A 57,671-nucleotide genomic window follows, 5' to 3' on the forward strand; every position below is an offset into this window, starting at 1 on the left:
CACCTAAACCGGCCTTGCCTGCGGAAGCAAGCAGTATAACAACGCCGACACCGACCCTGACCATTGCCAATGCCGCAGACCCGGACAGTTCCATAAAGAGCTACGACTTCGAGATCTATGCGGGCCCGACATTGGTGGCGACAGTCACCGCCATCCCCCAGGACGGCTCGGGAATGACCTCCGTTACCCTTAATACGCCGCTCGTCGACAATACCGCTTACCAGTGGCGTGCCCGGGCGTCCGACGGTGGGCTCTATGGCGCCTGGTCGGACATGGCGAGCTTTTCCGTGCATTTGCCCGTGACAAGCATAGGCGCCACCATCGACTTCGACCCCGATACTCTAAATCCCAAGAGCAACGGCACCTGGGTGGTGGTACGCATCGAACTGCCTGCCGGGTATGACCCGGCCGATGCGGACATCTCCTCCATAAGGCTTGAAGGGACCATAGCCGCCGAGGCGCGCCCCTACGAGATCGGCGATTGCGACAAAGACGGCATCAAAGACCTGATGGTGAAATTCAGGCGGAGCGAGGTGATTAAGGTGCTGCCGAGCGGAGAGAGAGTTCCGGTGCACGTAACTGGCAAGGTCGGCTCTGTGGGCTTCGAAGGGGTCGATCTGATCAGGGTTATGCAGTAGAAGGCAATCAAAACTATGGATATGGGGCGCTGCAGCTAGTTCGGCTGCAGCCGCCCCTCTACTTTTAGCAACAGATTTTTTCTGCCTCCTAATCCGTTGTATAAAGATAAATCACTGAATTTTGCCTTCGAACTGCCGATAAGCAGGGCATGAACAAAACTTTTCCCGAATATCAGCCCTTCTTTCACAAGGGTTTGCGCATTGAGATCGGCATTCCGCAGCCAAGTGGCGACATTTTCCGTGACTGGGCCATCATCAAGGACTACCAGGAAGACACCATCCTTGTTCAGCTCTCCCGCGACTATCTCCCCGCCAATGTCAAGGTCAATGTCAGTTCCATCCTTGACGCCAGCGTCCGCATAGATCAGCAGATTTATACCTGCACCAGCATCGTCACCGAACGTCAGGGGGAGCGGAACCTGCGCATCAGGCTGTTCGGGTTGTTGACCCTGAAGGAGCGGCGGCAGTTTTTCCGCTTGGAGTGTACCTTCAATTTTCGCTTTACTGACCCGGATCTGCGTATTCGGGAAGAGGTTGAGGCGGAGTGGCAGAATTGGCGTGAACTGGAGCTGATGAAGCTGCAAGGCTATGATGATTTTTCCGTAGCTGCCCGACAGGCAGAACACCAGGCTAACCACCCACCACACATCTGGCACGACAGCCGCAACATCCCTGTCGTCCTTGGCGGAGGGGGGATGGGGTTTAAGCTGGACAAAAGACTGAAACCGGAAAGCCTTCTGCACATGGAGCTGTACCTGCCGCTGTCACCGCCACGTACCATTCACACAGTGGCCGAGGTCGCCTATGTGCTTGATCCCGTTGAAACGTCCGAAAACAGCACGGTCTATTATCGCACCGGTTTTAAGTTCATTCGGCTGGAGGAGCGGGACCGGGATGATGTCTTCCGCTACATTTCCCAGATGCAGCTGATCCGGCTGAGGGAAATGAGCGAGAATCGCCCGTTTCAGTCTCCATACGATAAGGCAGAAAAACGACAAGATATTGATTGGGAGCGGATCTTGCTGCGCACCCTTTATGTGCTGTTAGTGGTTGCAGTATGCCTGTGGATCGGCAAGCTGCTCCTGACTTACCGAGAGCGTGGCAATACCAACGAAATCAAGTCCATCTATGAAAAGTCCCTCAAGAAGTATCGGAAGGAATATTAATGGGGAACTGGTAGGGTCTATCGTTTGAAGACGTTTTCCGTGCCGCTTCTCAACCGCCGGATGTTTTCCCGGTGTTTAAAGACAACCAGGGCTGCTATTATCACTGACATGGTGATTAGCAGCCCTTTTTTTCAATAAGGGCGACAAGAAAAGGTATGGCGGCTGCGGCCGTGATGGAGGCAAGGGAGACGTAACGCCATTTGATCAGGGTAAAGACGAAGATGGCCAGGGCTGCAAGTACTGAAAGGGGGGATATGCCGATGAAGACGCCGAGGGCGGTGGCGACCCCTTTTCCTCCCTTGAAGCGGAGGAAAAGGGTGTAGACATGACCAAGAAATGCGGCCAGACCCGTTGCCGCAACCCAAATCTCCGGAAGCTGCAGATGGCGGGCGATGAGCACCGGGATAAGTCCTTTCAGGCAATCGCCGATGAGGGTCATGATGCCGACTCTGCGGCCAAGGGTACGGTACACGTTTGTAGCGCCGATGTTGCCGCTGCCGGTTGTACGGATGTCGACGCCGGCTGCTTGGCAAGAAGCAGCCCTGTAGGGATCGATCCTAAAAGATAGGCGCCCATGATGAGCATTATTTCGCTGGTCACGTATAAACTCCTGGGTTTAATGAGGACTGCGCATTTTAGCTGATTTCTCCGGATGGTGCAAGGGGTGGGGTCATGCAGGACGCTGCCGTTCCAGTTTGGCTTTTAAATAAACGACGATTGCCGCCGCCAATAAAACCACATCCCGCAGCAGTGCCTGCCAGGCGGATGTTTTATCCCCTCCGCCTTGCTTGAAGCAGCCGCAGTCGATATCAAGCCCCCTGACCAGAGCCGCTGACAGGGCGATGATGAAGACGACGTTGAGGAGGATGACCAGTGCCGAGGCGGCCCTGAGCCGCCAGCCGATGATGAGCAGCAGCCCGCAGCAGATCTCCAGCCAGGGAAGAATGGCTGCTGCCAAATAGTTTGCCCAGTAGGGGAGCAGTTGATAGGCGGCGATATTGCCGGCAAAGGCGACGATGTCGTCAGCCTTGAGTGCGCCCGCATAGACGAAGACGGTGCCGAGCGCAACCCGTATGATGCTTACCATATGTCTGCCCATCAGGTTCATGGTTTACCCCCTTCGACAGCGTAGCCTGCGTCCTTCCATTCGGGAAATCCTCCGAGAAAGACATAGACATTTCCATAACCGGCTTTGATCAGCCTGTTGCCCAGGTCCATGCTGTCATGGCAGTCAAAGCCGTTGCAGTAGACGATCAGGGTGGCATCGGGTTTTACCTGACCCTTGAAACGGGCCAGGCTCGCGTCGAAGTCCCCCAGGGGCAGCGACAGTGCCCCCTTGATATGGCCGGCGGCGAAGTCAGTCTTGTCTCTGGCATCGACAAGGGTCGCTTCCCTTCGGTCATACAGCTCCTTTGTCTGCTGCAGCCCCAAGGGAAGCGGGGTGGTGGCCGCTGTTGGCTGAGGTGATGTTTCGCTTGTCCCTGCACTTTGCACAGGCTTTCCTGCCAGCACGTCCCGGAGAAGCTGGTGATTCCAGGTGATGCCGATGGTTGAAGCCAGGATGAAGATGATGGCCATCTCACCGAAAAGCTGAATTTTCTCTTTGATGTGGATCATGCGTTGCGCTCCGAAAAGGCCAGACTGAGGCCGATACCGATAAAAGTGACTCCGGCGGCACTGTTCAGGTGGCGGCTAACCGCAGGCCGCTTCCTCAGCCAGCTGCCGAGACTCCCGGAGCAGAGTGCGATCAGGCAGAAGATAACCAGCGTCTCCAGCATGAACAGGCCTCCCAGGGCCAATGCCTGGAGTTCCCCGTGCCCCAGCGTCGGTTGAATGAACTGGGGGAGGAATGAAAGAAAGAACAGGGAGACCTTCGGGTTGAGCAGATTGGCGAGGACGCTCTGGTAGTACACTCGGCGCAGACCGAGAGACTGATCAGTGGTATCGGTGGCAATGAGCGGTTCCCGGTTGCGCAGGGTGCGGTATCCCAAGTAAAGCAGGTAGCCGGCCCCGGCAAACTTGATCACGCCAAAGAGGAGGTCGGAAGAGCGGATTACCGCTGCCAGGCCGAAAGCCACCACCATGGTATGGCCAATGAGCCCGGTGGTGAAGCCGAAAGCTGCGGCCAGTGCGGCATTCCTCCCCTGTGCTATGCCCCTGGTGAGGATATAGATGTTATCGGGGCCTGGGGCCAGGGTGAGGAGTATGGATGCCGTGAGAAACAGGAAGATATTCGTCATGTAAGTGCCTTTTTGCAAATCATAGCTTGTGGTTGATCCTTTTCAGCAGGATCGAGTTGGTGACAACGGACACCGAGGAGAAGGCCATGGCCAGACCGGCAAATTCCGGTTTCAGGGTGACGTGCAACGGGTAGTAAAGCAGGCCGGCGGCAACGGGTATTCCCAGCACATTGTAAAACAGCGCCCAGAAAAGATTCTGTTTCACCTTGGCCAGCGTTCCCCTGCCCAGTTTTATGGCGCGGACCACATCCAGCAGGTCGTCCCTGACCAGGATGACATCGCCGGTCTCCTTGGCAACGTCGGTGCCGCCGCCGATGGCGATGCCTATATCGGCCTGGGCCAGGGCCGGGGCATCGTTGATGCCGTCACCTACCATTCCCACATAGAGACCTTTTGCCTGGTATTCCTTGACCACCTGCTGTTTCCGGTCGGGGAGAACCTCTGCCTCGAAACCGTCGACGCCGGCCAGGCGGGAGACGGCAGCGGCCACGTCCCGGTGGTCGCCGGTAATCATGAAAGTGGCGATCCCCATCTGTTTCAGTTCCCTGACGGCAGCGGTGGAGGTTTCCTTGAGGCGATCGGCAAAGGCGGCGACACCGATCAGCCGGTCTCCAAGCGCCACAAAGATCAGGGATTTTCCCTCAGCTGCCAGCTGTGCGGCAGCGTTGTCCAGTAATTCCGTGGCTATTGCCCCTTCTGCCAAAAGTCGTTCATTTCCTGCCAGCAGCGTTGATCCATTATAGGTGCAGGAGATACCGAAACCACCCCGCTCCTGGTAGTCTGTTACAACTTGAGGCGCGATCCCCTTTGCCTTGCCGTATTCCATGGCCGCCTGTGCCAGTGGGTGGGTGGAGAGGGATTCGGCTGCCATCAGGTGCTCCAGCAGCCTGTCCTCATTGACGGCGGGGGCGGGGACAAGGTCGGTGAGTTCGGGTTTGCCGCGGGTCAGGGTGCCGGTCTTGTCCAGGAGCAGTGCCTGGATTCGGGAGATGTTTTCCAGGACCGAGCCGCGCTTGATGAGGATGCCACGGTTGAGCCCGACACCGCTGCCGACCATGATCGCGGTTGGCGTGGCAAGTCCCATGGCGCAGGGGCAGGCAATGACGACGACGGCGATGGCCAGTTTGAAGGCGAAGAGGAAAGCTTCGTCGGTGAAAAGGTACCAGCCGAGGAAGGTGAGAAGGGCCAGAACCAGCACCACCGGCACGAAAACGGCAGAGATGCGGTCGGCAAATCTCTGGATCGGGGCCTTGTCGGCCTGGGCCTCCTGGACCATCCGGACGATCTGGGCAAGGAGGGTGTCTTCGCCGACCCGTGTGGCTTTGATGGTAAGGGGGCCGCGACCGTTGACGGTGGCGCCGGTGACCGGTTGGCCCGGGCTCTTTTCCACCGGTAGCGATTCGCCGCTGACCATTGATTCATCGACGCTCGATTGACCTGTCACCACCACGCCATCTACGGCTATCGTTTCGCCCGGACGAACCAGCAGCGTGTCTCCTACCCGGATGGTGGAGGCAGCCACCTCGCGCTCCTCTCCATCCACCAACAGCCTTGCCTTGTCGGCCTGGAGGCGGAGCAGTTTCTTCAATGCTTCTCCCGCCTTGCCCCGCGCCCGTGCTTCCAGGTATTTGCCCAGGCGGATGAAGGCGATGAGCATGGCCGAGGTTTCGAAGAATATTTCGCCATGGGCGCCGAAGGCGCCGAAAAAAGCGAACAGGGAATAGAAATAGGCAGCGGAGGTGCCAAGCGCCACCAACACATCCATATTGGCGCTTTTATTCTTCAGGGCATGAAAGGCGCCTGTGTAAAAGGTAAGGCCGGCGGTAAACTGCACCGCACTGGCCAGCAACAGGTTCAGCCAGCCGATGAGCGGATTGTGGTGCCAGGTCATGGTGAACATGATCGGCAGGGAAGCGAGCAGGCTGAAGATGAACAGGTTCCGCTGCCGGGTCAGGTCTTTCTGCTGCTCTGCCGATGCATCCTCTTCTTCCACAGGTTCGTAACCGGCCTCTCGTACCTGATTGTAGATGTCGGCGCGTACCAGCATCCCCGGATCATATTTGACCCAGGCCGATTGCTGGGCCAGGTTGACCGTGGCATGGGAAATGCCGGCAAGGGAGAGGAGTTTCTTCTCCAGTGTGGCGACACAGGAGGCGCAATGGAGGCCCCTGACGCCGAAGCGAAGCTCCCCGGCAGCGCCGAGCGGCCGAGCAGTATAGCCCAGTTCCTTGACCTTTGCTGCGATGGCTTCAGCAGAAAGTTGTTTCGGGTCATGCTCTACGGTCAGTTCTTCCAGCGGGAAATTGACGGCGGCGCTGTCCACTCCGGCCGTTTCATTGATCCCTTTTTCTATCCTGGCAGCGCAATTGACACAGGACATGCCGGATATCCTGAATCTGCTTTTGGTCATGCTGTCCCCCTGTTCCTGAATTCGCCGGCGCAGATTTTCATCACTGCCGCCAGCGGTATGGCCAGCACGATACCCCAGAATCCCATCAGTTCCCCCATGGCCATAACGGCGAAAATTACGACCAGGGGATTGAGACGCAGGGTGTGCCTCATGACCAGCGGCTTGATCAGGTTACCTTCGATAATGACGTTGATGATGAAGTAGAGCAGGCAGACCTTGGCGATGACGGAAATGTCTCCAGTCTGGGCATAGCCGATGAGCAACGGGGGGATAACGGCAATAGTCACGCCTAAAATGGGCACAACGGAGGCAAAACCGGCTAAAAGCCCGTTGAGCACGGCGAACTGGATGTCCAGCATCCACAGGGCAAAGGCGGTGAGGATTGCAACCAGGGTGCAGTCAATGGCCATGCCGAGGATGAAACGCTCCAGGGAGCTATTGATCCTCCTGCCCAGGTCAATCATCTGCCGACGGTGCCCCAGCGGAATCAACCTTTTGACCATGTCCTTGCACATCTGTTTGTAAAGCAGCATGAAGAAAATCAGGATCGGGGCCAGGATCAGATTGAAAATGCCGTAAAATATGGCGGTGAGGCGGTTGTAACCCAGGCCGGAAAGCGCCTGCGTCATCCGGTCAAAGGATTCCTTGCCCCTTTGCAGAAGCCAGATGCCTTCTTCACCGCTGTAGTAGGGGGACAGCTGAAACTGCCACTGAGTCAGCTCGCCTTTCAGGTTCAGCACGTAGTACGGATGGTATCCTTGAGCGTTTGCAGCTGATGGCCAAGATAGGGGACCAGAATGAAGAACGAGACGGTCAGAATGACTGCCAGAGCCACATAGAGGATGCCAAGTGCCGGTAGTCTGCCGAGTCCTTTTCGCTCCAGGTATTTGAGGAGCGGGTTCAGCAGATAGGCGAGTACCAGCGAGGTGAGCAGGGCGGACAGGGTATGATGAATGAAATACCCTGAAAGAAGCAACAGTGCCAGCGACGCCACGAGAACATGCGACAGAAAACTTTTTCTTTCCGGCGTCTCCCTCATGGCATCACGGTTCCCTGGCAAAACTGTCGCGGCGGATTTGTGCGGAAACGATCTTGAAGGCGGCGGCTAGGGGGATGGCGAGGATGATTCCCCAGAAACCGAGCAGTTCACCAAAGGCCATGACGACAATGATGGTAAGAAGCGGGTTCAGATCCATGGATTCCTGGAACACCAGCGGCTTGACCACGTAACCTTCCAGGAAGTAGATGACGGCAAACGATGCCGCAACCTTGATGAGCACTACCCCGCTCTGGAATTCCACATAGGCGAAAAAGAGGGGGGGCAGGGTGGCCAGGATCACACCGATGAACGGCAGGATCGAGGCGAGGCCGGCAAAGATGCCGTTCAGAATGGCATAGTCGATACCGAGCAGAAAGAGGGCGATGGTGGAAAGGACGGCGACGATGACCGAGACTATCAGCTGGCCTCTGATATAGCCGCCGACACTGGCATTTATTTCCCGGCCGATGGCGCGTATGGTTTCGCTACGCTCAACAGGGAGCCAGCTGACACATTCGTCGATGATCTGATGCTTGTAATAGAGCATGAAAAAGACCAGGATCGGCGAAAGGATCAGGTTGAACAGATTGAAAACCACATTGGCTGCGGCAGCGTAGACCCCGGCGCTGAGCTTTTCATAGAGCTTGTCCATGTTGGTCCAGATGGTGTCCATTAGCCAGTGCCACTCCTCATTGCCGAAGGCAGGTTGCAGTTCACCCTTGCCACCAAGGATCAGGTCCTTTCCCTTCTGTACATAACCGGGCAGATCCCTGAGCAGTGATTCCCAGGCAAGAGTGGTAAATGGGAGAATATAGATGATGCTGAAGACGGAAATGAGGGCGAGCGTCAGGTATAGGATGATGATGCCGTAGGTGCGGGGTATTCGTCTTCGTTCCAGGGCAACTACCGCCGGATCGAGCAGATAGGCGATGATAAAGGAGAGGAGAAAGCAGGACACGGTGTGGCGAAGGGCATATCCTGCGGCAACGATGGCCGCGGTTATCAGGATGGCTGTTACAGCTCTGCTGGAAACTGACCGTTGTGGAGACATGGGTTCCTTCAATGGCGACCTTTTTTACAGAGGCTCTGCGGACGGGTATATATCGTGTTCTTCAAGCCATTGCCCGACCCTGGTCGCCAGTAATTGTTCCTTGATCGAGGCCAGCCGTTCCAGTTCTTCGGGGTAAAAGGAAAGGATCTCGTCAAGGCGGCCGTATGGGCTCTTGCCGATGAACGTCCTGTTGAGAACCGTCTTCAGCTTTTCGTTGGCCACGCCCTTGATGAATTCGTGGAGCAGCAGCCTTTCCTGATCATAATCGAAGTAGGGGATGGCCAGATAGCGCTCCTGGTCTGCGTCGATCTCATCCCAGAATGCGTCGTCCTCGTAGTCGGCAGGGACATAGAACACTTCTCCTGTCTGCCGGTCCAGGAAATAGATCATTTCAGGGTCGGGATTTTCAAATGCATCGAGCAGATCATCCCAAACGATTTCCATATCCCGCATAACGCCCATCTGGACTCCTCGAAGACGGTCCGGTATCCGGCATGGCAATGGAACCTTACCCTTTACCGCAGGCCTTTCTTCATATATAGTGCCGGCATGCGCAGAATATTCATCGCCGATGCCCACCTGAGAAACGAAGCCGACGACAACTATCGGATGCTGCTTCGTTTCCTTTCAACCTTGAGGGCAATACCGAAACCCTTTATATTCTTGGCGACCTCTTCGAATTCTGGATCGGCAGCCACATACCGCTTTTCCCCATTATCAGCCGGTGTTGGAGCAGTTGCTCCGGCTGGCGCAGCTTGGAACGCGCATCGTCTACTTCGAGGGGAACCATGACTTTCACATGGGCCCGTATTTTACCGAAACACTGCAGGCAGAGGTCCATCCCGGACCTGCCATCATCAATATTGACGGGAAGAGGGTCTTTCTCTGCCATGGCGATCAGATCAACCACCGGGACTATGGCTATACTCTGCTCCGAGCCGTATTACACAGCCACGTCAGCAAATTAATGATTCTACTGGCGCCTGTTGCACTCACTTCCTTCATTGCCGAACGCATGTCGCGGCAAAGCAGCAGGAAGCATGGCAGTCGCAGGTTGAGATGGGATTATCCAGCTATCATCAGGCGCTTTGCCCGTCACCAGTTCAAGCGGGGCTGCGATACCGTCATATGCGGCCATTTTCATATGCCGTTCATTGAAAGATCCGGTTCGGATGATGACGGTATTCTCCTCTCCCTGGGGGACTGGATCAACCAGTATTCCTATGCCGAATTGGTGGATGGCCACCTGTCCCTGAGGGTCTTCAGTTGAAGTCCCTTCAAGCAAGACCGAACAGCCGCAGATAATTTTTTACCCGTTCTTCCAGGTCGGGAGCATCTATCAACCGGCAGATATCATCGGAGCGGTAGCTGCGGCACACTACAGGACGAGTCTCATAGCGGCTGCAGCGCTGGTCGGTATCGAGGTGGATACAGCGGGTGGCCAACGGTTTTTTCAGCGAGCTTATGTCAGGCGCAACACAGCAAGTACCGCATCTTAAACATTCCACTGATTTACCCCGTCCCAGCCTACCTCTTGAAAAACGCTTCCAGCGCCTTCTCTCCCACGTTTGAGGCTTTGATCCGCCACTTGTTCTGGTTTATGACCAAGGCAACCAGGGCAATCTGGGGATCTTCGATGGGAGCATAGGCTGCGAACCAGCTGTAGTGACCGGCAGGATCATTGCCGTTAATTGAACCGGTTTTGGCAGCAATGTTGATCGAGGCCAGCATCGGCCGGCCGCGCCTGTCATGGAAGGCCCGGCGGGAGGTGCCGCTGTTGACGGTGGTTGATAACATGCGGGCCAGCTGGCCGGTTACTTCAGGTGCTACCAGACGCTTCAGCTGCTCGGGCTTGTGGCTGAAAACAGCATTTCCCTGTGGGTTCTTCACCTCTTCCACCAACGAAGGAGCCATCATGATGCCGCCATTGGCAATGGCCGCCATTACTGCTGCGGCATGAAGGGGAGAAATCTTTACCTCTCGACCGAGGCCTGCACCCATAAGTTTCAGCTCACTATCCGTCTGTGGTATAGCTGCCCTGCTGGGAATTACCGGTGTGCCGGGGAAAAGCAGCTGGTTGAATCCGAAGCGTTCAGCACAGGAGATCAGGGAGTCTTTGCCGACCACATCGCTGGCCAGCCTGCCGAATACCGGATTTACCGATTTACCCATGGCGATGGACAAAGGCAGTTCCTGGTTTTTGCCGTGCGCCTTTACATACCAATATTTGGGGTTCTCAGAGGTAAGTCTGCCGTTGAAGGCGAAGACGGTATCCGGCGAGACTTTTTTCTGCTCCAGGGCTGCGGTAGCCGTGATTATCTTGAAAAGTGAGGCCATGGGATAGAGATTGAAGCAGGAATTTTTTTCCCAGGTGGGATTAATGCTGGAGTGGCTTGCCAATGCCAGGATTTTGCCAGTCTTCGGCTCAATGGCGACAAAAGCGCCGTAGGGCACCTTAAAATCTTCCATCAGCCTGGTGATACGTCTTTGCAATGGTTCATCGATGGCATAGACGACAGTGCCCCCGTCGGGCAAGGCGGCGCTGAGATGGTCATTTGTCAGGCTCGATGAAGGAAGCATGTCTGCCGCCAGCTGGAAAGACCGCCAGTTATCAAGCTCCTTGTAGATATCCGGCTTTTTAGCTGCTTCCATGCTGCCTTTGCTAACACTTGATAGAGCCGTTTTCGCCGAGATGAGCAGGTTGAAAATCGGGTAGCTGGCAAGGAGCAGGGCGATAATCGGCAGTGCCAGCCGCAGCCTCTTTTTTTCTGCTGGAGGTTCCTTGATGGCAGCGGATAAATCGGATGCAGGGGTGTCTTGTTGTTTGCGCAGGTTGAGGCGATGTAATCGCTTTTTTTTCGATAGGTGTTTTAGATCTTGCATGGCCGCTTTTTGAGAATCAGTTTTAGGTTTTAGAAGGTGTTTGACAATCCAGCCACTATATTCAATCAACCCATATTTGTCAACGGCGCGGCTGGCGCGATTGGGTTAAAATACATTAGGCATTCAGCTTATCTTCCGGGTAGAGATCAGGTCTTTCATGGTCAAGCCGGCAAGTGCCGCGTCAGCTGCATTATTGGCACGGATCAGTATCTCATGGGACAGCTCTTCCTGTCTGGCAACCTTTTCAATCCAATCACGATCGCCATAACCTCTGAGTGATGCCAGTACATCATTGACAGGGATTTGCTCAAGCTCCCTGGCGGGGTAGTAGGAGGACAGCTCACCGGCGGATCTTATCAGGTATCCCGAATCGGTCAGCTGGATAAGGAGTTCCCTCACCAGCCTGACCGGTACGTCCAGGGATTCGGCCAGGCGCTCTTTGGTCAGTGGTGGGCTGCCGAGATGGAAAGCGGTGGCCACTTCCTGGAGTATGGACAGGGCGAGCAGATCCATCATGGCAGGACTGATTTGCTGGGTGCGAAACTCGTGGCGGAAGGTCTTGATATTCTGGTGGGCGGCTACCACTTCGACACCGAAGAGGACGATCACCCAGCTGGTATAGATCCAGACCATGAAAATCGGGAGCAGGGCCAACGTGCCATATATGGCATTGTACTTGCCAACGCCGACCTGGAAATACAAATATCCCCACTGGGCCGCCTGCCAAACAGTGCCGGCCAGGACTCCGCCGATCAAAGCCGATTTGGCTTTGACTCTTGTATTGGGAATTAATATATAAAGGAAGAAAAGGGCCAGCCAGACGCTGATATAGGGTATGAGACGGAAAGAGAACAGCAGTACATCCCCCAGGTAGCTGGTCTGGAGCAGCCAGCGCACCACGGATTGGCTTTGCAGGGTGGTGGTCACGCTGATTGCCGCCAGCATGAGGAGCGGCCCGCTGAGGAGCACGCTCAGGTAGTCGCTGAACTTTCGCCGCAGGCTCCTGGTTCCCTTGACCCCCCAGATGACATTGAAAGCTTCCTCAATGTTGCCGAGCAGGGTTATGGCCGTTACCACCAGGGTGGCAAGGCCGATCGTTCCCATGGAGGTCATGTTGGTGTTGTTGATGTAGGTGACGATCTTGTCCACCAGCTCTTCCGAGCCGGCCGTCACCTGTTCGAGTATGTAAGGTTCCACTTTGTTCTGAACGTCGAAACCCTTGAGGACGGCAAAGGTAAGGGCAAAAAAAGGTACTATGGACAATATCGTGGTGAAGGAAAGGGCAGAGGCACGCAACAGGCAATTGTCATCCCAGAAATTTTTGACCACCAGGGCCATTATCTGCAAATATTTAACCCAATAGCGCTTAATGCCGCCATAGGCATCGGGATTCAGGTCCCAAAGATCTTTGGTGAAGAATGATATGATGTCGGCAGCGTTTTTCATCTTGTGCTGTCACCCTCGAACCGATTTCGAAACAAAAAACCCACTGCTGGCAGTGGGTTCTCGTTGAGATGCAGGTTTTAAACTTCCTTGTATTTTTCTTTTTCCCGCTCCATGGCATCTTTTCCAGCTTCTATTGCCGAAGATAGAATGGATTTCTTCTCCATGATCATATCCTTGCCTTCTTCATAGGAGGATCTGATCTTGTCCTGGGCTTCAGAGGCATACTCCTTGATCTTGTCCACCGCATCATCGGCCAGATCTCTGATTGTCGCCCTTAATTCCTCGCCTGTTTTCGGGGCCACCAGCAATGCCACCCCTGCGCCAACTGCTGCTCCAGCCAGGAATGAAAGGATTACCGTTCCCGCACTCAAACCATTTTCTTCATCGGACATAGCATTACCCCCTTTTTTTTATGATCTGATCAACTAAGATTTTTCCAGCAACCTTTGCCCCGGTCATCCACAAAGAGGTTTTGCCCATGAGACCGGTTACTCCGCCGACCACACTATTGACGGTGCGCATGGTACGGCCGGCATTGCCCAGCTCTTCCATGAAAAGGCCCACATCCTCTATCTTGCTTGATGCTTCTTCAGTAATGATTTTCAGATCTGTCAAAGTATCCTGCAGATTTTGCAAAACCGGCTTTATATCTTTTTCCACGCAGGCCAGAAATTCACGTGAGGCAACGGCTGTTTTTCTGATTTCAACGAACGCCGGGATCATAAAACAGGCAAGTACGACCAGTGTTATTGCCATTATTGTCACAGAAATGCCGATGACTACCATTTACGAACTCCTTCCCGGTAAAAATGTCTCAAGTATAGTGCAAAAATTAGTATTTTCAACTGATTTGGTGCTGAAGTTTGAGAAGAAAAAAGGCCGGCTTGATCAGCCGGCCTTTTATTGTCACAACATGGAGCTACAGTAGTTGATAGCTCTATTTTTTCTTGGGAGCAGCGGCTTTTTTTTGCTCCCTGTGCAGCGCCTTCAGGAGTTGTGTCAGCAGACCAGTGGTTCAGGTCGTGGGCGATGTTGTGGCACTGGCTGCATTTCGGGAATTTGGCCATCATGCCCGCAGGATGCGGTAAACCATGGCAATCCTGGCATTTGGGTACCATTTTGTGTTTCGACTGGTGGCAGGTGACGCAAAGGACCGATTTGTGCTTGGCGGTGCTGGCCATCAGCAGGTCGTAAGCTTTCTTGTGGCAGGAAGCGCAGAGTTTGGACTGGGTCTCGGCGCCATAGGTTACGACCAGCGGCATATGGGCCTGGTGACACTTCTTGCAATCGGCCTGCACCATTTCCTTGGAGTGCGGCTTATGGCACTGGTGCAATCGGGAATTTTCCCGTGAACATTGTGGCAGAAAGAACATGCCAGAGCGCTGTGCTTGCTCTTGTTCTTGCGCAGTTTTTCAATTTGCGGTGTATGGCAGGTGAGACAAGGATCGGTCACATTGTTGCCGAACTTGATTACCTTTGGCGTATGCGGATTCGAGTGGCAGGAAAGGCATCCGCTGAGCGAGAAGTGGGGTTTGCCCTCGTGACACTGGCTGCAGGCAGGAATGATTTTTTTCACGGTCGGTGGGTGCCCCACGTGACAGTCCTGACAGGTGACGTTTGTTTTGTGTGCCATACCGTTAGCTGCGATATCGGCCGGAGCCTTGCTATGGCATTTAACGCAGTCTGAACTGGTGAGAGTCGCCTTTACCTGTTCCTGGGCAGCGCACGCCATACCTGCAAAGGACAAAATTGCAAGTAATGCGAATACTGCAGTTAAACATCTACTATTTACTACTTTCATTGCCTCCTCCTTATTTTTTCATTTGAAGCGGATAATCCCAACTCTAATACACTGTCTATGGGCACTCTGTCAATATTTTTAACCTGTTTTGGATCATTAATTTTTGCTGAGCGCTTTTGTTTTTGTCGTCATTTCCGATGGTTGTCATTTTCAAAGATTTTAGGGGTCAACTATTTAATTGTAATAATCTAATTTAAAATGCCGTTATGTCAAGATGCATCTGTAGAAAAGATTGCGCCTACTTGATTAAGTGGTGTATCATTCGACAATTTTTCATCGGGTCATTCGGCCCAAAAGGTGCTTTTATGGGAAAAACGGTAATGTTTCTTCTAATCTTTATCGGCATGCATATTCCAGGAGCAGCGGTCGCTGACACCTTGGCGGGAGAAGATGCCGCCGGAGCGTCAGGTTCATCGGTACCTGCTCTAGCCGCCCCAGGTACTACCGCCGGTGGGACAGCACCGGAGAGGAAAAAACCGATGAGCGGCATTAATGTGGGGGAGCCGCAATTTATTTCCGAAACGGGGCTTTTTTATGTCAGCCCGGCCACCCAACTTGTCATAAAGGTTGTGGGGGGCGCTTCCGGGATTGCCCGAACCGAGTACCGGATCGATAACGGGGAATGGAAGGCCTATGAGCCGTTCAGGGTAACTGCCGAGGGTTCTCGTCAGATTGACTATCGCAGTATTGACAATGCGGGTAACGAAGAATCCCCGCGCAGCTTTTCCATCGTGGTGGATGGTACGCCTCCGCAGACTACTGCCTTTATCGATCGCCGGGAGGTTGTCCCCGGTCGGCCGGGCTTGGTCGGCAAAAAGAGCACCATCATGCTGGAGACCACAGAGGATGGTTCAGGCACTGCCCTGGTGGAATATCGGGTAGATCAGGGGGCCTGGCAGCCATACACCTCATTCACAGCCCCTGCGAACGGTGTTCACACCGTCAGCTACCGAAGCGTCGACAATGTGGGAAATAAAGAAGCGGAAAAGACCATTACCATCACCAGCGAAAAGATCCCGGTAAAGACTTCCGCCCTGGTCGGTGATCCTCAGTATAAAGGAAAAGACCTGGTCATAAGCGACAAGACTCCAGTGACCCTGGTCGTGGAAAGCATGTCTGGGGTTATCTCCACTGAGTTCAGTATTGACAACGGCCCGTGGCGGAAATATGCGCCTTTTACCGTGCCGGGAGCGGGCAGACATCGGATTGCCTTCAAAAGTACAGACGAAACAGGGGAAAAGGAGGCGCCACACATTCTCGATCTTGTCGTAGACACCACGCCGCCGGAAACATCGCTCCTTGCTTCAGGCCAAAAAGTCGAGAGGGGAGAGTCCCTTGCGGTCGATCATAAGGTGGAATTCCAGCTGGCTGCAGACGATAAGATGTCTGCGGTCAAGACAACGGAGTACCAGATAAACGGTGGTGCTTGGGTGCCGGCTGTTCCGTTCTCCTTCGAAGCGGAAGGGAAATATGAGATAGAGTTCCGGAGCTCTGATATGGTGGGCAATCTGGAACCTGCGGGCAGCTTCACTGCTGTCATCGATAGAACTCCACCGGTAAGCGAAATCGTTGTCGGGATCACGCAAAGCAGACTCGATGGCCTGGTCCATGTGGACAGCACGACCCTTTTTCAGCCAAAGGCTACCGATGGCCTGTCCGGTGTTCACATGGTCGAATATTCCATAGACGGCAGGGAAGATACCCGCGACACGGTGCCGTTCACCATTATTACGCCAGGCAGGTACCGGATTGATTACCAGGCGGTGGACAAGGCAGGCAACAAGGAGCCTCTCAAAACAATGCTTGTGTCCGTTGAAAATGCCCGGGGCAGGGGAGAAGCAAGGGGGGACGCGCCGCAGCCGAATCTGCCGGAACTCCAAGGCGCGAATTCAAATTTGCTGCAAAAGCGGCGGCAGCCCCTCCGCAGCTGCCTGCTGCCGCACCATTTTCAGATATGGCAGGGGCGGAGAGAAGGGCAAAATCTGATGCCGCCATTGTCGATGGTCCCATGGATGGCATTATGCCGGAATCCGCTTACTCAGACGGCTACCAGCTCCGCCAGTTAATCAGCGTCTTTATCTGGATACGACGAGAAATGATAAAATTGGCCTCTGGGAATATATTACCCTGGGGATCGTCAATATCAGTCTGATACTGGGGATTATGCTGCTTTAACAGTCTGGATGAAAAGCCTTATGCATGGGTGAGTGTTGCTAGGAGTCTGTCGGACTTAGAATGAATCGGCTGCGAAAATGGCAAATCGGTCCGGATCTCCGTAAATTTTCGACAAATAGGTCCACTATTCGCTCTCAAATTTCCAAATATCCGTCCTCGATTTTCCATTCTCTCGCTTCGATCCCTAAGTCCGACAGACTCCTAGGCCGGTTGTGAAAATCCATATGCTGTTGCGTCTTGCTTGCAGAAGGTCTGGACTGTTGAAGCTTCAGCAATGAACAGGCGTTACCTCCATTTCTACAGGCAATAAAAAAGCGGCCCGGAAAGTTTCCGGCGCCGCTTTTCTGTTACTGGATGACTGCAGTTGGATTACATCTTGGCCAACAAGGGAACGATCAAGAGCGATACGATATTGATGATCTTGATCATGGGATTTACTGCCGGGCCGGCAGTGTCCTTATATGGGTCGCCGACTGTGTCGCCGGTTACTGCAGCCTTGTGGGCGTCACCACCTTTACCGCCATGGTGGCCATCTTCGATGTATTTTTTCGCATTATCCCAGGCGCCGCCGCCGGTGGTCATGGAGATGGCGACGAAGATGCCGGTGACAATGGTGCCGACGATTACGCCACCCAGGGCCTTGGGGCCGAGGGTAAAACCGACGATGACGGGGGCAAGAATGGGAATGAGGCCGGGAATGACCATTTCCTTGAGGGCGGTTTTGGTGACGATATCAACGCAGGAAGCATAATCCGGTTTGCCGGTACCTTCCATGATGCCCTTGATCTCGCGGAATTGACGGCGAACTTCTATAACTACGGCTCCTCCCGCTTTGCCAACTGCTTCCATGCACTGGGCGGCAAAGTAGTAGGGGAGCATGCCGCCGATGAACAGGCCGACGATGATGTAGGGGTCGGAGAGATCGAAGGTGATCGCCTTGCCGACCAATTTCAATTCATCAACGTAAGAGGTGAACAGGATAACGGCGGCCAGCCCGGCTGAGCCTATGGCGTAACCCTTGGTGACAGCCTTGGTGGTGTTGCCTACGGCATCCAGAGGGTCTGTGACGTCGCGGACAGACTTGTCCAGCTCAGCCATTTCGGCGATACCACCGGCGTTGTCAGTGATCGGGCCATAGGCGTCCATGGCTACGACGATGCCGGTCAGGGAGAGCATGGAGACGGCGGCAATGGCGATGCCGTAGACTCCGGCGCACTGGAAGGAAACAATGATACCGGCGGCGATGACGATTACCGGAGCAGCGGTGGATTTCATGGAAACACCCAGACCGGCGATGACGTTGGTGCCGTGGCCGGTTGTGGAGGCCTGGGCGATATGTCGGACCGGACCGTATTCGGTGGAGGTGTAGTATTCAGTGATCCAGAAAATGGCGCCGGTCACGACCAAGCCGACGATTGCTGAAATAAAGATGTTGGTGGCGCTGAAAGTCTCTCCTGCCGCATTGGTGAGCCCCTGTGGAAACATCTGGGCTGTGACGAAGTAGAAGGCAACACAGGCAATCACTCCGGAAACGATCAGACCCTTATAGAGGGCACCCATGATTTTCTGGCTGGCGCCAAGTTTGACGAAGAAGGTACCGATGATCGAGCAATGATGGATATGCCGCCGAGAATCAACGGATAGCTGACTGCGGACTGGTTGCCGACAAAAGCTATGGCGCCCAGCAGCATGGCGGCTATCAGTGTAACTGCATAAGTCTCGAACAGGTCGGCAGCCATGCCGGCGCAGTCGCCCACGTTGTCACCCACGTTGTCGGCGATAACGGCAGGGTTGCGAGGGTCGTCTTCGGGAATGCCTGCTTCCACCTTGCCTACCAGGTCGGCGCCAACGTCGGCGCCTTTGGTGAAGATACCGCCGCCAAGACGAGCAAAGATTGAGATCAGCGAACCGCCGAAACCGAGGCCTACCAGTTGGCTTACCACCTCTTTTACCGGGGCCTCCGGCATCAGTTTTTGCAGAATCAGATAGTAACCGGCAACGCCTAGCAGACCGAGGCCGACAACGAGCATGCCGGTGATGGCGCCGCCGCGAAAGGCTACGTTGAGAGCTTTGACGATGCCTGATTTGGCAGCTTCAGTGGTCCGTACATTGGCCCGCACCGAAACGAACATGCCGATGAAGCCGGTCAAGCCGGAGAAAAGAGCACCGATGGCGAAGCCTACGGCAGTCTTGGCGCCAAGGCTGGCGAAAAGTGCAATGAACATGACTACGCCGACCATGGCTATGATGGTATACTGGCGCTTCATGTAGGCGCCGGCCCCCTCCTGGATGGCTGCGGCGATTTGTTTCATCCGCTCATTGCCCTGGGGAAGCCCCAGGATCCACTGGGCCGAGAAAAGACCGTAGGCAACTGCAGCCACGGCACAGATCAGGGCAAACATTACTGCATACTGTTCCATTTACATCCTCCTATGTAATGTGCCTTAATGTAAGGCGTAAATTCAGGCGAGGAAACAGCTTAACTTCCCATGAAAACCGACAAACTGTTATAGGAAAAGCCATGTTTTGTCAACTTTTTTTAGCAGCCAACGGCTCCATTTCAAGTGCCTGATCCGGCGGGGGAGACCGTCTTAAAGGTTGCGCTTTCATCAATGAAAATGTATCATCAGACCCCATGCTGCTTCGATACGGTGAAACAACATTTTCTCTGCAAATCCCTCCTGGCCGTCTTCTTGGGGAACTGCGCACTGACAATCCCGCTTCCGATCCTCCTTTTCAGCTTATCGACCGGGCAATCTCCGATTGCGAGCCGTACCTTTCTTCGTTTACCAGGGGAGAGAAGGTAGTCATCGTCACCTCCGATATCACACGCTACACCGGGAGTGATCTTTATCTGCCGCTCCTGGTCGACCGACTGAATCAAGCAGGGATCAGTGACCGGGACATGGAGATTGTCGTTGCCCTGGGTATCCATCGTCGCCAGAGCGAACAGGAGCACAAAAAAATTCTTGGCGCTCTCCATGGAAGGATCAGGGTCACCGATCACGATTGCGACAATCCGGGAAAGCTGGCTTATCTGGGCAATACCTCTACCGGCATAGGGGTGGAAATAAACAGGTCGGTCGCTGAAGCGGATCGGGTCATTTTAACCGGAACCATCGGTTTCCACTATTTTGCGGGGTTCGGCGGCGGCAGAAAATCAATTCTGCCCGGTGTCGCCAGCCGCAGAGCCTGCATGGCCAGTCATTTCACCGTGCTTAACCCCGAACCCGCCAGTGGCAAGAACCCCTTTGCCGCGACCGGGGTTCTTGACGGCAATCCGGTCCATCAGGCAATGGTTGAAGCCTGTGCCATGATCGATCCCGATTTCATCTTCAATACGGTCCTCTCGCCGGACAAGCGAATCATAGCCGCATTTGCCGGCGACTGGCGGGAAATGCACCTGGAAGGGTGCAGGTATTACGCAGACCACTTCTCCTGCAGGATCAGTGAGAAATCAGATCTGGTGATAGTTTCCTGCGGCGGCTTTCCCAAGGACATCAATTTCATCCAGGCCCATAAATCCATGGAGTATGCCAGTCATGCCGTGAAGGATGGCGGGGTCATGATCCTGCTTGCGCGCTGCAACGACGGTTATGGTCATGACACCTTTCACCGCTGGTTCAGGTTCAAAGACCTGGATGCCATGGAGAACGAACTGCGGGAGCATTACGAGATCAACGGCCAGACGGCTTATGCCACCCTGCAGAAGGCGCAGCGATTCCGGGTGATCCTGGTTTCGGACCTGCCTCCTGAAGAAGTGGAGCAGATGGGTATGACCCCGGCCGGCAATCTGGATGAGGCCATGGACAAGGCGGTCACTTTCCTGCCACCTGATTTCAAGGCTTATGTGATACCGGAGGGGGGGAATGTCCTGCCGGTGTTAAAGACTGTTCAAGGTTCTAAGTTCTAGGTTCTAGGTAGGAAACACAGAACATGGAACATAGAACATAGAACATAGAACATAGAACAAGATGTTGAAGAGGTGCAAATGCTTGAATCAAGGATTCTTGAGCAAATAATAACCATCGTCGGCAGCGAAAATGTCGCCACGGAACGCCAGGATCTGCTCTGTTACGGCTATGATGCCACGCAGATGGAGTTTCTCCCGGATGCGGTCGTTCATCCGGGTAACGTGGATGAGATTTCGCAGATAATGAAGCTTGCCAACGCCGAAAATATTCATGTTTTTCCCCGTGGAGCAGGAAGCGGTTTTACCGGCGGCGCATTGCCCAAGGGGGGAGGCATCGTTCTGGTGGTCACCCGCCTGAATCGCATCCTGCGCATCGACACGGAAAATCTCATCGCCGAGGTTGAACCGGGGGTGGTAACCGAGCAGTTCCAGATGGAGGTGGAGAAACTGGGACTTTTCTATCCTCCCGACCCGGCTTCATTGAAGTTTTCTACCCTTGGGGGTAATGTGGCGGAGAATGCCGGCGGCCCCCGCTGTGTCAAGTATGGTGTGACGAGGGATTTCGTCATGGGGCTGGAGGTGGTTTTGCCGACGGGTGACATCATCCGCACCGGAGGTGAGACATACAAGGGGGTAGTAGGTTACGACCTGACCCGACTGCTTTGCGGGTCGGAAGGGACGCTGGGCATTATTACCAAGATCATCTTCAAACTTCTTCCTCTTCCCGAGGCGAAGAAGACGATGCTTACCATCTTCGATTCCATCGACGGGGCTGCCAGGGCGGTTTCAACCATCATCGGCAACAAGATCATCCCGACAACCCTTGAGTTTATGGACCATGCTACACTGCAATGCGTGGAGAAACGCTTTAGCCTGGGTATCCCGGACAGCGGCCGGGCAGTGTTGATCATCGAGGTGGATGGTGATCGGGAGCTGATAGAAAAACAGGCTGCCCGTATTCAGGAACTGGTGAGACCCCTTGCTGGTGGAATGCAAGGTAGCTAAAAATGCGACCGAATCCGAGGCACTGTGGAAGGTCCGCAGATTGGTTTCACCGTCCCTTCGGGATGTGAACCCTGATAAATTCAACGAGGATATCGTCGTGCCAAGGAGCAAGGTGCCTGACGTCATTCGCCACATTGAAAAGATCCAGCAAAAGTACGACATTCCCATAGTAAACTTCGGCCATGCCGGTGACGGCAATATCCATGTGAATGTCATGATTGACAAGACTGTTCCCGGTATGGAAGAGAAGGCTCACCAGGCCATCGGCGAGGTGTTTCAGGCTGCCCTTGACCTGAACGGCACCATGTCCGGCGAGCACGGAGTAGGACTGGCCAAACAGCCGTACATCCATCTGGAGTTGAAGGGAGCTCAATTGGCGGCCATGCAGGCGATCAAGAAGGCGCTGGATCCCAACAACATTCTTAACCCCGGGAAGATGTTTCCGGTGAAATCGTAAGGGCGCCCCCGTGTGGGCGCCTGAATCGGGCAGGCACATGGGCCTGCCCCTACAAAGGCATGACGTGGACCCATTGAAGAGAATTGAAAAGGACCTGAAAAAATGCGTCAAGTGTGGTGCCTGCCGGGCCAACTGTCCTGCATTCTCCACTTTCCAGCGCGAGCCTGCGGTAGCGCGGGGCAAGGTGGCCCTGACTCAGCATTTGCTGGCCAAGGACATCGAGCTGGACGATCAGACCTATCTGGCCATGTCCAAGTGTCTGCTTTGCGGCAGCTGTGTTGAAAAGTGTCCCAACGAGGTGCCCACGGACGAGATTGTCATCGCCGCCCGTGAGGCTCTGGCGGAGCAGCGGGGACTAACCACGTTTCATAAGGCTGTAGGGCGGGTCATAAGAAACCGCAAAATGATGAGCATGGGAGCGGCAATGGCCGCCATCCTCGGGCCGCTCTTTTTCCGCAAGGTGCCGGCAACTTCGGGCCTGAGGCTGCGTTTTCCGCTTCCTTTCGTCGGCGGCAGGCGTCATATTCCCCAGTTGGCAAAAAAGCCATTCCTGTCTCGCCACCCTGAGGTAATTCAGGGGGAGCCGGGCAAGCCGCGCGTTATCTATTTTGTCGGCTGTATGACTAATTTTGTATACACTGAGGTGGGTGAAGCTGCCCTGGCTTTGTTCCGTCATCTGGGCTGCACCGTCATCATTCCCAAAGATCAGCAGTGCTGCGGCCTGCCCGGCATGTCCGGCGGCGATATGGAGACGGTGCGGGAATTGGCTGAAAGGAATCTGTCTGCCCTGGAAAAATACGAAGCCGATTATGTTGTCACCGCCTGTGCAACCTGTGGCGGAGCCCTGCATAAATTTTATCCGGCAGTAGTCGGCAAGAGGAACCCCGAGTTGCAACAGCGGCTGCTGGCTCTGGCCGAAAAGACGATCGATGCCTCGGTCCTGCTGCAAAAACTGGGATTACAGCCGGAAGAGACCGGCGCCGGTGAGGCGATGAAAATTACCTATCATGACCCCTGCCATCTGCGTACCCGGGCCATCACCAGGCAGCCGAGGGAACTGCTCACGGCGGCAACCGGTGTGCAACTGGTGGAGATGGAGGGTGCTGACAAGTGTTGCGGCCTTGGTGGAACCTTCAATGTTTATCACTATGAAAGCTCAATGGAGATTAATTCAAGTAAGAGCGAAGCCATAAAACGTACCGGCGCCGATGCGGTTGTTACCGGTTGCCCCGGTTGCATGATGCAGCTTTCCGACGGGTTGAAGCACAGCGGCGCTCCGACACGAGTGTTGCATACCCTGGAAATTCTGGCGCGAAAAATCAGAAACTGATTTTCATAATAATAAAAGGTTTTAAGTGCTGCTTAAGGTCTTGATTTATTGTCAGGATTTTATTATTAGTGAAATTTTTTTTATTGACATTGGAATCTAAATTCGGTATGTATTCCGAAAAATAAAAATAGGTTTTATTTTTTTGGGGCAATTAATGACCGATTACAATATCGGCGCCAAGATAAAAAAGCTGCGTCTCGCTAAGAAGCTGACACTACAGGCCGTTGCGAAAGAAACCGGATTCTCGCCGGCTCTCATCTCTCAGATCGAAAACAATAACGTTTCTCCGCCGATTGCGACACTGTCGAAAATCGCGAAGTTTTTTGACGTGAAGGTCGGTATGTTTTTCGCCGAGGATGAGGAAGAGTGCCGGTTCGAGGTGGTTCGGAAGGGTGAGCGCAAGTTGATACCCCGGGTCATCTCCCGTTCCGGAACCAGCCAGGGCTACTCGTACGAATCCCTGTCATTCAGGAAACAGAACAAGAAGATGGAACCGTTTCTGCTTTCTGTGGCAGAAAAGGCTGCCGAGGAGAATACCTACAGCCATGACGGTGAGGAATTTCTCTTTATCATGCAAGGCAGTGCCGAACTTCTCCTGGACGACGAGCGCATCTCCCTCGAAGAGGGGGACTGCGTCTACTTCGATTCTTCCCTCAAGCATCGACTTCTATCCAAAGACGGGTCAGAGGTAAAGGTGCTTGCCGTTGTAACCAGATAAGAATCAGAAATTTTGATCTACCCCTCCCGAAGTGCCAATTCACCCGATGCTTCCCCTTTCGTGTGACTTTGAAAACAAAATGAATCTAATTACCCTGGCTTAAGACTATTGCTGAAACAATCCAATTACCGGAAGGATGACGGAGATGTCCAAAAAAGCGATTAAACCTTCACTGAAAAACCCCTTTGCCCCGGATGAGAAAGTTGATTTCAACATTCCCGGTGAGATTTCCCGTGCGGAAGGCGGCTACGAAGAGGCCATGAAGGAGGGTTACGACCTGATCCAGCGGCCCATAAAATCGGTGAGCATCGATCAGATCGAGAAGCAGCACTTCAAAAAGCGAATGACCGTTTGGGAAAGGATCAGGGTCCTGACTGAACTGGAGCCGAACATCCTTTTCCAGAACTGGGGCAAAAACCTGGACGGTGCTTCACTTGTCACGGGCATTCTCAATATTCACGGGCGGGACGTGGCTGTTTACGGCCATGACTTCACTGTCCGCGCCGGTTCCATGGATGCAACCAACGGCAACAAGCTGGCCCGTCTTTTCCAGATGGCCGGTGAGAAAGGAATACCGCTTATCGGCATGAATGACAGCGCCGGCGCCTTTGTTCCTGCCGGGGTTGGCGGGCTTGACGGCTATGCCGAAGCCTTCACTGCCCTGCGAAAAATCAGCGGTGTCGTTCCCAGCATCATGTGCATGTTCGGCTTCAATGCCGGTGGCGGGAGCTACCTTCCCAGGCAGGGGAGCTTTGTCATTCAGCCCCAGGATACCTTCTTCGGCCTCACTGGTCCCGGCGTCGTCAAATCCGTCCTGGGCGAGGATGTAACCCCTGAAGACCTGGGCGGACCCAAAGTCCATGGCCAGTCGGGCGTAGCCGATCTTACCGTCGAGGACGAAGTGGGCGCTCTGCGTACCGCCGTCATGCTCCTCAACTACCTTCCTGACAATAACAGCGTCATGGCTCCTTTTCAGCCGACCAGCGATCCCCTCGACCGCAAGACCTGGGAGATCAACACTCTTCTCAAGAAGGCCTTCAACTCGCCGACCGGATTCAATACTCCGTTTGACGTTTCCATCATTATCCAGCAGATCTGCGATCATGGCGACTATTTTGAAATGCAGCCCAACCGTGCCCGGAATGCCGTCACCGCCTTCGGTCGCCTGGGCGGCAACGTTGTCGGTTTCGTCGCCAACAACAGCGCCGTGGACTCCGGGCAGATCGACGTTGATGCAGCCTACAAGATTGCCCGTTTCAACCGTTTCTGCAACATCTACAACATCCCCATCATCTTCATGGAAGATACCACTGGCTTCCTGCCGGGCCGCGAGCAGGAGGCCCGCGGCATCGTTCAGGCAGGCCGGGCAATGCTCGATTCCATCGTTGATATCCGCACACCGCGCATCCTGTTGATCCTCCGCAATGCTTACGGCGGTGCCTATGCATCCTATAACAACTACCCGACCGGCGCCGATCTGGTTCTTGCTCTGCCGACCACCCGTCTGGCTGTCATGGGGCCTGCCGGCAAAGAATTCGTCTACAAGGACGAACTGCGCAAGCTGCGCACTGAAGTTGCCGAGCGAGTAAAACGGGGCACCCTGCAGCGTGTGGAGGCCGGTGTTAAAGAGGATGCTGCAAAGAGTGATGCGGAAAAAGAAGCGGCCGAGTGGCTGAGAACCCAGGAAGCAGCCCTCAACCTGCGCTACGAAAAGGAGCTGATGAACCGAAGGAAGCGCTCAGCCTTGGCTCCATCTCGTCTCTTGTCATGCCTACCGATCTGCGCAAGGTGCTCGGCGAGAACCTGAACTTCTTCCTCAGGCACTATAAGCCTAGTCCGATGCAGGCGGTGCAGCGCGAGTTCCATTAAAAAACGGAGCCTTGAGACGCAGGGCCTGCCAGGTGCAGAAGTGTTGCTTGTAAGGTTGTGACTTTTAATATCCAATGGATTGGAGATAGAGACCAATGAAACAAACCTCTGATTACTACATCAAGAACCCGCTCATTCATAAAGATCGCCGGCTCGGCAAGTCCCCGTCCGATTGGGTGAGTTCCTTTTCCTGCGAGGACCTGAAACCTCTGATCGTTTGTCGTGGACCGATCCGCAAGGAAGCTATGGATGTCTACGAGGAAATGGGTATTACCCATTACGGTATACTGCTGTCGGAAAAAGATTCCATCGTTTACCCCAATGCTCTTGCCCCTGAACTGCGCCAGCTGACCGACTCCCGCCGCGTCCACCGCGTGCCCGACTACACCGGCGCCAGTAAGGAGGAGCGGGTCGAGCGTATCCATCAGATCATCAGTATTGCCAAAGACAACGGCTATGATTCTATCTTTGCCGGCTACGGTTTTATGGCGGAAGATGATGAGTTTGTTGCCGCAATCGAAGCTGCCGGTTTGAAGTTCATCGGTCCCTGCTCTGCCACCCAGGCAGGAGCGGGCAAGAAGGACGAAGCCAAACGTACTGCCCTGACAGTGAATGTCAGTGTCACTCCCGGTATCGATAACGTCACCGCCCGTACCTTACTCAAAAAACATCCGACAAGGGAAAAACTCCTGGCACTGGTCAAGTCCGACGGCTTCAAGTGCGACGAACAGGTGATCAGCAATCCTGATATCTCTCTGGAAGACCTGGCGGATCATATTCTCTATGCCTCCTATGTCAAAGGGGTGGACCTCTTTTCCATCGAAGAGCTCTGTGCGCAGGTTCAGGCCGAAGTTGCCGATATGTTCAGGAAATATCCCCAAAGCCGGATTCGTCTTAAGGCCATTGGCGGGGGCGGCGGCAAGGGGCAGCGAATTCTGGGCGCATCGCTGCTGCCGCTGAAAAAAGCCGACGACAAGGCTATTGCTGCCGCTGCAGCGGAGGCTCCTACTCTGGTAAGGGAGATTCTCAATGAGGTCAAAGCCAACGGCATTGGCGATAATAAAAACGTCCTCATCGAGCTGAACATTGAGCAGACCCGCCATAACGAGATCCAGCTGCTGGGCAACGGCGACTGGTGCATAGCCCTTGGTGGCCGCGACTGTTCCCTGCAGATGCATGAGCAAAAGCTGCTGGAGGTATCGGTAACACAGGAAGGACTGTTGGCGGCCATTGAGAGGGCCAAGCAGCCGGCAACAAGAGCGAAGCAAAAGCCCTGGAGAGCGACCTGAAGGTCCTCAAGCGCATGGAAGAGGAATCGGAGCGTTTCGGCAGGGCAGTCGGCCTGGATTCTGCCTCAACCTTCGAATGTATCGTTGACCGCGACCGTCACTTTTTCATGGAGGTGAACACCAGGATCCAAGTTGAGCACCGGGTCACAGAGCTTTGCTACAACCTCAAGTTCACCAACCCCAAGGACAAGAACGACTTTTTCGTGGTCGAGTCGCTGGTGGAGGCCATGGCTTTGCTGGCACGGCACAAGGAGCGCCTGCCCAAGCCGGAGCGGCTCGTGCGGTTCAACGCTTCCGTGGAAGCGCGCTTGAATGCAACTGACGATTCCCTCTCGCCCCACGCAGGAGGCATGATCCGCTACTGGTCGAAGCCCATCGATGGCGAGATCCGTGACGATCAGGGCATCAGCATGCTCAACCCTGACACCGGCATCTTCGTCAAATACAAGGTGGCTGGAGCCTACGACTCGAATATTGCACTCCTTCTGACCAAGGGGGAGGATCGCCGTGACAGCTACGAGCGCATGTCAGAGGTTATCCGCAGCACTACTCTCCGCGGCAGCGATCTGGCCACCAATCTGGAGTTCCATTATGGTCTCGTTAACTGGTTTCTTGGCACCAATGTCATGGCAAAGCCCACTACACGTTTCGTCGTGCCTTATCTGACGCTGGTCGGCACCTTGAAGGAGGAGGCAAACAAGCTTGATCCGGTCTTTGCCTTCCTGCAGATGAAAAAGCATTATGCCAAACTCCTGGCGGAGCAGTTTCCCGACGATCCGAAGGTGGCAAAAAACATGTCGTCCCTGCTTGACCGCAAGGGCACCCTCATTACCCGTCCCATGGAAAGACTTCTCGGCGACCCCCATCTCTTGTCCGGCTGGTTGAGCATGAACACCAAGAATTTCCGCATTGACAACGGCAAGGTGGTCTGGCTGAGGAATCCGCTAGGAGTACTCAACGATACCTACGATTATCTCCATATGTCGTTCCGTCCCCATAAACCGGCAGCTGAGGTGATCTGGGGTCACGATAATGAACTGCTTCAGGAGGCACTCAGCTTTTCCAGAACGCTGCGGGAGAAACTCGGCCTGCAAAGGGACGAATATTTCCAGCTGTGTGAGCTGCTGCAGAAGGACGAACCGCAAGGTGGCATGGATGCAGCGACGTGGGAGCAGGTACGGTCGGCTCACTTCGGCTATGAAGCGGGACTGGAGCTGCTCGGCATGCTGTTCCTGGTCGGGGTTAACGTGAAGTTCTGGGATCTGCGTGTTGAAGAGGATCTGGAGATTACCATTCCCGAATACCTGACAGATCCTGATCTTCAGGCTCGCATGAAAAAAGTACTGGTCCCCCCACCGGCCACCAAGGCCGATGAAATTGTCTCCGTTTGCGGCGGCATGTATTATGCCCAGGAGGCCCCAGGCATGCCCGCCTTCGTCGAAGAGGGGATGCATTTCGATAAGGGGCAACCCCTTTACATCATCGAGGTCATGAAGATGTTCAACAAGGTCAATGCGCCGTTCTCCGGCACTATCGACAAGATCCTCATTCAAGGTGGTGACGGCACCATTGTTCAAAAAGGCCAGCCGTTGTTCAAGGTGACCCCCGATGAGAAGTTTGTCGAGGTCGATCCCAATGAGATAGAGCGGGAAAAACGTACCTTGACGACTAAATATCTGAAGGCGGTACTCTAGCTTCAAGAAAAGAAAAAGGGCTCCGACAACGGAGCCCTCTGATAATCTCACCCCGCCTCCAAAGCGGGGTTTGCTGTTAGTGGGCAGAGGCTCAGTGCAGATTGTAATCATCCCCTTCTACGCATTCGGACTGTGCTTCGAGAAACGACTTTTCCTGGGGATCCTTGATGACCTCGGTTATACCATGGTTCACCGACCACATGGTCCCGCAGCTGGGGCACTCCATGATGTCTTCCGTGAAGCCGTCGGAATGAAGCTCCATTTCGCTGTGCTGCCGGCTTTTGCATACTGGGCATTTCATGGCTGTCTCCTTTCTCATTTCATGAAGCACCGATATGATCTAAATTTTATGTTCATCAGCTTAAAAATTGCAAGTGGATAAAAATCAGCTCCACGATTTTCCTATCATGACAAGGAGAGCAAAATGGGTATTTCAGAAGCAAAGAAGGGATGGCAGGAGAACACGGTCGCAAAGAATCTGCCAAGGCGCCGGAGCGCAAGGCAGATTTCCGGACAACATCAGATATAGAGATGGAGCGCTGCTTCACCCCTGATTTTGAACTTCCAGGTTATGAAGACACGCTGGGGTTTCCCGGTCATTATCCTTTTACCCGTGGCGTACAGCGACCATGTATCGGGGCCGTTTCTGGACCATGCGCCAGTATGCTGGTTTCGGCACGGCCAAGGAGTCGAACGAGAGGTACAAATATCTTTTGCAGGCCGGCCAGACAGGTCTCTCTGTTGCTTTTGACCTCCCGACCCAGATGGGCTACGATTCGGACGCGGGCATGAGCCGGGGGGAGGTCGGCAAGGTCGGCGTCGCCATCGATTCCCTGGCTGATATGGAAGTGCTCTTCGACGGTATTCCGCTCGACAAGGTATCCACCTCCATGACTATCAATTCCACTGCAGCCATTCTTCTGGCCATGTATATTGCAGTGGCAGAAAAGCAGGGGGTCTCCTCCGATAAGATCTCCGGCACCATTCAGAATGATATCCTCAAGGAGTACATGGCCCGCGGCACCTATATCTATCCGCCAAAGCCTTCAATGCGCATAATTACCGACATCTTTGCCTACTGTAAGGATCATGTGCAAGTGGAATACCATCAGCATCTCCGGATACCATATCCGCGAGGCCGGCTCCAGTGCTGTCCAGGAAGTGGCCTTCACCCTGGCCGACGGCATCGCCTATGTGGATGCAGCCATCAAGGCCGGACTTGATGTGGATGAGTTCGCTCCCCGTTTGGCTTTCTTCTTCAACGCCCACAACAACCTCCTGGAGGAAGTGGCCAAATTCAGGGCTGCCCGCCGCATGTGGGCCAAGATCATGAAGGAAAGGTTCAAGGCAAAGAATCCCAAGTCATTGATGCTCCGCTTCCATACCCAGACGGCCGGCTGTACTCTGACAGCGCAGCAGCCCGACAACAACATCATGCGTGTGACTATTCAGGCTCTGGCTGCTGTCCTGGGCGGAACTCAGTCTCTCCATACCAATTCCCGCGATGAGGCACTTGCCCTGCCCACCGAAGACTCGGTGCGGATCGCCTTGCGGACGCAACAGGTTATCGCCTATGAATCCGGGGTCGCCGATTCCATTGACCCCTTGGCCGGCAGCTTCCTGGTTGAGTCTCTCACCGATCAGATCGAGAAAGCGGCCTCAGACTATATCGACAAGATCGATAGTCTTGGCGGAGCAGTGGAAGCCATTTCCCAGGGTTTTCAACAGAAAGAGATCCAGGATTCGGCCTTTGCTTACCAGCGTGCCATTGAAACCGATGACTTGATAATCGTCGGTGTCAATAAATTCTCTATTCAGGAGCCCCCCCCTGCCGGCCTGCTCAAGGTAAAGGAAGAGGTCGAGATCTTTCAGAAAAAGGCCCTGGCAGAGGTCAAGACAAAACGGGACAATGACAAGGTCAAGGCGGCACTGAAAAAGCTGGAAGAAACGGCAAAAGGTACCGACAACCTCATGCCGCACATCCTTGAAGCAGTCAAGGCCTATGCGACGCTAGGGGAAATTGCCGATGTCTTCCGTGAGGTTTTCGGCAAACACCGGGAAACGGTGGTGCTGTAAAAATTGGAGAGTGATGCAATTGATGCCTCTCCCAGGAGAACTGCTATGATTGTAATGATTTCGAAAGGGTAAATTTTATATGCTGACAAAGATAAACCATATGGGTGTTGCTGTGAATTCACTGGCTGAAACCATTCCCTTTTACAGGGATCAGCTGGGTATGGCATTTAAAGGCACAGAAGAGGTCCAGGAGCAGCAGGTGAGGGTTGCCTTTCTGGAAATTGGGGAGTCCAAGATAGAGCTTCTGGAGCCGACCAGTGCCGACAGTCCCATTGCAAAATTTCTTGAGAAAAACGGCCCTGGTATTCATCATGTGGCCTATGAGGTAACGGATATCGTTGCTGCCATTGCAAAACTTGAATCGGACGGGGCACGGATGATCGACAAAACACCGCGAAAAGGTGCCCACGGGGCACAGATCGCCTTTGTTCACCCCAAGAGCAGCAACGGAGTCCTGACAGAGCTTTGCCAGTCAGGCCATTAATAGTTTTAAAAGCTTGTGGTCCCCCGAAAGGAGAGGTTAAATGTGACCTCTCCTTTTTAATTTTGTTCGATTTTGAAACGTTGTTTGAAAATGCTTGACTTTCGTTTACAGAAAAGTATATTAGCAAGCAAATATTATAGCTATCTGCTGTAATTGCTGTGGTTTAAGGAGAATCTAATAAGGGTTCTTGACAAAATAGCTTGGCAGATATAGTATCACCACAAATTAATGTAACAACTGGGTGTCAATGCCGTTATCAAACTCAATACAGAGAGATGTACAGCTTAACTCGCCGGTTGCCGCAACCAGCGGTGGGATGAACCGTCGTCTGAATTGCTGTAGCAAGCCCTTGCCCGCCCTTTGAAAGGGCCGGGCCGGGGCTTTTTTGTTTCCGGGGATCGTTTTTTAAACATAATCTCAAAAGAAAGGTGGTGGTGAAAACCAAAGGTTGTTGCAATCCCATGTTATCTCAATTACTTACAACAACGAAGGAGGCACAAAAATGAATTTGAAGAAAAGAATTTTGGCAGTTGCCGCAGTGGGCGCCCTGACCGCAGCCACCGCAGTACCGGCCATGGCTTTTGAGAACGAGTTTCATGGCATGTATCGTTTCAAAGGGGTGATGTCGAACATCCAGAATGCTTCTGGTGCCCATTTTGCGGCAGTCAACGAAAATCCCAAGACAAAGACATTCCTGGAGCAGCGTGCTCGTCTGTTGTACAGTGCCAAAGCCAGTGACGACCTGAAACTGGTAACGCACTTCGAGTTGGACTACAGCAAGTTCGGTGATGAATCCTATTCGGTAAACAGAGGCAAGGGTGGTGCTCTGGGGGGCGATGAAATCAACCTGGAGACGAAACATTTATCTGGACTTCAACCTGCCTACCACCACAAAGGTCAACTTCAAGGTGGGTATGCAGCCTTGGGTTGACTCATATGGTGGACTTTTTGTTAATGCCGATATGCCCGGGGTCCTCGCTTCCGCTAAATACGGCAGCTTGGCCAACTCTCTAGGCTTCTTCCGCTTTGACGACACAGGCAGCCTTGCCGGCAAAAATGCCAGAGATTTCCTGGTATTGGACTCCAAACTCAATGTAACGAAGGATTTCCGGCTGGGTGTGTCTTACTATCTTTTGAATGACGACACGAACAAGACCTCTGCAACCACAGCTGCTACTGCCACTGCTGCTTCAAGAGTCAACGATCCCAGCCGTACATACTCCAACGCTATTATCCATACTCTTGGCGTCAATGCCGAGGCGAAAACGGGGCCGGCCACGATTACTGCCGGCGCAATGTATCAGTTTGGCAATATCAACAACCCCTACTTTTATGAGCCTTCAACAGTTGTCGCAACGCAGGTACATTTAACCGCTTCGCCAGCAACCACCTGAGCGCATTCGCTGGTTTTGCCGGTGCCAAGGTTGCAGCAGGTCCGGGTACTTTCAATGTTGTTGCTGCCTACACTTCTGGTGACAGCGATCCGTTCTCCGGAAACAACAATTCGTTCCAAAGCGTTCATAACACCAATAGCTCCGGTTTCTCCGAAAACACCTTTTATGGTGCGAACATGCACATCCTGCTTCGCTCCAAGTACGAGATCAACTCCGGTGGATACATTATTGGATCTTCCAATAACTTTAGCCAGGGGATGACCATCGGTTCCCTGGGCTACGATATGAAATTCACCGACAAGCTCTATGGTAATGCCAATCTCGGTTTCGGTGCTATTGCGCGGGATACCGGCGAGCACGACAGCAAGTACCTTGGCACTGAGATCAATGCTGAAGTTGGCTACAAGCTCGCCGACAACCTCAATGTTAGCTTGGTCGGCGCATTCATGAAACTTGGCGACTACTACGAAGGGCAGGGTGGAGCTGAAGCCGGCGACAAACCCAATGATCCGTTCTACTCAACGGTGATGCTGAACTACGTATTTTAGAATGTTTCATCCGGCCGGCGGGGATTCCCCGCCGGCCTTTTTTTGTTTGACAAGCCCAAATATTTTGATTTAATTTTATTAATTATAATAGTCAACCGTAGAAGGGGGGAACATAACAATGCGGAAAATGACAGTCATGATTATGTCGACATTTCTTTTGGCAGCAGCGTTCCGGCTTTTCCGGCAGAAATGACCAAGGGGCAGAAGGATGAATGTCTGCTGGCTTCGAAGAACTGCGCTTCCCAGGTGGACAGCATTCAGAAGAAGATAAAGAAGCTGAATGCCGAGATCAAGAAGGGGGACAAAGTGTATAGCCCCGAAGAGCTGAAGAAACTGGAGACCAAGCTTACCGAGGCAAACGATCTCCTCGATACCATGCTGGGATTGAAGGGCGGCAACTAGCGGCCATATCTTCATACGCATTGACCTTCATTCAAAGGAGAGGAAAGCTCTCCTTTTTCTTTGCAGAAATCACACAGTCCCCCCATTAAATCTTTGACTTGCACAATCCCGTCTGAGATAATCCAACCCGCTTCGGACACCCGCACTGCTCAATACCTAATGTTCCTTTTGCTTTTGAATGAGATCAATTTGACGGAGAATCTCCATGAAAAAATCGCTACCTGTTTTTTTGTTCTTTTCAGCCTGTTTCTGACTGCGGTTCCGGTGTTTGCCGAAGCTATTCCGGTTCATGTCAATGAATTTACAGTCAGTGGCGCTTCTGAACGCGCCGACCTCAAAGTAACCCTGCAGATGCTGCTTGCTTCCCGCTTGAATAGTGGGGCCGTATCTACAGCCGGCAGCCAGGGCGCGGCCGAGATTGCTGTAGATTGCAGCTACACGCAGTTGGGAAAGGTTTTCAGCCTTGATGCCATGGCCAGGGACCGTGCCGGGAATGTGGTGGCAAGGGCCTTTGAGCAGGGAGGAGGGGAGGACGACCTGATCCCGGCAGTGACCAAGCTCGCACAGAAACTGAATGATGAAATGATCAGAGTTCGGTCAACACCTTCGGCCGGCAAGAATGTTTCCTTTGCCCAACCATCTTCAACCCCTCCTCGTGCAGAACCGCGGCCGGCAGCCCCGGTGCCTTCCTCCGATATAATCAGGGTTGAACCTGCAGCAAAAAACAGTGTCAACCTGAGCCGACTGGCAGGAGCATTGGTGGGCGTAGCTCCCGGCCGCACGTTGGCCAAGGGAGCCCGGGAGCTTTACCTCCTCGGGGAACATTCCCTGTCACTCTACCATCAGGATGCCGACCTGAAAATGATTGCCGAGGCGACCTTTGATATAAACGATAAACCGATAGGCATCGACACTGCAGATCTTGACGGAGACGGCACCCCTGAGGCGTATGTTACCATTGTGCGAGGAGATTTATTGTCTTCACAGGTATGGCTTGAGAAAGACGGCCGACTGCAGAAGGTTGCCGAGAAACTACCATATTATTTCCGAGCTTTAGCCCTGGACGGGGGGGCGAGAAAGCTTTACGTCCAGCAGATGGGAACCGACACCGATTTCTATGGCGATATCCACGAACTCATCAAAAAGGGGAGCTCCTATGAAATGCGCAATCCCCTGAAGTTGCCCCGGTTCGCCAATCTCTACAACTTTAACCGATTCAGCGACGCTGCCGGCAAGCATTACACCATTGTCATTCATGAAGATGGTTATCTGCTGGTCTATTCCGAGACTGGAGAGGAACTCTGGCGAAGCAGCGACAAGTTTGGCGGGAGTGAAATATGCCTGAAACGCCAGGACCTGGCCAATATCAGGACTACGGGGAATGAATACCGCTGGATTTTTCTTGAGCAGCGCATTTTCGTTACACCGCAAAATGAAATAATAGTTCCCAAAAACCTCGGCTTCTTTGTCTTTGGCAATAATCGTTCCTATAAGAAAAACACGGTGTATGCCTTTGCCTGGAACGGCTCAACCCTTGATGAAAAATGGCATACAAAAGAGAGCCAGAACTACCTGGCCGACTACGACTACAATTTCATCGGCAAAGAGCTGATTCTTCTGGAGGTGGTGAAGAAGAAAGGGCTGTTGGAAAGCGGAGCGAGCACCATTGTTGTGAAAAAAGTGGAATAGGCTCCGGAATATCTGTTAGAGGAGGGGTGCTGCTGGCGCCCCTCTTTTTGTTCCCATTTAAATGTTGACATGGCATTGGGATACTGCTAGCCTTTCAGGCGTTTTGCCGTTTTGATTCGACAGTTTTTACGGGAGAGAATTTGACAATTCCGTCATCCATAGAAGCCCCATTACCAAAGGGTGTTACCGACTTCCTGCCGGAAAAGGCTGATGAGATTGCCTGTATTGAGGGGTGTATCAGTCGAATCTTCGAACTATGGGGATTCAGGCGAATTATCACTCCACTCCTCGAATTCCAGGATGTAATCTCGCTGGGAATGGGAGAGGATCTTAAGGAAAAGACTTTTCGCTTCGATGATCGTCAGACTGGCAGGTTGCTGGCCATACCTCCCGATATCACCCCCCAGATAGCCCGCATAGTGGCGACACGCATGCTGGGTTATCCGCTTCCCCTGCGTATTTATTATAATGGTCGTGTCCTGCGCCACGCCGAGGTCCAATCCGGTCGTAGCCGGGAAATATTCCAGTCCGGCGTTGAATTGATCGGCCTGAACTCGCCCGAAGCCGATGCGGAAATGGTGGCCATGGCTGTTGAGGCCCTGCGGAGTCTGGGCCTGGACAACTTCAAGATAGATTTGGGCCAGGTTGATTTTTTTCGCGGCATCATGCTTTCTTCCGGGCTTTCTGCTTCAGCCCGAAACCTGCTGCAATCGCTATCGCCAAGAAGGATTCTTCCGCAGTGCGGGAAATCCTGGAGAAGGCGCCGATAACTGATCAGGCAAAGGAAGAAATCGCTGCTTTGCCCAGGCTTTACGGTGCAGGGAAGTGCTTGCCCTGGCAGAAAAGGCCGCCGGCAATGACCGATCGAAGAAAGCCCTGGAAAACATTGCCGAGGTGCTGGAAATTTTAGACATCTACGGTGTATCGGAATTCCTGACCATCGATCTGGGGGAGATACGCGGTCTCGATTATCACTCAGGCCTTACTTTCGAGGGCTTTGTGGGGGGCTGGGAGAGGCGGTGTGTGGCGGTGGACGTTACGACGCCCTTACTGCCAAATATGGCCGACCTGCCCCTGCAACCGGTTTTGCCTTCAATATTCTCGCCCTGCTGAAGGTTCTTGAGAAACAGCCGGAAATGGAGGCAACGAGGACACGTGATTTCCTCCTCTTCAATTTGAAGGAGGACCGGCGGGAGGCTCTTGAAATAGCACAGAACTTGCGTGACAAAGGCTTTACTACCGCACGGGATATCATCCGGAGAGATTTCGATAATTCCCTTGCTTATGCGAAGCGTATGAACATCAGGCAGATGCTGGTTATCGGCGGCAATTACTGCGCTGAAGATGAAATTTACCTGGTCCGGGTGGCTGACCGAAAGGGTGTGGCCATCAAAAAAACGGATCTGTTGAGGGATGACTATTCCCTTAAAATCGAGCTGTAAGGAGACGTCAATGGCTAACGTCGTGGTAGTCGGAGCCCAATGGGGCGACGAAGGAAAAGGAAAGGTCGTCGATATCTATACGGAATTTGCCGACGATGTTGTTCGGTATCAGGGTGGAAATAACGCCGGACATACGCTGGTGGTCGGAGATGAGAAGATAGTTCTACATCTGATCCCTTCGGGCATTCTGCATAAAGGGAAACGCTGCATCATCGGCAATGGTGTGGTGCTCGATCCGGAAGTCTTCATCAAGGAGATTACCAACTGAAAGCCAAGGGGAAATTTCAGGATGATGGCGTACTGCTCCTTTCCGAATCGCTGCATATCATCATGCCTTATCATAAGCGGATAGATATTGCTCGTGAAGCTAAGAGCGGCGCCAAGAAGATCGGCACCACCGGCAGAGGGATCGGCCCCGCTTACGAAGACAAGATCGGCCGGCGGGGTATCCGTCTCATGGATCTTCTGGACAAGCAGGTCTTCACCCGCAAGCTGAAGGAGTGCTTGGAAGAGAAAAACTTCATCCTGGAGAAGATGCTGGGTGAGAAACCATTCTCCTTTGAGGAGATATTCGACGAATACATTGCCTTTGCCGATACCTTGCGCACCTATGTTGCCGACACCACGCTTGTGCTGCATCAGGACCTCAGGGCCGGCAAAAAACTGCTTTTCGAAGGAGCTCAGGGAACACTTCTGGACGTGGATCATGGCACCTACCCTTACGTGACCTCATCTTCCACCTGTGCCGGCGGCGCCTGCACAGGTACCGGGGCGAGCCCGAGAGACATCAGCGAGATCATCGGCATATCCAAGGCCTATGTCACCCGCGTCGGTAGCGGACCCTTTCCCACAGAGCTTGAGGATGCCGACGGCGAAAAGCTTCGTCAGACCGGTGGCGAATTCGGCGCAACCACCGGGCGTCCCCGCCGCTGCGGCTGGTTCGATGCTCTGGTGATAAAATATGCTGTGCGGGTCAATGGTCTTACGGGAATTGCACTTACCAAGCTTGACGTTCTCAGCGATTTTGAAACAATTAAAATATGCACCGGCTATTCGTACAACGGCAAGTTCCTGAGCGAACTTCCCGCCAATCTTGATATATTCGAGAAATGCCAGCCTGTATACGAGGAAATGCCAGGGTGGCAGGCGGATATAACCGCAGCCAGATCATTTGACGACTTGCCGGAGAAGGCGAGAACTTATGTGAAGCGTCTGGAAGAACTGGCCGGTTGTCCGATCGTGCTGGTTTCCGTGGGGCCGCGGCGCGACCAGACCATCATGTTGAAGAATCCTTTTGAAGCTTAAAGGATTTTAGCGAAAAAATGTTGACGGTGGAAAATCTTTTTGCTATAAATCGAACTTCACTGCAGCACGTAGTAACGAGCCGCTAGCTCAGTCGGTAGAGCACCTGACTTTTAATCAGGTGGTCGTTGGTTCGACCCCAACGCGGCTCACCATGTCCCCTTCGTCTAGCCCGGCCCAGGACACCGCCCTTTCACGGCGGCGACACCGGTTCAAATCCGGTAGGGGACGCCACAAACAACAGCCCTTCCAAAGAAATTTGGAAGGGCTTTTTGTTTTTTCACTTCGGTCCAACGACGGGGCCGTTGCTTATTCTGTTTCAGGTCGAGCTTCCCCTTTTCCCGCCTCGAACAACTTTGCAGCTGCTGCCAGTTGTTGGGCACTCCCCAAAAGCAGGACCACGTCCCTTTCCTTCAATTCCCAGACCGGGTCAGGTTCGGCGCCACTTCCTCTCCTCTCTTTATGGCCAGGATGCTTGCCCCCGACCTGCTGCGCAACACACCTTCCCGCAGGTTGTCCCTTCGATAGTTGCCCCTTTGTGGACGGTGAAGGTTCCGATCTCGGCTCCGGCAAGAAACCCGGCAATGCCGACGGCATGACTGTGCCTTTTGCTGACGGAACGGAGCATTTCGTAGCCATCCTTCCTTACCTCAGCGACACAGTTTTCAATCACATCCTGGGGAACGAGGAATCTTTTCAGCACCCTGGAAAGGATCTCAACGGAGGTTTCGAATTCCTCCGGGATTACCTCATTGACCCCCAGCTTGAAGAGTGGTTCGACCTCCAGCAGGTACCTGGTTCGGACTATTACATGTATGGCGGGATTCATATGTCGTGCCAGGGCTGCCACCCGCCTGCTGGCGGCTGCATCGGAAATGGCGATGACCATGATCCGGGCGTTTTCGATCCCTGCATGCTCAAGAATTTCGGGCTTGGAAGCATCGCCGAAGATAATGTGCTGGCCCTTCTTTTTTTCGGCTTTGACGGTAAATGGATTAGTTTCCACAGCAACGTAAGGGATCTTCAAATGCCTTAATACCCGGGCCAGATTTTTGCCGTTCATACCGTAGCCGACGATGATGACGTGATCGGTGAGGGTGGTCTTCCTTCCGTTGCCGGCGAACATGCTTTTCCCGCGGGTCCAGGAATGGGGGAGGCGGGCGGCTAGCTGTTCGGCGACCGGTGCAGCGATTTTCATACAGAGAGGCGTCAGTCCCATCGTGGCAATGGATGCAGCCAGAAACATCTGGTAAGCCTCGCTGCTCAAAAGCCCGTGCTTTAAGCCCGACTGGCTGAGGACAAAGGAGAATTCGCCGATCTGCGCCAGGGAAAGACCTGCAGTGAGGGCAATCCGCATGGGGAGCCCCAGGGCCATGGCAGCACCGGTTGTGACCAGTGTTTTGATGAGGATGATGGTCAGCACCAATCCGGCGATGAGGAAAGGGCTGGTGAAGAGAATGACGGGATCGAGCAGCATGCCCACTGAGATGAAAAAGAGGCTCATGAATGCTTCGCGGAAAGGAATGATATCACTCAAAGCCTGATGGCTGTATTCGGATTCGGAGATGGCCAGACCGGCGATGAAGGCGCCCAGTGCCAGTGACAGGCCGGCCTGGGCGGTCAGCCAGGCAGTTCCCATGCCGATGAAGATGATCGTCAGGATAAACAGCTCTCTGCTCCGAGTCTTGACAACCTGGGCGAAAATCCATGGTACCAGAAAGCCGGCACTGTAATGTGCTGCGATAATGACGGCGGCCGCTTTGCCGATAATAAATGCGACCTCCTGCCAGCCGTTGCCGTTACCTCCCAACAGGGGAGTGAAAAGCATCAGCGGCACGATACACAGGTCCTGAAATATGAGAATCCCGAGGGCGGTCTTGCCGTGGGGGGTATCCAGCTCTCCCGCATCGGACAGGAGCTTGATGAGGATCGCTGTGCTGGAAAGGGCGACGAGAAAACCGAAGAAGATGGATTGGTTGAGGGAAAAGTCGAAGAGCGTTCCGGCAACTGCAATAACGACGATGGTGAGGACAACCTGAAGGCCTCCACCCAGAATCACCAATTGCTTGATCCTCATCAGTTCCTTGAGAGAAAATTCGATGCCGATGGTGAAGAGAAGCAGCACGACCCCTATTTCGGCCATCTGCTCCACCTGGTGGGTATTGCCGATGAGGCCTGAAGCGTGTGGTCCTGCCAGAATGCCGGTAAAGAGAAAGCCGACGATGGAAGGAAACTTCAATCGTCGGAAGATGACTACCGTAACCAGCGCCAGCCCGAAGAGAATTTCGATGTCGCGCAGGGCCTCGTATGCCATATGCCATTTCTCCGTGATTGCTGAGGAAATCGTGTCGCCGGGAATGCATATGGTTTATAACACAAGCAGGGCCGCTTGGCAAAGCGGCCCTGCTGTGTTTATAAAAGGTGCTCATGATGTTTTGGGAAAGGGCCGTCAGCGACCCATCATGCCCCCACCCATGGAGCCGCTCATGGGCTGCATCCTGCCGCCGCTGTAGTTCCAGAAATAGTTATAGCTGGTCATATTGCGGAAGGCTGAGGAGAAATTCCTGAAGCTGGTAGTTGGTATTCCTGCCAGCTGGGTCTGCATCTGGTTCTGCATGGAAATCATGAAGTCGCTGTTCATGCCGAATCCCCGACTGGCGTTATCGCTGATCTGGGCAGATTTTCGTTGATCTCGCCCATCATGCCGCGGAAGCGGGTGCCGTTGGCGCTGGTGGTGCCGTTCATGACCAGCCCCGACTGGCTTGCCATCAGTCCGGCCATCTGCTGGGCTACCTGGTGCATGGCCTGATAGTTTGTCTGGTATTGTCCGGCGTTGGCGCCGGCCACATAATCGCCGAGAATGTTCATGCCGACAGGCATGCCAAGCTGGTTGCGCAACTGGGTGGTGGCTTCGGCCAGGGTCATGCCCGGATTGGCCTCAAGCTTCTCCCTGAGCAGGGTGGAGATGGGGCTGATGAAGTTGCTGACCGTTCCCGAGACCCCGGCGCCCGGGGTGCAGAGCACATAGGTTTTGCCGATGGTCACGCCGGGATTATCCTGGTCGATGGTCTGCCCTGCCACAGCAATGGCGACGATGGGATATTTCCCCACGTCCTCAGGGGCGACGGTCAATGTGTAAGCGCCGGTGGCATCGGTGGTGGCGGATGGCTCGCCGCTGTCCAGCTGATAGTTACTGTTCTTGTCCATGAAGACCAAGGCATTCTGCAGGTATCCGTCGGCGACGACCCCTGCCACCGGGGTGCCTTCAACACTGCTGCTGCCGCCACAGGCGGCGATTAACCCCATGCTTGTCGCTATGAGAATTGCACATATCTTTTTCATTTGCTTGCTCCTTTTTTGATGGCTACAGATCGTAGAAAACAGAGAATCCGGTACTGTAGTCTGCTGTTGAGGATGTTATTCCTTTGGCTGCGTAAAAATCGATGCCTATCTTTGATGTTACCTGGTAGATCAGCTTCAGGCGTGCTTCCAGCAATGCCGTTGCATCTTCGGTGAGAGCCGTAGAGCTTTTGAGGATGAAGGCCGGCATGAAGTTGTCGGTCACCTGGTAGCCGAGGCCGCCGTTCAGGCTGAAGTAGTTTTTCAGGGAGAGGCCATCTACCTTGCCCTGAAAGGTGTAGCCCGGTTCGACGACGGTCTGCCAGTCACCGAACCACTTGGAGAATTCAACGGCAACGCTCATCGAACTTGCCGGTTCCCAGTCCCCTGTCCTTATCGGCGGTGGGGATCTTCACCGACAGGTGAGGGCGGATCTGGGGCAGTATCGCCCCTTCTTTTGCTATGATGTAGCCGGCGCGCAGGGTGATGTCGCCGAGGCCGCTCTGGCTCTGCCGGTGTCGCTGGTGGCCATTGCTGTGGCGCCGCTTCCGGTCATGCCCGATCCGGAGCCCGGTGTCCCCATGGCTTCGGTTGCCTTGGCCATCCCTGACTGCTGTCCCAGCATCTGCCGGAACTGGCCTGCAACCACATTGCTGTTGCTCTGCCGCACCCAGGGAATTTCCACGGCGAAGGCTGCGCGCTCCCCGGGGGTTACGGTGACCGTCAGGGGAACGACGATGGAGTCGGTGCGGACCGGGCTACCGTAGCTTCCCGATGTGAATTCCATCCCGAGCCCCAGTGAAAGCAACCGGTCGGAAGCTTCTGCTGTTGATGCTCCAACAATGGATACAACAGTTAACACCATTACCTTCAACAGTACTTTTGTCGTCACTTTTTTTCCATTCTCCTTGAATCTCCCGATTTATTACCGCCGCATCATGCCGCCACCGCCACGCATCATGCCGCCTCGGAAGCCCATACTCCGTTCGGTGCGATTCAAGCGCATTTCCCCCATGCCCCGTCCCGACCAGAGACCGATACCCTTCTCGTCGCGAAGCTCCACCCGGCTGCCGCGGGTCTTGTCGGTAAGCTTCTGGGCCATGAGATAACTCTTGCCATCCTGTCCCTGGGCCAGTGAGCCCTTGGCGGTCACTTCGTCGTTGACGTTTATGGCGATGCCCTTTGTCTCCCAGAACGATGACGGACCGACGCAAATATTGATGATTTCGTCGCTGCTTTTGACCGTGATCGTGACCTGTTTCTCCGGGGAATTGCGGGGAGGGCCGATGACCGTACCGTTAATGGTGGTGACGGTATTGATATCGTAGCCGCCGTTCAGGTCAAGACCGCTCCTGGTGGAGTCGCTGCCGAAACCAAAACCGGCCCATGCAGCTCCGGTCAAAACCGGGCACAGGATGGTTGCGGCAATCAAGATGAAGACATGGCGGCTGGGCATGGGGTGTTACCTTTTCAATTGTTCGGTGGTGGCGCCTGTTCGATCTGTGCAGGCGCCGGTTGCGATACGGTTGCATCTCTCTGATACTGCTTGCCGCGGCCGTCCATGGGGCGTTGGTTTCCTGTCCCCTGTCCCTTCGGACCGGTGCCGTCGCAGGCAGGCTTGGTTGCAGCTGCTCTGTTCTGGCAGTTGGCACAACCGCCGTTGCCGTTGCCCCGTGATCCGTTGCTTCCCTTGGCAAACGCGGGGAAGGCACCGGCAAGGACGGCAATTGCCGTGACCGTATAGATCAAAGTTTTTTTCATGGTTCCTCCTTCTCTGGAATATTTTGCTGAAGGAGTTATTCCATGTTCCGTGCCAAGGGGACTATTCCCTGCAACATTGCGGAATCATTGCCTAAGCCAATGGACAGCCTTGATGGATGTGGTGCAGGAAATTGCACTAGTGGTGAAAGGATTGCACCATCCTATGTCTCGCCAATGAGGTCGTATTCCCTGAGCCTGTATTGCAGGGTCCGGCGGGAAATTCCCAGTTCGTCGGCCGTCAGTCTGCGGTTGCCACGGTTTTTTTGCAGGGCCTTGACGATCATTTCCCGCTCCATGCTGCGCAGCATATCTCTGCTGCCTCCTGGCTTTTCCAGGACTTGGTGGGTGAAAAGCGATTCGGGCAGGTGTTCAGGTCTGATGCAGTCGTGGGCAAGGATAGCCGCCCGTTCCATGACGTTCTGCAACTCCCGCACGTTGCCGGGCCAAGGATGGGAGCGCATGGCCCTGAGTACCTCCGGCTCGATTCGCTGCAGCTTCTTATTGAGTTGACGGCAGAAACGCTGCAGGAAGAAATCCACCAGGGCCGGCAAGGCATCTAGCCGCTCACGCAGCGGTGGGAGCAACAGGGGGAAGACATTCAGGCGGTAATACAGGTCTTCGCGGAAGCGCCTCGCGGCAACTTCATCCTCCAGGTGGCGGTTGGTGGCGGCTATGATACGCACGTCGGCCTTGATTTCTTTGCGCCCGCCAACCCGCTCGAAGACGCGTTCCTGTATAACGCGCAGCAGCTTTGCCTGGACAGCCGGCGGCATTTCCCCCACCTCGTCGAGGAAGATGGTTCCCCCGGCTGCCAGCTCGAACTTACCCTGTCGCGCCTGCAAGGCTCCGGTGAATGCTCCCCGTTCATGGCCGAAAAGTTCGCTTTCCAGGAGATTTTCCGGGATTGCTGCACAGTTGAGAGCGACAAAAGGCAACCTGCTTCTTGGGCTGAGGAGGTGTACGGTCCTGGCAACCAGCTCCTTACCGGTGCCGCTTTCTCCACAGACAAGGACGTTGGCGGTCGTTGCCGCCACATCGTAGACCATCTTTCGCAGCGTCTGCATGACCTGCCCGGCAAAGACAAGTTCTTCGGGGGGAAGACCTGCCGCCTCCGCCTCCTTCAGGGAGAGAAAGGTCCGGTTTCTAGTCTGGCTCTCCATGGTCCTGGCGACCAGGGAGAGGAGCGCTTCCGGGGCGGCAAGGGGCTTGGTGAGAAAATCGACAGCACCTTCCTTCATGGCGGACACCGCCTCATCCACCGTGCCGAAGGCGGTCAAGAAGATGAATGGGGGCGAGCCAGGATCCTGTCTCGTTTCCCGAAACAGCTCAAGGCCGCTTTTGCCCGGCATTTTCAGGTCGGTAATGACCAAATCGAAGCTCTCCCCCGCAAGCACCCGGTCCCCCTCACGGCCATCACCTGCCAGACGCACTTCATACCCTTCGTCCTCCAGTATGGTCTGGAGAAAGCTCCTGAAGGTTTCGTCATCCTCGATCAACAGAATGCAACCTTTTGTTAACACTCGAAGCCTCCCTACGCCGCCATGGCGGCAGGAAAAGTCAAGGTAACCGCGGCGCCGCGGCCGGGTGCGCCGGCCACGTTGATGGTGCCGCCGTGTTCCTCGACGATCTTTTTGCAAATGGCGAGCCCAAGGCCTGTCCCTCTGGCTTTGGTGGTAAAAAACGGTTCAAAGATCCGCTCTGCTACTTCATTGCCGATACCTGCTCCATTGTCGGTAATGACCATGGTCACCCCTGCCTGTGACCGATCGGCAACGATATCGACCATTCCCCCATGGGGAACGGCCTGTACAGCGTTTTGCAGCAGATTGAGCATCACCTGTCCAAGACGATCCCGGTCGCCACTTAGCCTCAAGTCTTCCGGGCATTTAATGGAAATGATAACTCCCTTTGCTTCCACCTCTCCCCTGACCAGGGCAACAGCCCCTTCGATAAGGCCACATACCACGAAATCAGTTGCAGAAATCGGTCCACTGCGGGCATAGGAGAGGAGATCGAAGACCAGGCTTTCCAGGCGCAACGTTTCTGCGACGATCTTTCCGGCAAAGGCGCCGTTTCTTTCATCCATCGGCTTTTTCCCGATTACCTGGGCGAAACCCTTGATTCCTGCCAAGGGGTTTCTGATTTCGTGGGCGAGCATGGCACCCATTTCCCCCAGCCTGGCAAGGTCTTCCCGGCGGGCCATTTCCCGCTGGTGCTCCTTTTCCCTGAGGGCGAAGCGGTAGATGACGGCAGAGAGGATCCAGCCGGCCATTAGCAGCGAAAAGAGGATCGCCATGTTGAGTTTCGCCTTGCGGATAACGGTGTCTGCCCGATAGGTATGGAGGGTGAGGTGCAGTTTAAGGGTACTGCCCTGGAGGTGGATGGGGGTGACGTATTCGTAGGCCCGTTCTCCGGTGCCGAGGGTGACGCGACCCTCGCCCGTTCCGGGTCCCGCTGCTGACAGACGAGCGGCTTCGGCCGGTTGGCCGATCAGATCGGGGTTGGAGTGAAAGCGATAGATGCCTTTGTCGTCGGTCAGGGCGAGAAAGGCCATATCGGCAGGATGGAGCCCCTCAAGCGTCTCCAGGGATGGATCATGATAGGCGATATTTTCCACGGCCGAGGTTATGGAGAGGGCGACGCCGCGAAGATTTTCCTCGGCAATGGCAGAAGCATCGTGATAATTGCGCACTGCAAACCAGCATAGTGCCGTGGTCAAGACTATACCGCCAAGCAGAACAACTCTTTTCAGCATCCGTTTCTCACAGTACCGACAGCACCCGCTCCATTTTCTCCCTGACCTTTCCGGCCAGCTGGGATATTTCAGGATTGCCGATCAGGGACAGGGCTGCCACCGGGTCCATTATCATGACGGCAGTGCTGCCGTCATCCGTCTCGTAAACAACCACGTTGCAGGGGAGCAGGGTGCCGATATTCAGCTCCCTGGCGAATGCCTCCCAGGCCATTGCCGGGTTGCATGCCCCTAAAATGACATATCTGCGGAAATTCCTGTCCAGCTTCTCCTTGAACTTGCGGGAGACATCGATTTCGGTGAGAATCCCGAAACCTTCCTGGAGCAGCTCTTTTCGTACTTTCGTTTCCGTTTCCTCGAATGAAGACTGCACTGTTTTACCGAAAGCATATGGTGTCTGCAGGTCCATGGCGAGCTCCTTACTGAAAGGTAGTGAAGGTCTCTCGCCACTCAGGACCAAAACAGCATGCCACAGGAGGTGGGAGAAAGTCGATGAATTTTGTGGCTGGTCGCTGAATGGCGGGTACTTCCATGGTACCAGATTTAGCCCCTTGAGCAAGATGAGCCTACGAAAGCGAATATGGATGATAAGGCCTGGCTAACTTCTTGACATTCTGCAACCGACCCACTATAAAAGTCCCATGGGTAGAACAGCGGCTGTTAAATTCGTTTCCTGGATTCTTCTTCTGGTCGTGCTGGCCGTGACGCTGCATTGCGTCAAGGAAAACGCCCATGCCGTGCAAAACTGCCTCCCCATGGCCGGCGACCCTACCTCCTGTCAAAAGATACAATCTCACCAGTGCCCTTGTTCCCCCCTGGAACAGGACCAGAACCACAATGATTGCGACGCCTGCATCAATTGCGTTTGCCATGCACCTCTTACGGTCCAGCAATTCCACTTCAGTTACAACCCCATCATCATTAGTTTTAGCTCGTCTGATCCCTTCAAGCACTTACCCGAAGTCTATCTTTCCAAGTTTGTCCCTCCTCAGAATCAAGCCTGACCAGTTTCGACGGGAGTAGTTCGCCCTCTTCAGTCGTGGTACGTCCCCGTATCCTTTAGCATTGTCGCATCAAAACGAATAAACAGAATAAAGGAGGTTTTTCCTTTGAGAACAACTGTATTTGGAAAAGGAGCTCGGCTCTTTGTGCCCGGCATCCTCTGTTTTCTGACTTCTGCACCGGTATTCGCTGAGACACAAAAGCTGGCGTTGCCGCAGGTAATCGAAATTTCGTTACAGAACAACGGTGATCTCAAATCGTTCCGTGAAGAGAAAGGCATTCGCGATGCCGGTAAAAACCGTGCCGGACTGCTGCCCAATCCTACCCTCGAACTGGACGGGGGCACCGGTGCCCTGACCGGCAGCAGCGCCGAAAACAGCCTGTCGCTAGGGATTTCCCAGGAGTTCCTGCTGGCCGGAAAACGCCATAAACGGCTCGCCATCGCCGAACAGGAACTGGCAGCGTACCGGTGGCAACTGGCTGATCGCGAACGAGTGCTCCGCGAAGAGGTCAAGACGGCATTCCATGACGCCATACTGGCCGAACAGCGGCTTAACCTGACGGACCGTTCCATTGCACTCAACACACAACTCCTTGATGTGACAAAGGAGCGTCTGGCCGCCGGAGACATCCCGGAGTTGGAAATGAATCTGGTCAAAGTGGAATTGACGCGCAGTGAAGGTACACGGATCGAGGTCGAGCGTGCGTTGCTGCAAAACCGCGCCAGACTTTTCACGCTGATGGGGCTGCCGGCCATTGAATCTCCGGCGATTGCAGGGAATCCGGATAACGACCTGCCTGCGGCAAAGAGTCTGGTCGATCTGAAACAGCTGGCGCTTGTGAAACGTCCTGATCTGAAAGTATTGGAGGCGGAAAAATCAAGGGGGGAAGCGGATATTGCCCTTGCCAAGTCGGAAGCCATCCCGAACCTTACCGCCGGCTTCACGGTAACACGCGAGACAACGACCATAGAGGTGGGCGGAGTGGAAGGCAAGGACACGGACTATATCGTCGGCGTCAAGCTGTCGATCCCCATTCCGGTGTTCGACAAAAATCAGGCCGGTATTCAAGAAGCCAGGGCCAAGCGGACTACCACCGACAGCCGTTTTACTGCAGCCACAAGGAGAGCTGAACGGGAAGTAGAGACTGCCCATGCCAGCTATCTCAATGCCGACAAGGTCCTCACACTCTACAAATCGAACATCATTCCCCAGCTTGAAGAAAACCTGAAGCTGACCCAGGAAGCATATCGTCTCGGTGAAGTCGGCATTCTGGCCGTCATACAGGAACAAAAGAAATTCTTCGAAATCAATGAAGCTTACCTTACGGCGCTTCACAGCCGGCAGCTGGCGCTGACAAAGCTGGAGGCGGCGGTGGGTGTGTCATTGGATTAATCTATCGTAGGGGCGATCCTTGTGATCGCCCAGATAAAGGGCAAATACAAGGTTTGCCCCTACACGACCAACGTATTTGGAGGCATCAGTGAACAAGAAAGCGATCATCATCGGACTCATCCTTGCCCTGGCCCTGGGGGGCGGCGTCGCCTACCGGCTGACCCACTCCGTAACAGGAGGTGACGAGCATGGGGAACATAAGGACGAAAAGGCAGATAGCCATAAGGAAGAAAAAGAAGGCGGCCATAAAGAAGAAGGAGAGCATAAAGAAAAAAAAGAAGGCCATGAGGGCCATGACGAGGCAGGCAGCATCAAGATGACCGTCGAGGTGCAGAAGCAGAATGGTGTGGTTGTCGCCGTTGCGAAGAAGCAGCCCATTGCCGGTATGATCAGTGCCACCGGTAAGGTTGAGGCCAATGCCGACCGAATAGCTCATGTCTCACCGCGCATCTCAGGCAAGATAGTCGCCGTTAAGGCCTCTTTAGGGGATAGCGTGGCTTCTGGACAATCCTTGGCGACCCTGGACAGCATCGAACTGGGGGAAGCCCTCAACCGTTACCAACAGTCGAAAACGAAACTTGCCCTGGCCCAGTCGAATATGGACCGGATCAAGGCCCTGGTGGAAAAGAAGATTGCCGCTCGCAAGGATATCTTCCAGGCAGAAACCGATTACAAGACCGCCCAAACCGAGCTGCATACCGACGAAGAGCGCTTGTCGCTGTATGGCATTTCTGCGTCTGATCTCAAAGGAGACGGCCACAAAAAGCCGCGTCTGCCGGTACGCTCCCCAATCGGCGGCATCATTACCGAAAAACACGCTATCGTCGGCGAACTGGCCGATCCCTCCAAAAGCCTCTACACCGTTGCCGACCTCTCATCGGTATGGGTGTTGGTGGACATTCATGAAAAGGACCTGGCCAAGGTGCGTAGGGGACAGCCGGCAATTGTCTCGGTCGGCGCATACCCCGACCAGAAGCTGAAAGGTCGTATCACGTACATCGCCGATTTAGTTGACGAGACTACCAGAACTGTTAAAGCGCGGATTGAAGTTCCCAATCCCGGTCGGAAGCTGAAACCGGAGATGTTCGCTACCGTCCAATTGGCGCTTTCGGCTGATGCACCGCCGGTTCTGGCTGTTCCCGAAGATGCCGTGCAGGACTTGGATGGTAAAAAGGTGGTTTTTGTAGCGGAGAATGAAACTGAATTCGCGGCGCGCCAGGTTCAGGCAGGCCGGGTGTCAGGCGGCATGGTCGAGATTGTTTTCGGCCTGAAAGACGGTGAGCGCTACGCAATCAAGGGAGCGTTCATTCTCAAGTCGGAACTGAAGAAGGGCGAAGTTGTCGACGAGCACGGCCACGGAAAATGATGTTTCCCTTTCGTAGGGGCGATTCTTGTAATCGCCCTAACTTCGGGCAAACACAAGGTTTGCCCCTACATAAAGAGGCTCTGATCGATGCTAGAAAAATTGATTGCCTGCACATTACGGCAGAAAGGGATGGTCATCTTCCTTTCCCTGCTGATTGTTGCCTTAGGATTGTATTCTTATCTGAAATTGCCGATTGATGCATTTCCGGATGTAACGAACATTCAGGTTGAAGTGGTAAGTCACGCCGACGGACTGTCGGCAATAGAAATTGAGAGGAACGTAACCTACCCGATTGAAATGGCAATGCGGGGCCTGCCCGACATCGAACAAATGCGTTCGGTGACCAAGTTCGGCCTGTCGATTGTCACCATTGTCTTCAAGGACAATGTGGATATCTATTTTGCACGCCAGCTGGTTTTCGAGCGGTTGGCGGAGGCCCGTGAAAAGGTCCCAAAGGGGGTTGAGGTAGCATGGGGCCGATCGGCACGGCCATGGGGGAGATTTACCAATATACCCTCGAAGGAAAGGTGCCGGCTGACCCACAGCAGAAGCTCGCCTATTTGACCAATCTGAGAACCATTCAGGAGTGGATTGTCACCCCCCAGCTGAAAAGTGTTGCCGGCGTAAACGAGATCAACTCCTTCGGCGGGTATTTCAAGCAGTACCAGGTGATCGTGGCGCCGGAAAAGCTGCTCAAATATGCCATAACCGTGGATGACGTCTATTCCGCCATCGGCAGCAACAACGAGAACGTCGGCGGCAACCTCTTAGAGCGGGGCACCGATCAGTACATCGTCCGCGGGGTCGGTTTGATAAAAGACGTCAGCGACATAGAAAATATCGTCCTGAAGTCTGCCGGTGGCACTCCGACATATATCCGCGATGTGGCCCAGGTCAAGGTCGGCGAGGCGGTCCGCATGGGCGCCGCCATGAAGGACGGCAAGGATGAGTGTGTCGGCGGCATCGTCATGATGCTGCGCGGCGAAAACAGCCGCGACGTTGTGCGCCGGGTAGCGAAAAAAGTAAAGGAAATGAATGAAAACAATGTGCTTCCGGAGGGGATCAAACTTGTTCCCTATTATGACCGGAGCGACATTGTAAAAGCGAGCGTGGGTACGGTCAACAAGGCGCTGATCGAGGGCTCCATCCTGGTCCTGATCGTGCTGTACCTCTTGCTGAACAGTTTCCGGGGCAGTTTTGTCGTCCTTATCGCCTTGCCGCTGTCTTTATTGGCGACATTCATCGTCATGAAACTTGTCGGCATAACCGCCAACCTGATGTCCCTCGGCGGTCTGGCCATTTCCATCGGCATGATCATCGATACGACCATTATCCAGGTGGAAAACGTCCAGCGACATTTGAGCGAAGAGGGAGGAAAGCACCCTGGATTAATGACCGTGCTGAAAGCGGTCATGGAAGTCAGAAAGCCGAGCATCTTCGGCGAGCTTATCATTGCTCTCACCTTCATCCCCATCCTTTCCCTGGAAGGTCACGAAGGAAAGATGTTCGGCCCATTGGCTATAACGGTGACAATTGCACTTCTTGCCTCATTGTTCCTGTCAATATTCGTTATCCCGGTCCTCTGCATCCTGTTTCTGAAACCGCACCCGGAAAAAGAGAGTTTCCTCATGAAACATGCCAGCAGGCTCTATCTGCCGCTGCTCGACTATGCCATGAACACGAAGCGTGTGGTGTTGAGTGTTGCGGGTCTGCTTCTGGTTGTTTCTCTCTTCCTGTTAACACGGCTGGGAACGGAGTTCATCCCGATCATGGATGAAGGCTCGTTTGACATGGATGTCTCCATGCTCCCCGGTGTTTCCCTGGCCAAGGCCTTGGAAGTAAACCAAATGGCCGCAGCGAAGCTGAAGCAGTTTCCGGAATTGGACACTGTCGTGGGCCGAACCGGGCAGACCGGGGTCGCCCTGGATACCCGGGGGGCTGACAAGACCGGCTACGTGGGGATCTTCAAACCGAGGACGAATGGAAACGGGATATATCCAAAGAAGAGCTGATCAATGAGATGCGTGAATCTCTCGAATCGATTGCAGGCATCACTTTCGGTTTCAGCCAGCCGATTCAATGCCGTATTGACGAACTCCTTGCCGGAACACGGGCGCAGCTGATTCTCAAGCTGTTTGGTGAAGATATCGAGGTGCTGAGTGAGAAATCGGCTGAAATCGCCAAAGTTCTGTCCACGGTAAAGGGTGGGACCGATCTGAATGCGGAAAAAATTACGGGGCAGCCCTACCTGACGGTCAACATCAACCGGGCAAAGATTGCCCGCTATGGCTTGAATATCAGCGACGTGCAAAAGGTGATTGAAATTGCCGTGGCTGGTAAAGCAGCATCGCAGCTGTTTGAGGAAAATCGCAGCTTTGATATCTCGGTTCGCCTGCCGGAAGAAAAAAGGAATTCCCTGGAAGCGATCAAGAATCTGATGATTACTACGAAAACCGGGATCAATGTGCCGCTGGAACAGCTGGCTGAAGTGGAGATGATCGAAGGCCCGGCCCAGATCAGCCGCCAGGACGGAGTGAGAAGAATCGGCATCGAGATGAACGTCACCGGCAGGGATATGGGCGGATTTGTTGCCGAGGCCAAGCAGAAAATCAAGGAGCAGGTCAAGCTGCCGGCCGGCTATTATCTCACCTGGGGTGGACAATTCGAGAATCAGCAGCGGGCCATGAACAAGCTGATGATCATCGGACCGGTAGCCGTCGGCTTGATCTTGCTCCTGCTGTACATCACATTCAGATCGATCCGCCTGGCGTTGCTGGTCATCTGCAATCTGCCGTTCGCCTTGATCGGCGGAGTCTTCGCCCTCTTCATGTCGGGGCAATACTTGTCCGTTCCGGCATCAGTGGGGTTTGTCGTTTTGTTCGGCGTTGCCGTCTTGAACGGACTGGTCCTGGTTTCGCGCATCTCGCAACTGCGTGATGAAGGCTTTGGATTGCAGGAGGCCATCAGGAAGGGGAGTCTCGACCGGTTGCGCCCGGTACTGATGACAGCCTCCATCGCCATCTTCAGTCTCATGCCAATGCTGCTGGCCAGCGGCACCGGTTCGGAGATCCAGAAGCCTCTGGCAACCGTCGTCGTTGGTGGCTTGATTACCTCTACCATGTTGACCCTGCTGATCATCCCGGCGGTGTACGGCTGGTTCGAGAAGAGGAAGGTCGAAATGTAATCAAAACATGTACCGCAGGGTGCGCAGAGGGTGTTGAGGAAAAGAGAAGAGTTTCTGCCAATCTCTGCGCGCACTGCGGCATGTAACCGTAATTGCTGATCTCAATAAAAGAAGGTGCAAGTAAGTTTGAAATTTAGCTGGAACGCTGGTTGACTATATCCAAAAAAGCGGGGTGGGGTGCGCCTCCGGCCTGATAAATTGAATGGTTGCGGGATCGGAAAGTTCCGGGGTTTGGCGGAGGGGGCTGCTGCTCCTGATTGGTTAATCTCAGGTAATCACAGGCTTTTTCGCTGACCGCCGGACCTGATTTATCGTGATTAAGCGATTTTTTTTGTCTCTACATTAATTAATAGCTTCCTTAAACATCCATCCCTTCCAATGCTCTTTTTTTTCAATTCTTGATAATCCCTTCCCCCTCTAGTCCTGCCTTCTCCACTCACATCCTGAGTTATGTCGTGTTAGAATTATGGAATGAATCTTGAATTAATGATGACCAAATTGTCTGCGAAGGGAAAGATTCGTGGTGCCTGGTGTCAGAATAACAGTTGTTGTGTCAATTATCCTGTCTATCTTGCTGTCCCTTGCAGAACGCCATCATGCTCTGGCTGGGGAGGTCATCCGGATCAACGGTTCCGGTGCGGCTTTGGACATCCTGAAACCGATGATAAGAGAGTACAGGAAAATACATCCCCGAGCTAAAATTCTAGTGGACAAACCACTGGGAAGTACGGGAGCCATCAAGCTCTTCTAGCCGGGGTGGTGGATGTTGCTGTCAGCAGCAAGATTCTTACGCCAGAGGAGTCGGCACAGGGGGCTCTGGCTAGCGATTATGGAAAGATTCCCCTGGCTGTTGTTTCCACTGCTGGGGTCGGCAAAAAAGAGATAACGACCAGGGAGCTGGAGGATATCTATACCGGCAAGCTAACAAAATGGCCCAATGGTGAGACGATCCGCATCATCCTGCGCCCCAGGGAAGATATCGACACGAAGATCCTCGGAGAGCTGTCTCCAGGGATGGGACGGGCGCTGCGGGAGGCACATAAAAAGCCGGGAATGATTTTTTCCATAACCGACCCGGAAGCCACGGAAAGCATAATCAAAACTCCGGGAGCTATCGGCACGGCAGCCATTTGCTGTGTCATTGACCACAAGGGCAGGCTGAATGCCCTCAGCCTTAACGGCAGGAAAGCTTCAGCCAAGGGGGTAGCCGACGGCACTTATCCCTTGGCCAAAGACCTCCGTTTCATCACTACCGGCAAGACCCCGCCCGCCGCCTGGATTTCCTTCGCTTTGTCTACTCTGCCAAAGGGCGTGCCATTGCGGAAAAAGAGGGCATATTGGTTACGGCAAAGGATGCAGGAAGACCATGAGGCGTAGCGACAGAATAAGCCGCTTGACGACTACCCTTGCCATGCTCCTTTCACTGGCCATAACCGTTGTCGTTCCAGCAGGCTATTTTGCCGTCTCTTACCATTACATGCAGGGTACGCTCGATGCCGAAGCGGCAACAGGTGCGGCAGCCGTGAGCGCTTTGGTCAATTCAAATCCTTCCATGTGGCAGTTCGAGCAGATCAGGCTTTCCGAACTCTTGGATCGGCGCCCTCACAACCGTACGCCTGAACAGAGGCGGGTCGTTGATGTCACAGACAACCCCGTGGCCGAGAGTTCCGACTTCTTGCAGAAGCCGATTCTCACCGGGACCCATGAAATCTACGATGCAGGGACAAGTGTCGGAAAGATCCTGGTTTCCCGTTCCCTGGCGCCTCTTCTTTGGAAGACTTCCTCTGTTGCAGTCGCTGCACTGGCGGCAGGTTTGCTCTTCTACACGGTCTTGCGCATTCTGCCGCTGCGGGCAGTGAGGCGGGCCTATCATTCCCTTGAAGAAAGCGAGAAAAAATACCGTTCCCTTTACGAAAGCATGAAGGAAGGGGTAGCGTTGCACCGCATCGACTATGATGAGTATGGTGTTCCCGTATCCTTTACCATAGTCGATGTCAATCCCTCATGTCAGCTGCTTCTCGGCTTGAGCAGTGAAGAGTTGATCGGCAAGGACGGCTCTGAATTGTTCGGCGGGGCTGTGGCCGGCTACTTTCCGGAGATTCTCCGTGCCGCCTCCACCGGCGAGGCATTTTCCTTCGATTTTATCCAGCAGGCAGATAAGCAGCGTATTCATGTGGCTGTCTTTTTTCCCGAGACCGGGTATTTCGCCTTTCTCATGGAGGATGTGACCCAGCGCAAGGTCAATGAAGAGCAGATCAGGCGGCTGGCCTATTATGACAACCTGACCGGACTGCCGAACCGCGCCCTTCTCATGGACAGGCTGGAGCAGATGCTGACCAAGGCCCGCCGGGACAAAACCAGAGTTGTCCTGCTTTTTCTCGATCTTGACCGGTTCAAGGTGATAAATGATACCATGGGACATGCCCACGGCGACCAGTTGCTGGTCCAGGTGGCCAATCGCCTGCGTCAGGCGCTGAGGAGCAGTGATACCCTTGCCCGCATCGGTGGTGACGAATTTGTCGTCCTTTTTACCCTTGAGGGGCCACAGCTGAACGTTTCCCCCCTTGCCCAGCACCTGATCGACAGCATTACCTCGGTCTATCCCATAAGCGGCAGAGATGTGTATGCATCCACCAGTATCGGCATTGCCACTTTCCCTGACGATGGCGGCGATGGCAACAGCCTGCTCAGATGTGCCGACATGGCCATGTACGCGGCAAAGGAGGGGGGCGGCAAGGGTTACCATTTCTACTCGCCGGAGATGAACCTCAAGGCACACGCCAGGATGGAGCTGGAGACAAGCCTTCGTCACGCACTGGAGCGTGAGGAATTCTTTCTGGAATTTCAGCCGATCGTCAATGCCAGAGACGGCCGGTTAGTCGGTGCAGAAGCGCTGCTGCGCTGGAACGATCCGGCGAAGGGGCTGATCATGCCGGACATGTTCATCCAGGTGGCGGAAGAATCGGGATTCATCATTCCTCTCGGGGAGTGGGTGCTGAGGACCGCCTGCAGGAAGATGAAGGAATGGCGCGAAGCCGGACTGCCGCCGTTCCGCATTTCGGTCAATGTTTCCGGCCGCCAGTTCTGCCAGGCGAACTTTACCGATACCGTTTGCTCCATCATCCGTGAAACCGGCATGGACCCAAGTTTTCTGGCTCTTGAAATGACCGAGACCAGCCTCATGGTCGATGTGGAAGCCACGGCCAAGATCCTGATGCAGTTGAAGGAACTGGATATCTCGATCGTTATCGATGATTTTGGCGCCGGATACTCCTCCCTTGGCTATCTGCAGAAATTCCCCATCGACCGGATCAAGATCGACCGCTCATTTATCAGGGACCTCAGTTCTCATGCCAATGACAAAGCCATTGTCGAAGCCATAATTGCCATGGCCGCCCGTCTTAATCTGCAGGTGGTCGCCGAAGGGGTCGAAACCTCAGAGCAGCTTGATTTTCTCAAGGAACAGGGCTGCCATGAGATACAGGGCTTTTATTTCCACCGTCCTCTGTCCGAAGAGCTCTTCAAGACACTTCTGTGGGAGATCAAGGATCACCCCGTCCCTCTTTTTGCTTCACCGGAAGGGGAGACTGTCGTCATATCCCTTGCCACCTGCTGAGGATCAATCTGCAGCAAAAGTTACCCTCCTTGTCAGCGCGTTTTGCCTCCTTGCCGGTTCTTCAAGGATCGGTTTCCACTGTCGAATACTTTCCTTCACCATTCCTTACTCCTGAAGCCTGTCTCTCAAGGAAAGGGCAAGGGCGGTGCCGATACCTGTTGCCAGCAGTCCCAGCCCCAGCCATTTGTTCTTTGCCAGCCATAGCTGATTGCACTGGTAACTTGCTCGTGCATCGAACCTGCCATGGGCGCCGAAGTCCCCTTCCACAGGGTGCCACATGTTGTTCGGCCGGTCCCGCTCTTCAAGCTCGTCGGTCTGTTGGCCGCTGTAGCCTTTTTTAGCCAGGTAGTGATCCAGAAGGCCGGCAAAGAACTTGTTGCCCCACATGGCTTTTACTGTCGGTATTCCCACATGAAGTTCCCGCCGCCGGTGATGGGAAGACCAGACGATGGCGTCGGCGGCAACCTCCGGCTGAAAAATCGGGGGGACCGGCTGCGGCTTGAAAGGCATTCTCGACATGGTCCAGCTGAACTGGGGGGTGTTGATGGCCGGAAGCTGGACCATGGTGATATGCACCTTGCTCCGATCATGGATCAGCTCACTGCGGATGGAGTCGGTGAAGCCCCTGATGGCGTGCTTGGCGCCACAGTACGCGGATTGCAGCGGGATGCTCCGTTCCGATAGGGCTGAGCCGACCTGAATAATAATCCCGCGGTTGCGAGGAATCATCCGGCTCAAGGCCGCCGAGGTGCCATAGACCACTCCAAGGTAGGTCACCTCTGTCACCCTGCGGAAT

Annotated in this window: 44 protein-coding genes, 2 tRNA genes and 11 pseudogenes (1 of these 57 running past the window's edge); 27 read left to right on the forward strand and 30 right to left on the reverse strand. The window is 54.1% G+C overall.

Annotation, left to right across the window (positions count from 1 at the left end):
• Positions 1–638, forward strand: a 638-nt coding sequence (locus JCM15764_RS14965; protein ID WP_243689111.1) for a hypothetical protein, incomplete at its 5' end; no start/stop codon positions are given.
• Positions 639–787: 149 nt separating this feature from the next.
• On the forward strand, positions 788–1,804 hold the full coding sequence (locus JCM15764_RS14970) for a PilZ-like domain-containing protein (protein ID WP_054697133.1): 1,017 nt from the start codon (positions 788–790) through the stop codon (positions 1,802–1,804).
• A gap of 17 nt (positions 1,805–1,821) precedes the next feature.
• Here JCM15764_RS14970 and plsY read toward each other — a convergent pair.
• From plsY to JCM15764_RS15010, 9 genes and pseudogenes are all read right to left on the reverse strand, one after another.
• Positions 1,822–2,404: pseudogene (gene plsY, locus JCM15764_RS14975) on the reverse strand (glycerol-3-phosphate 1-O-acyltransferase PlsY).
• A 70-nt stretch (positions 2,405–2,474) separates the two neighbouring features.
• A complete protein-coding gene (locus tag JCM15764_RS14980) occupies positions 2,475–2,912 on the reverse strand; it encodes a MauE/DoxX family redox-associated membrane protein (RefSeq protein ID WP_054697136.1) in 438 nt (145 codons plus the stop codon).
• Positions 2,909–3,421, reverse strand: coding sequence for a rhodanese-like domain-containing protein (locus JCM15764_RS14985; RefSeq protein ID WP_054697139.1), 513 nt, complete (start codon positions 3,419–3,421; stop codon positions 2,909–2,911). Before JCM15764_RS14985 ends, JCM15764_RS14980 begins: the two co-directional genes overlap by 4 nt.
• The gene (locus JCM15764_RS14990; RefSeq protein ID WP_054697142.1) at positions 3,418–4,044 is read right to left on the reverse strand and encodes a LysE family translocator; all 627 of its coding nucleotides are present in this window, start codon (positions 4,042–4,044) and stop codon (positions 3,418–3,420) included. The genes JCM15764_RS14985 and JCM15764_RS14990 overlap by 4 nt, the downstream gene beginning before the upstream one ends.
• A 19-nt stretch (positions 4,045–4,063) precedes the next feature.
• On the reverse strand, positions 4,064–6,454 hold the full coding sequence (locus tag JCM15764_RS14995) for a heavy metal translocating P-type ATPase (RefSeq protein WP_054697145.1): 2,391 nt from the start codon (positions 6,452–6,454) through the stop codon (positions 4,064–4,066).
• Entirely contained in the window at positions 6,451–7,194 is a 744-nt protein-coding gene (locus tag JCM15764_RS15000) for an AI-2E family transporter (RefSeq protein ID WP_279384476.1), read from the reverse strand. Before JCM15764_RS15000 ends, JCM15764_RS14995 begins: the two co-directional genes overlap by 4 nt.
• On the reverse strand, positions 7,188–7,448 hold the full coding sequence (locus JCM15764_RS26990) for an AI-2E family transporter (RefSeq protein WP_279384477.1): 261 nt from the start codon (positions 7,446–7,448) through the stop codon (positions 7,188–7,190). The genes JCM15764_RS15000 and JCM15764_RS26990 overlap by 7 nt, the downstream gene beginning before the upstream one ends.
• 49 nt (positions 7,449–7,497) lie before the next feature.
• Entirely contained in the window at positions 7,498–8,544 is a 1,047-nt protein-coding gene (locus JCM15764_RS15005) for an AI-2E family transporter (RefSeq protein ID WP_054697148.1), read from the reverse strand.
• Between the two features lie 24 nt (positions 8,545–8,568).
• Positions 8,569–9,006, reverse strand: coding sequence for a UPF0158 family protein (locus JCM15764_RS15010; protein WP_054697151.1), 438 nt, complete (start codon positions 9,004–9,006; stop codon positions 8,569–8,571).
• Positions 9,007–9,280: 274 nt separating this feature from the next.
• On the opposite strand from JCM15764_RS15010, the gene JCM15764_RS15015 reads away from it, so the two are divergent.
• Positions 9,281–9,814 carry a UDP-2,3-diacylglucosamine diphosphatase gene (locus JCM15764_RS15015; RefSeq protein WP_369412346.1) on the forward strand — a complete coding sequence of 178 codons (534 nt, stop codon included), beginning with the start codon at positions 9,281–9,283 and terminating at the stop codon, positions 9,812–9,814.
• Positions 9,815–9,821: 7 nt separating this feature from the next.
• Here JCM15764_RS15015 and JCM15764_RS15020 read toward each other — a convergent pair whose 3' ends face one another.
• The 7 genes from JCM15764_RS15020 to JCM15764_RS28615 all read right to left on the reverse strand — a co-directional run bounded on the left by JCM15764_RS15020 (position 9,822) and on the right by JCM15764_RS28615 (position 14,605).
• Positions 9,822–10,052 (reverse strand): hypothetical protein, encoded by a 231-nt coding sequence (locus JCM15764_RS15020; RefSeq protein ID WP_054697154.1) that lies wholly within the window; start codon positions 10,050–10,052, stop codon positions 9,822–9,824.
• Positions 10,053–10,071: 19 nt separating this feature from the next.
• Positions 10,072–11,427 (reverse strand): penicillin-binding transpeptidase domain-containing protein, encoded by a 1,356-nt coding sequence (locus JCM15764_RS15025; protein ID WP_054697158.1) that lies wholly within the window; start codon positions 11,425–11,427, stop codon positions 10,072–10,074.
• Positions 11,428–11,550: 123 nt separating this feature from the next.
• Complete coding sequence (locus JCM15764_RS15030) at positions 11,551–12,873, reverse strand: YihY/virulence factor BrkB family protein (protein ID WP_054697161.1); 1,323 nt, start codon at positions 12,871–12,873, stop codon at positions 11,551–11,553.
• A gap of 77 nt (positions 12,874–12,950) precedes the next feature.
• A complete protein-coding gene (locus JCM15764_RS15035; protein WP_012645919.1) occupies positions 12,951–13,265 on the reverse strand; it encodes a YtxH domain-containing protein in 315 nt (104 codons plus the stop codon).
• A 4-nt stretch (positions 13,266–13,269) separates the two neighbouring features.
• Positions 13,270–13,659: a DUF948 domain-containing protein gene (locus tag JCM15764_RS15040; RefSeq protein WP_054697165.1), complete on the reverse strand. Its 390-nt coding sequence runs from the start codon at positions 13,657–13,659 to the stop codon at positions 13,270–13,272.
• On the reverse strand, positions 13,653–14,135 hold the full coding sequence (locus tag JCM15764_RS28610; RefSeq protein ID WP_369412347.1) for a hypothetical protein: 483 nt from the start codon (positions 14,133–14,135) through the stop codon (positions 13,653–13,655). The genes JCM15764_RS15040 and JCM15764_RS28610 overlap by 7 nt, the downstream gene beginning before the upstream one ends.
• Positions 14,120–14,605, reverse strand: a complete 486-nt coding sequence (locus JCM15764_RS28615; RefSeq protein WP_369412348.1) for a hypothetical protein — start codon at positions 14,603–14,605, stop codon at positions 14,120–14,122. Before JCM15764_RS28615 ends, JCM15764_RS28610 begins: the two co-directional genes overlap by 16 nt.
• A gap of 389 nt (positions 14,606–14,994) precedes the next feature.
• Between JCM15764_RS28615 and JCM15764_RS15055 the strand changes: the two genes are divergently transcribed.
• Positions 14,995–16,740, forward strand: coding sequence for an OmpL47-type beta-barrel domain-containing protein (locus tag JCM15764_RS15055; protein ID WP_243689112.1), 1,746 nt, complete (start codon positions 14,995–14,997; stop codon positions 16,738–16,740).
• Positions 16,741–17,218: 478 nt separating this feature from the next.
• Here JCM15764_RS15055 and JCM15764_RS15060 read toward each other — a convergent pair.
• Positions 17,219–19,269, reverse strand: a pseudogene (locus tag JCM15764_RS15060) (sodium-translocating pyrophosphatase).
• Between the two features lie 215 nt (positions 19,270–19,484).
• On the opposite strand from JCM15764_RS15060, the gene JCM15764_RS15065 reads away from it, so the two are divergent.
• The 6 genes and pseudogenes from JCM15764_RS15065 to JCM15764_RS15090 all read left to right on the forward strand — a co-directional run bounded on the left by JCM15764_RS15065 (position 19,485) and on the right by JCM15764_RS15090 (position 29,124).
• On the forward strand, positions 19,485–20,762 hold the full coding sequence (locus JCM15764_RS15065) for a lactate racemase domain-containing protein (protein WP_054697176.1): 1,278 nt from the start codon (positions 19,485–19,487) through the stop codon (positions 20,760–20,762).
• Between the two features lie 78 nt (positions 20,763–20,840).
• Positions 20,841–22,224: pseudogene (locus tag JCM15764_RS15070) on the forward strand (FAD-binding oxidoreductase).
• A gap of 64 nt (positions 22,225–22,288) precedes the next feature.
• Positions 22,289–23,554 (forward strand): (Fe-S)-binding protein, encoded by a 1,266-nt coding sequence (locus JCM15764_RS15075; protein WP_054697180.1) that lies wholly within the window; start codon positions 22,289–22,291, stop codon positions 23,552–23,554.
• A gap of 154 nt (positions 23,555–23,708) precedes the next feature.
• Entirely contained in the window at positions 23,709–24,272 is a 564-nt protein-coding gene (locus JCM15764_RS15080; RefSeq protein WP_012645927.1) for a helix-turn-helix domain-containing protein, read from the forward strand.
• Positions 24,273–24,417: 145 nt separating this feature from the next.
• Positions 24,418–26,141: pseudogene (locus JCM15764_RS15085) on the forward strand (acyl-CoA carboxylase subunit beta).
• Between the two features lie 95 nt (positions 26,142–26,236).
• Positions 26,237–29,124 (forward strand): annotated as a pseudogene (locus tag JCM15764_RS15090) (ATP-binding protein).
• Positions 29,125–29,215: 91 nt separating this feature from the next.
• Here JCM15764_RS15090 and JCM15764_RS15095 read toward each other — a convergent pair.
• Positions 29,216–29,425: a hypothetical protein gene (locus JCM15764_RS15095; RefSeq protein WP_012645930.1), complete on the reverse strand. Its 210-nt coding sequence runs from the start codon at positions 29,423–29,425 to the stop codon at positions 29,216–29,218.
• Positions 29,426–29,548: 123 nt separating this feature from the next.
• Between JCM15764_RS15095 and JCM15764_RS15100 the strand changes: the two are divergent.
• From JCM15764_RS15100 to JCM15764_RS15150, 12 genes and pseudogenes are all read left to right on the forward strand, one after another.
• A pseudogene (locus tag JCM15764_RS15100) lies at positions 29,549–31,200 on the forward strand (acyl-CoA mutase large subunit family protein).
• A gap of 79 nt (positions 31,201–31,279) precedes the next feature.
• Positions 31,280–31,684, forward strand: a complete 405-nt coding sequence (gene mce / locus JCM15764_RS15105; RefSeq protein WP_054697182.1) for a methylmalonyl-CoA epimerase — start codon at positions 31,280–31,282, stop codon at positions 31,682–31,684.
• Between the two features lie 502 nt (positions 31,685–32,186).
• Entirely contained in the window at positions 32,187–32,615 is a 429-nt protein-coding gene (locus JCM15764_RS15110; RefSeq protein WP_054697185.1) for a hypothetical protein, read from the forward strand.
• Entirely contained in the window at positions 32,599–33,078 is a 480-nt protein-coding gene (locus JCM15764_RS15115; RefSeq protein WP_054697187.1) for a hypothetical protein, read from the forward strand. Before JCM15764_RS15110 ends, JCM15764_RS15115 begins: the two co-directional genes overlap by 17 nt.
• 176 nt (positions 33,079–33,254) lie before the next feature.
• Positions 33,255–33,626: a hypothetical protein gene (locus tag JCM15764_RS15120; protein WP_054697190.1), complete on the forward strand. Its 372-nt coding sequence runs from the start codon at positions 33,255–33,257 to the stop codon at positions 33,624–33,626.
• Between the two features lie 118 nt (positions 33,627–33,744).
• Positions 33,745–34,028 (forward strand): annotated as a pseudogene (locus tag JCM15764_RS15125) (hypothetical protein).
• A gap of 189 nt (positions 34,029–34,217) precedes the next feature.
• The gene (locus JCM15764_RS15130; RefSeq protein WP_243689114.1) at positions 34,218–35,717 is read left to right on the forward strand and encodes an FG-GAP repeat domain-containing protein; all 1,500 of its coding nucleotides are present in this window, start codon (positions 34,218–34,220) and stop codon (positions 35,715–35,717) included.
• Positions 35,718–35,857: 140 nt separating this feature from the next.
• Complete coding sequence (locus tag JCM15764_RS26995) at positions 35,858–36,487, forward strand: ATP phosphoribosyltransferase regulatory subunit (RefSeq protein WP_279384479.1); 630 nt, start codon at positions 35,858–35,860, stop codon at positions 36,485–36,487.
• 55 nt (positions 36,488–36,542) lie between these two features.
• A pseudogene (locus tag JCM15764_RS27000) lies at positions 36,543–37,159 on the forward strand (ATP phosphoribosyltransferase regulatory subunit).
• A 10-nt stretch (positions 37,160–37,169) separates the two neighbouring features.
• Positions 37,170–38,464, forward strand: a pseudogene (locus JCM15764_RS15140) (adenylosuccinate synthase).
• Positions 38,465–38,540: 76 nt separating this feature from the next.
• Positions 38,541–38,616: transfer RNA gene (locus tag JCM15764_RS15145), tRNA-Lys, on the forward strand.
• Between the two features lies 1 nt (position 38,617).
• Positions 38,618–38,695, forward strand: a tRNA-Glu gene (locus tag JCM15764_RS15150).
• A 226-nt stretch (positions 38,696–38,921) separates the two neighbouring features.
• Here JCM15764_RS15150 and JCM15764_RS15155 read toward each other — a convergent pair.
• The 11 genes from JCM15764_RS15155 to JCM15764_RS15200 form a co-directional block, all read right to left on the reverse strand.
• Entirely contained in the window at positions 38,922–40,775 is a 1,854-nt protein-coding gene (locus JCM15764_RS15155; RefSeq protein WP_439645312.1) for a cation:proton antiporter, read from the reverse strand.
• Positions 40,776–40,910: 135 nt separating this feature from the next.
• Positions 40,911–41,102: a hypothetical protein gene (locus JCM15764_RS24185; protein ID WP_243689115.1), complete on the reverse strand. Its 192-nt coding sequence runs from the start codon at positions 41,100–41,102 to the stop codon at positions 40,911–40,913.
• Positions 41,099–41,803: a hypothetical protein gene (locus JCM15764_RS15160; RefSeq protein ID WP_243689116.1), complete on the reverse strand. Its 705-nt coding sequence runs from the start codon at positions 41,801–41,803 to the stop codon at positions 41,099–41,101. Before JCM15764_RS15160 ends, JCM15764_RS24185 begins: the two co-directional genes overlap by 4 nt.
• Positions 41,804–41,825: 22 nt before the next feature.
• The gene (locus JCM15764_RS15165; RefSeq protein WP_054697197.1) at positions 41,826–42,164 is read right to left on the reverse strand and encodes a hypothetical protein; all 339 of its coding nucleotides are present in this window, start codon (positions 42,162–42,164) and stop codon (positions 41,826–41,828) included.
• A gap of 96 nt (positions 42,165–42,260) precedes the next feature.
• On the reverse strand, positions 42,261–42,692 hold the full coding sequence (locus JCM15764_RS15170; RefSeq protein ID WP_243689117.1) for a hypothetical protein: 432 nt from the start codon (positions 42,690–42,692) through the stop codon (positions 42,261–42,263).
• Positions 42,693–42,725: 33 nt separating this feature from the next.
• A complete protein-coding gene (locus JCM15764_RS15175; protein ID WP_012645941.1) occupies positions 42,726–43,256 on the reverse strand; it encodes a MamS/MamX family magnetosome protein in 531 nt (176 codons plus the stop codon).
• A 14-nt stretch (positions 43,257–43,270) separates the two neighbouring features.
• The gene (locus JCM15764_RS15180; protein ID WP_054697203.1) at positions 43,271–43,561 is read right to left on the reverse strand and encodes a hypothetical protein; all 291 of its coding nucleotides are present in this window, start codon (positions 43,559–43,561) and stop codon (positions 43,271–43,273) included.
• Between the two features lie 161 nt (positions 43,562–43,722).
• On the reverse strand, positions 43,723–45,081 hold the full coding sequence (locus JCM15764_RS15185; protein WP_054697207.1) for a sigma-54-dependent transcriptional regulator: 1,359 nt from the start codon (positions 45,079–45,081) through the stop codon (positions 43,723–43,725).
• An 11-nt stretch (positions 45,082–45,092) separates the two neighbouring features.
• Positions 45,093–46,316, reverse strand: a complete 1,224-nt coding sequence (locus JCM15764_RS15190) for a sensor histidine kinase (RefSeq protein WP_054697210.1) — start codon at positions 46,314–46,316, stop codon at positions 45,093–45,095.
• A gap of 7 nt (positions 46,317–46,323) precedes the next feature.
• Complete coding sequence (locus tag JCM15764_RS15195) at positions 46,324–46,722, reverse strand: DUF302 domain-containing protein (RefSeq protein ID WP_054697213.1); 399 nt, start codon at positions 46,720–46,722, stop codon at positions 46,324–46,326.
• Positions 46,723–46,879: 157 nt separating this feature from the next.
• Positions 46,880–47,185, reverse strand: coding sequence for a hypothetical protein (locus tag JCM15764_RS15200; protein WP_243689118.1), 306 nt, complete (start codon positions 47,183–47,185; stop codon positions 46,880–46,882).
• 237 nt (positions 47,186–47,422) lie between these two features.
• Here JCM15764_RS15200 and JCM15764_RS15205 point away from each other — a divergent pair, with 237 nt between their 5' ends.
• From JCM15764_RS15205 to JCM15764_RS15225, 5 genes and pseudogenes are all read left to right on the forward strand, one after another.
• Complete coding sequence (locus JCM15764_RS15205; protein ID WP_054697219.1) at positions 47,423–48,709, forward strand: TolC family protein; 1,287 nt, start codon at positions 47,423–47,425, stop codon at positions 48,707–48,709.
• A gap of 88 nt (positions 48,710–48,797) precedes the next feature.
• On the forward strand, positions 48,798–50,075 hold the full coding sequence (locus tag JCM15764_RS15210) for an efflux RND transporter periplasmic adaptor subunit (protein WP_054697223.1): 1,278 nt from the start codon (positions 48,798–48,800) through the stop codon (positions 50,073–50,075).
• A gap of 87 nt (positions 50,076–50,162) precedes the next feature.
• Positions 50,163–53,259, forward strand: a pseudogene (locus tag JCM15764_RS15215) (efflux RND transporter permease subunit).
• A 759-nt stretch (positions 53,260–54,018) separates the two neighbouring features.
• Positions 54,019–54,636 carry a substrate-binding domain-containing protein gene (locus JCM15764_RS15220; RefSeq protein WP_243689119.1) on the forward strand — a complete coding sequence of 206 codons (618 nt, stop codon included), beginning with the start codon at positions 54,019–54,021 and terminating at the stop codon, positions 54,634–54,636.
• Positions 54,626–56,875, forward strand: a complete 2,250-nt coding sequence (locus tag JCM15764_RS15225) for a putative bifunctional diguanylate cyclase/phosphodiesterase (RefSeq protein ID WP_054697226.1) — start codon at positions 54,626–54,628, stop codon at positions 56,873–56,875. Before JCM15764_RS15220 ends, JCM15764_RS15225 begins: the two co-directional genes overlap by 11 nt.
• 105 nt (positions 56,876–56,980) lie before the next feature.
• On the opposite strand, the pseudogene JCM15764_RS15230 reads toward JCM15764_RS15225, so the two are convergent.
• A pseudogene (locus JCM15764_RS15230) lies at positions 56,981–57,671 on the reverse strand (SDR family oxidoreductase) (it continues 319 nt past the right edge of the window).

The organism is Geotalea toluenoxydans JCM 15764 (assembly GCF_001311985.1).
Classification (GTDB): domain Bacteria; phylum Desulfobacterota; class Desulfuromonadia; order Geobacterales; family Geobacteraceae; genus Geotalea; species Geotalea toluenoxydans.

Excerpts from the sequence above, each read along its gene's own strand:
- JCM15764_RS15035 (WP_012645919.1), bottom strand. The coding sequence starts at position 13,265 with ATGTCCGATGAAGAAAATGGTTTGAGTGCGGGAACGGTAATCCTTTCA.
- JCM15764_RS14980 (WP_054697136.1), bottom strand. The coding sequence starts at position 2,912 with ATGAACCTGATGGGCAGACATATGGTAAGCATCATACGGGTTGCGCTC.
- JCM15764_RS15080 (WP_012645927.1), top strand. The coding sequence starts at position 23,709 with ATGACCGATTACAATATCGGCGCCAAGATAAAAAAGCTGCGTCTCGCT.
- JCM15764_RS28610 (WP_369412347.1), bottom strand. The coding sequence starts at position 14,135 with ATGCCGCTGGTCGTAACCTATGGCGCCGAGACCCAGTCCAAACTCTGC.
- JCM15764_RS15055 (WP_243689112.1), top strand. The coding sequence starts at position 14,995 with ATGTTTCTTCTAATCTTTATCGGCATGCATATTCCAGGAGCAGCGGTC.
- JCM15764_RS15195 (WP_054697213.1), bottom strand. The coding sequence starts at position 46,722 with ATGGACCTGCAGACACCATATGCTTTCGGTAAAACAGTGCAGTCTTCA.
- JCM15764_RS15030 (WP_054697161.1), bottom strand. The coding sequence starts at position 12,873 with ATGAAAAACGCTGCCGACATCATATCATTCTTCACCAAAGATCTTTGG.
- JCM15764_RS14990 (WP_054697142.1), bottom strand. The coding sequence starts at position 4,044 with ATGACGAATATCTTCCTGTTTCTCACGGCATCCATACTCCTCACCCTG.
- JCM15764_RS15065 (WP_054697176.1), top strand. The coding sequence starts at position 19,485 with ATGCTGCTTCGATACGGTGAAACAACATTTTCTCTGCAAATCCCTCCT.
- JCM15764_RS15190 (WP_054697210.1), bottom strand. The coding sequence starts at position 46,316 with ATGCTGAAAAGAGTTGTTCTGCTTGGCGGTATAGTCTTGACCACGGCA.
- JCM15764_RS15025 (WP_054697158.1), bottom strand. The coding sequence starts at position 11,427 with ATGCAAGATCTAAAACACCTATCGAAAAAAAAGCGATTACATCGCCTC.
- JCM15764_RS28615 (WP_369412348.1), bottom strand. The coding sequence starts at position 14,605 with ATGGCGTGCGCTGCCCAGGAACAGGTAAAGGCGACTCTCACCAGTTCA.
- JCM15764_RS15010 (WP_054697151.1), bottom strand. The coding sequence starts at position 9,006 with ATGGGCGTTATGCGGGATATGGAAATCGTTTGGGATGATCTGCTCGAT.
- mce (WP_054697182.1), top strand. The coding sequence starts at position 31,280 with ATGCTGACAAAGATAAACCATATGGGTGTTGCTGTGAATTCACTGGCT.
- JCM15764_RS15180 (WP_054697203.1), bottom strand. The coding sequence starts at position 43,561 with ATGAAAAAAACTTTGATCTATACGGTCACGGCAATTGCCGTCCTTGCC.
- JCM15764_RS15160 (WP_243689116.1), bottom strand. The coding sequence starts at position 41,803 with ATGAAAAAGATATGTGCAATTCTCATAGCGACAAGCATGGGGTTAATC.
- JCM15764_RS15200 (WP_243689118.1), bottom strand. The coding sequence starts at position 47,185 with ATGGCAAACGCAATTGATGCAGGCGTCGCAATCATTGTGGTTCTGGTC.
- JCM15764_RS14995 (WP_054697145.1), bottom strand. The coding sequence starts at position 6,454 with ATGACCAAAAGCAGATTCAGGATATCCGGCATGTCCTGTGTCAATTGC.
- JCM15764_RS15005 (WP_054697148.1), bottom strand. The coding sequence starts at position 8,544 with ATGTCTCCACAACGGTCAGTTTCCAGCAGAGCTGTAACAGCCATCCTG.
- JCM15764_RS15095 (WP_012645930.1), bottom strand. The coding sequence starts at position 29,425 with ATGAAATGCCCAGTATGCAAAAGCCGGCAGCACAGCGAAATGGAGCTT.
- JCM15764_RS15155 (WP_439645312.1), bottom strand. The coding sequence starts at position 40,775 with ATGGCATACGAGGCCCTGCGCGACATCGAAATTCTCTTCGGGCTGGCG.
- JCM15764_RS15165 (WP_054697197.1), bottom strand. The coding sequence starts at position 42,164 with ATGAGCGTTGCCGTTGAATTCTCCAAGTGGTTCGGTGACTGGCAGACC.
- JCM15764_RS15120 (WP_054697190.1), top strand. The coding sequence starts at position 33,255 with ATGCACATCCTGCTTCGCTCCAAGTACGAGATCAACTCCGGTGGATAC.
- JCM15764_RS15175 (WP_012645941.1), bottom strand. The coding sequence starts at position 43,256 with ATGCCCAGCCGCCATGTCTTCATCTTGATTGCCGCAACCATCCTGTGC.
- JCM15764_RS14985 (WP_054697139.1), bottom strand. The coding sequence starts at position 3,421 with ATGATCCACATCAAAGAGAAAATTCAGCTTTTCGGTGAGATGGCCATC.
- JCM15764_RS24185 (WP_243689115.1), bottom strand. The coding sequence starts at position 41,102 with ATGAACAGCGACTTCATGATTTCCATGCAGAACCAGATGCAGACCCAG.
- JCM15764_RS15040 (WP_054697165.1), bottom strand. The coding sequence starts at position 13,659 with ATGGTAGTCATCGGCATTTCTGTGACAATAATGGCAATAACACTGGTC.
- JCM15764_RS15115 (WP_054697187.1), top strand. The coding sequence starts at position 32,599 with ATGCAGCCTTGGGTTGACTCATATGGTGGACTTTTTGTTAATGCCGAT.
- JCM15764_RS15110 (WP_054697185.1), top strand. The coding sequence starts at position 32,187 with ATGAATTTGAAGAAAAGAATTTTGGCAGTTGCCGCAGTGGGCGCCCTG.
- JCM15764_RS14970 (WP_054697133.1), top strand. The coding sequence starts at position 788 with ATGAACAAAACTTTTCCCGAATATCAGCCCTTCTTTCACAAGGGTTTG.
- JCM15764_RS15225 (WP_054697226.1), top strand. The coding sequence starts at position 54,626 with ATGAGGCGTAGCGACAGAATAAGCCGCTTGACGACTACCCTTGCCATG.